The organism is Paraburkholderia xenovorans LB400, assembly GCF_000013645.1.
GTDB lineage: Bacteria > Pseudomonadota > Gammaproteobacteria > Burkholderiales > Burkholderiaceae > Paraburkholderia > Paraburkholderia xenovorans.
Window position 1 is genome coordinate 2984511 of record NC_007951.1, and the last position, 57671, is coordinate 3042181.

Here is a 57671-nt window from a genome sequence, read left to right on the forward strand (position 1 = left end):
AGAGGCCAAGCCGTAGCTTTGCGCACCGAAAGTGATGCGTGCAACATCGCTTAACCTGACCACGGTGCCGTTGCTGTTGGTCAACAGGATGATGTCGCGAAACTGCTTCAGTGAAGAGAAGAGCGTGTCACCTGATACCGAAGCAGTAAGCACTTGCCCCTTCACGGCCGGATCGGAACCGAGCGAGCCCGTTGCGAACTGCGCGTTCTGGGCACTTACAGCGTGGAGCACCTGGGTGGTCGACAGGCCATACCCTTGTAGCTTGTCCGGATTCAGCCAGATGCGCACGGCGTATTCAGAGCCCAGCGAGAGCGTGTTACCAACGCCATTGACCCGTGCGATCACCGGCTGGATCTGCGACGCGATGATATCGTTCAGGCGCGCGGCGTCAATGGCCGGATTGCTCGACTGCAGGGAAAGGAACATCAAGATGTCCGGACTCGCCTTGGCGACGACCACACCCTGCTGTGTCACCTGGGCCGGCAGCAGCGGTTGGGCCAGATTGACCTTGTTCTGAACCTGCACTTCCGCAATGTCCGGATTTGTGCCGGTCTCGAAACTCAAGGTGATTGTGACGGTGCCGTTGGAGTTCGAGGTAGAACTGAAATATAGCAGGTTGTCGATGCCGGTGAGCTGCTGCTCGATCACCTGGGTCACAGTCGATTCCATGGTCGCGGCATTCGCGCCAGGATACGTGGCCGTTACGGTGACCTGAGGTGGTGCGACGTCCGGATAAGAGTCGATGCCAAGATGCATCATCGAAATGACACCGATGATGCAGATCAGAATCGGGATCACCCATGCAAAGACGGGGCGATCGATAAAAAATCGAGGCATGGGGCAGCTTCCTTAGTGTGCGTTGACGGCAGTCCGGCTGCCTGCAGCCAATGCTGATCCGTCTTGCGGCGCGGCCGCCGACGGCGCATGCCATGGATGAGACTTGACAGGATCGCCCTCATGCAGGCCTTGCAGACCGGAGACAATCACCTGATCGCCGGCCGTAAGGCCTGTGGTAACGATCCAGTTGGTGCCCAAGCTGTCGTTGGCGGCCACATCCTCGCGCGCCACCTTGCCGCTCGCATCGGCAACGAATACATAAGCGCCTACGGTGTCACGCTGAAGCGACTCCTGTGGCACCAGGAACACGTTGCGCTGTTGGCCCAAGGTCACGTTCAACGTCACATACATGCCCGGGAGTATCGTGCGCTGAGGGTTCGGTACCAGTGCACGCAGATTGACCGCACCCGTAGTGGCATTCACGGAGACGTCGGAGAAGTCGAGGGTGGCCAGTTGGGCGTACGCGCTGCCGTCTGGCAGCGTGATCTGCACGGTCGTCCTGTCTGGCTCGGCGAGCGCGACGTCGCCGCGGGCACCTGCTTCTCGCAGCATCAGCAGATCCGCGGCGCTCAAGGTGAAGTTCACGTAGAGCTGGTCAATGTCGTTCACGGTGGTAAGCAAGGTGCCGCCGGAGCCAGCATCGGAGGTACCGCTACCCACGAGGGCGCCGACGGTCACTAGCTGCTGACCGGCAATGCCGCGGATCGGCGAGGTCACCTTGGTATAGCCGAGGTTGACCTTCGCGCTTTCCACCATCGCCTCATCGGCCTTGACTTTAGCCGCGTCACTGCGCACTGTCGCATCGGCGTTGTCAACTGTCTGTTGCGACACGGAGCCGACCGGCAGCAGCTGGTGATAACGCGCCGCGTTGACCTTGTCGTTCATCCAGGTAGCCCGATCTTCGCCGAGGATGCCGAGGTCGTTGTTGAGCTGCGCCTGATAGTACGCAGGATCGATCTCGAAGAGCACCTGTCCGGCCTGGACGTCGGTACCTTCCTTATAGACCCGTTTGGTCAGGACACCGGACACGCGCGCCGTGACGTTGGCGCTGAGATATGGCGCAAGACGTCCGACCAGATGGCGCGTCAGGGCAACACTCTGCGGCTGGACGGTGATCACGCCGACCTGCGGCCGCGGAGCTGCCGAGCTGTGACTGGATTTTGCGCAGCCGGAAAGCGCTGACAGTATGAAAAGGACAACGCACAGCAACGGTAGTGACTTCATGAAGACTCCAGTTTTTCCCAATTCCCGACGCAACCGGCTATCGCTGGACTCGATGCTTCGCCCCCCAAAGCGGCTAAGTTCAAGGCGATCTTTCATTGCGACCTCTCCCCCGATTTTTGATCCGAGGATTGCTGCGCAGCGTTCGCACTGATGCTGACTGCCGCACCCCTGGCGTCATCCCACTGCCATCCGCCGCCAAGGTTCTTGACTAGCGTGACGCTGCTCTCAGTCAATGCCGCCTGCGTATCTCTCAGGCTCTGCCCGGCCCGCAGCAACGTGATCTGTTGGGTCAACAGGGCTTGTTCGCTTGTCGTGCCGGCCCGCATCTGGGCCTGCTGGCTAGAGAAGAGCCGCTGGTTGCGCTCGTAGATGTTCGCGTACGCCTGCTCCTGCTTACACAGGTGGTTGTAAGACGATAAGCTATCCTCAACGCTCTGGAACGCCGAGAGCACGGTTCCGCGATATGTGGCGATCTGTTCGTCGTAGGTGGCCTCGGCTTCGTGGACGGCCGCCGAGCGCGCGCCGCCGTCGAAGATCGTGGCGGCGAGATCCGGTCCGAGTGTCCAGAAGCGGTTCGGCACCGAAAACAGGTTCGCCAGCGCGTTATGCTCGAACCCGCCTTGCGCCGACAGCGTCAGGGTCGGGAAGAACGCGGCCTTTGCTACACCGATCCTGGCGTTGGCCGCGGCGGCCGTGCGCTCCGCACTCACGACGTCATAGCGCCGTTCCAGAAGTTGCGACGGGAATCCCGGTGGCACGACGGGTGTCGTGAAGACATAGCCGGGCTGCGGCGGCAGGGCGAAGCTGGCCGGTGGCGTACCGGTCAGCACTGCGATGGCATGCTCGTCCTGCTCGCGTGAAGTCTCCGTGGCTTGCAGCTCAGCGATCACGAGTTCGAGCGTGTCCTGCGCCTCGAGGACTTCGTCGTTTGACACTGTTCCCTGTACGAAGCCAGCGCGGTCCATCTCCAGAATCCGCGCGTCGATGCCCTGCTGCTGCTTCAGTGAAGCGATGTCGACATCGGCCTGACGCAGCGAGAAATAGTCCACCGCGACGCTGGCGGCGATCGAGAGGCGTTCGCCGGCGAGCTGGGCGTCGCTTGCCTGAGCGCTGGCTTTGGCCGACTCGATCTCGCGCCGAACACTGCCCCACAGGTCGACCTCCCAGCTAGCGGAAGCGCTGACACTCGCGAGATTGCTCATGTACGGCTGGCTCGTGACGCTCTCGACCGCGGCCGTGCGCGAGCGCGATCCGGAGGCGTCCACCCCGACTGTCGGGAAGAGGCTCGCCACATTGGCATCGATCGTGGCCCTGGCGAGCCGGTATGCGGCTTCCGCAGAGGCGATCGACTGGTTGGCCCTGAGCGCCTGATTCACGAGGCTCGACAGCGTGTCGTCGTGGTAGTCGAGCCACCAGGTGCTCGAAATAGCGCCCTGCGGGTTCACCTGAGCCCGCTGCCAGTCCGTGCCTTCCTTAAAGGTAGCAGGGATGTCCTGGGGTGGCTTGTGATAGTCGGGGCCGACGGCGCAGGCTGCCACGAATAGTGTGGAAGCGAACAAGCTGCCAAGCCGCAGGGTCCGTGTTGTCCACGGTACCTCCCGGCGGCTCGCCTCGGAATCGATAAACGGCATCCTCATGTCACGCTTCCTTCTCTCTTTGCAATGCAGCTTCAAGGTATCGCGCTCAGTCGATACAGTCGTAACCCATCAGTTCGAGATGCAGCTGAACGAACCACCTATGCTCGCAGTCGAGCTCGATCGATGTCCCGTCTTCGCCCGTGCCACGCAGCCTGACATGACCAACCGCATAAGCAGCCCGGAATGCCCGTAGCGCGAACAACCGTAGCGCGAGTGCGACCGCCAGCGCGAGCAGCACTAACGCGGCCCGAACGTTCGTCGGAGGCTCGCCTGCATCGAGCAGATCGAACATTACGTAGAGAGCACATCCCGGAACGGCCGCGATCAGCAGGGAAACAGCGAGCAGCACGAAATGCGCGCGCAGGCTCGTCGCAAGACTCCGCTTCATCGGGAACGCTGCAGAGGCTGACGGATGGCACGGGGGATGACTCTCCGGCGCATTGTCGTCAACGCAGTCGCCAGCGCCATGCCGTGTGGCAGGGAAGGAGTTGCCTTCAAGGGGGTCCTAAGATCGGGCGAAAAGTGGCACGAGTTTAGGAGCACTCGACTTACCGCTCACTTACCAGGATGCCAGTCCGTCTGACTGAGATCAGGCCGGTAAGTATCGGGTAAGACTGTCGAACTGATAATTGAATGGCCGTCGTGGAGTTGTCCAGTTACCCGAACCGAACTGATTGGTCTGTTGAAGCCGTGCTAACGGAGCTGCACGTCCCATGCCCCCTCGTATACTTGTCGTCGACGCTGACGCCGGACTGCGCGATCCGGCAAACCGCTATCTCGCCAACCAGGGCGTCGAGATCTCCATATTGCGCGACGCGGGTTCTTTACAGCATCAACTCAGGCGCAATCGTCCCGACCTCATTGTGCTAGATGTGATGATGCCCGGCGCAGGCACCCTGACGGCACTGCGTAACCTGCTCGCAGCGGGCGATGAGATTCCTGTCGTTATGCTGACCGCCCGCGTGGACGTAGAGGACAGCATCGTGGGAGTCGAACCCGGTGCGGACGATTACCTCGGCAAATCCAGCAATCCCCGCGAGCTGCTGGCGCGCACGCTAAGTCACGAAGACAGGTTACTCAGACTGTCTGAGCGCGAGTTCGCGTTGGTCAAAATCTTCGCTGCCGCGTCAATGCACGTATTCACATCCGAAGCGCGCCACCGGCAACCGTCAGCAATCCGGAATGTTACAGATTCCGGGCATTCATTCGCGGAAAGACAGCGACGAGACATCTGAGACAATTTTTAAACAGACAGGAACGCGACGCATTTTTACACTGGCTTTGTCGTGGCCAAACTACTTTGGCGCGGCTTCAACCTAGAGGACGATACCCATGAAAATCCGGCTTTTTGCCTTGTCTGCCGCAGCAACCGTACTGGTTTGTGCCGACTGCCCCGCATTTGCGGGCGTAGCCGTCGGCGTTTCCGTCGGTGCACCAGCTGCCGTGGTCCCGGCACCAGTTGCCGTGGTCCCAGCTTATGTACCACCGCCTCCCGCGGTGGTGGTGGCGGCGCCGGTGATCGCGCCAGCACGGATCGCAGTGGTGGCCGCGCCCACACGGGTAGCAGTAGTGGCCGCGCGCCCAAGAGTAGGAGTAGTAGCCGTTCACGGTGGGTACCATCACGGCGGGAACTAGCGGTAGCGGCACGCTTGGCATCCCCCCAATAAACGCTGAATCTGCGCTCTTCAATGTACCGGCCAGCAGTGCCCACATCATGCCAAATGTCGTTTCCAGGGTCACCGATACCCGGCAGGGCCGCATTATCGTTCTCGACGACGAAGCGGTCATCCGTAACATGCTCCAGCGATACCTCATCTCACATGGCTTTGAAGTGCGTGCGGTACGCAACGGCATGCAGCTCGCGACGACTCTCGAACGCCACTCGTACGATCTACTGATTCTCGACGTGATGATGCCGGACGAGGACGGGCAGAGGTGGCGCCGCTTGTTCGGACAGGGTCCCGAGATTTTTAAGTGGAACGTCCGGGGCGATCATGCTGCCGATTTGATCGCTGGCAGCGTCGCGAAGTATGCCTCATCGGGCGTCTGATCCGCCAGGCTCGAATGAGGACGTTTGCGGTTGTACAGCTCAATGTATTGGCCTATGGAGCGCCGGGCGTGGCTGACCGACTCGTAGGCTCTTAAATAAATCTCTTCGTACTTGATGCTGCGCCACACGCGCTCGACAAACACGTTGTCGCGCCAGGCGCCTTTGCCGTCCATCGACAGCCGGATGCCTCGGCCCAGCACCGCCTCGGTGAAGGCTCCCGCCGTGAACTGGCTACCCTGATCGGTGTTCACGATGTCGGGGTGCCCATAGCGGGCGAGCGCCTCTTCCAGCGCTTCAACGGCATGCACGGCTTCCAGCGTGATCGCCACGCGGTGCGTGAGGATCTTGCGACTGGCCCAGTCCACCACCGCAGTCAGATACACGAAGCCGCGCGCCATGGGGACGTAAGTCGTGTCGAGTGCCCAGGCCTGGTTGGCCCGCTCGATCTTCGTGCTGCGCAGCAGATACGGCCAGACCTTGTGCTGCGCGTTGCGTCGACTCGTGTTCGGCTTGCAGTACAGCGCCTCCACGCCCATGCGCTTCATGAGCGTGCGTACGCGGCGGCGGCCAACCTCGTGGCTTTCCCGGCGCAGCAGGCGAGCCAGCATGCGTGCACCGGCAAACGGAAACTCCATATGCAGTTCGTCGATCCGGCGCATCAAACGTTGATCGACTTCGCTGACAGGCCGCGCCCGGTAATACGCGCTCGATCTCGCGATACCAACAAGCCGGACTTGCTGCGAAACCGGCAACGCATGGCCACGGTCAATCATCGCTTTGCGCTCAGCAATCCGGCCTTGGTGAGCGCACCGCTTAAAAAATCATTTTCCAGGCTGAGTTGGCCGATCTTGGCGTGCAGGGTCTTCACGTCTACCGGTGGCTCGCTCGACACCGGGCTGGCCGCACCGAACACGTCGGCCGCGCGCTCCTGCAACTGTCGTTTCCATTCCGTGATCTGGTTCGGATGCACATCGAACTGCTGCGCCAGTTCGGCGAGCGTGCGCTCGCCCTTGACTGCCGCCAGGGCCACTTTCGCTTTGAACGTCGCTGAGTGCGTGCGTCGAGTTCGTTTCGTCATTTTCTCGGTTCCTTTGCCTGCATTATCGCTGGCTCAGGCCCCGATCGTTCCACTTATCCCGCTGTCCGATTTTGCGCGGCCACCTCTGGCTTTCGATATGCAGGCGACTGCGAGCAGAGGGCGAAACACTGCCGATCCTGATGCTGACTGCGCGCGGTGACCCTGTCGACCGCGTGATAGGCCTTGAGCTCGGCGCGGACGATTATCTGGCGAAGCCGTTTCTGCCGAACGAGTTGCTGGCTCGCGTACGTGCCCTACTGCGTCGCCGGGACATGCTGAGGAAGCAGCTGGACGCCACCGACGGAGCGATGCCGGGAAAAGATGTTGCCTTGTTGCGCTTTGGCCCGTTCAGGCTTGATATCGGACGGCGGATTCTGTCCCGTGATGACAACCTCCAGGTCGATATCGGCAACAGTGATATGCAACTGCTGTGCGCGCTCGCGCGCACGCCAAATCGCCCGGTGAGCCGGGCGAAGCTGATTGAACGGGCCAGGGGCGCCGGGTCCGACGCGTCTGGACGGATCGTCGATATGCAGATCTGGCGAATCCGTCAGATTGTCGAAACAGATGTTTCTTCGCCACGCAATATCCGCACGGTATGGGGCGTCGGATATATGCTTGTCGCGAGGTTCGATGTATGACCGGATTGTTGCCACGTTCGCTGCTAGGACGCAACCTCCTGCTTCTCCTGCTTCTCGTCGTCGCCAGCGACATTTCAACGTTCACGATATTTTTTGTTTTCATCGAGACTCCTCGCATCGATGAGGCCGCATCGCTGTTTGCATCTCAGACGAGACAGGTCGAGCGGTTGCTGAGGGCGCTGCCACCTCAGGTCCGATACAACGAGCTCGTAGCCATCAACGGCGGTGAACAGGCACCACCGGCAAATGCGGATACGGATACGGATACCCACAGCTTTTCAGCTCACCGGTTCTTGCAGACCCTCACGCAGCACTTGCCATCCGGTACGCTGGTTAGCCTGGAAGGCGGCAAGGACAGCCGCCGGATATGGATTCAGCTTCGGATCGGCGAGGGGCTCGAGTGGGTAATGTTGCCGGTCCCGGCCGAAATCAGTCACCAGTTGCCGTGGAGTCTGATTGCGCAACTGCTGACCATCGCCGCATTCCCCGCACTCGGCGCATGGCTCATCCAGCGGTACACAGTGGTGCGACTGCAACGCCTCGCACGTGCGGCGACAACGGTCACACATGGTGCGTGGCCCGAACCGGTGCCCGTCGACGGACCCGTCGAGTTTATTACAGTAGCGAGCATGTTCAATCAGATGGTCGCGTCGCTCGCGGAAATGGATGCAACCCGAACAGAGATGCTTGCGGGCATTTCACATGACATCCGTACTCCGCTCACGAAACTGAAGATGGCGATTTCAGCGCCCGAGGCATTCGAGGCTCCGTCTGCGAGTGCAGAGCACTTCGTCGCAGAGATTGACGTCATTGTCGAGCAATTTATTGATTTCGGACGCAGTTGGGACAGCGAGCCAGTTGCGCAAGGGGATCTTAACGCGCTGGTCGATCAACTCGCGGCTGACTATGTCGGTCTCGGATACATCTTCCAGGTATCACTGGCGCCGTTGCCATCGATCCCTTTCCGGCCCGTCGGCATGCAGCGGGTGCTGATGAATTTGATGCACAACGCGGTAATCCATGGCCGGATCGGACTCGCTGTCCGCACATGGACAGAGCCCGGTTACGTCGTGCTCAGCGTGGAAGACGAGGGGCCAGGAGTGCCGGAAGCACAACTGCCATTGCTCAAACAGCCGTTCCGGCGTATTGCCTCACCGGGCAAGGCGGGCGGTACCGGACTTGGCCTCGCGATAGCCGAGCGCATAATCCGTTGGCACGGAGGTAGGCTGGATCTGAGCCTGCGAACCGAAGGTGGCCTCGCGGCGACGCTGCGTCTTCCCCTTAAATGACCTGTGTCCGGGGCGGACTCCATTGGGCTTTGTACCCGCTGGAACGCCACCTCTTCACGGCGCACGCCAATTACCGTCATTACGCTGTCGGGACACAACGACTTAATTCGCAGGCATGCCAATCACTTAACATATCGGAGAAAAGAGTTAGATCAAAGGTAGCATCTCTTGTCTACGGAGTCTTGCCGGCCTGAGTCGTCGCAAAAAATTCTACCAGGATGCTCCCCACCAGCTTTGGTTTTCCGTTCAGATCTTCGTTCCAGGGCGACGAGTGGTCGGCTCCGGCGAGCTCGATACGTTCGCAATAAGGTAATGTCGCCTTCAATGCAACGAGTGCCTTCTTAAGATAGTCCGGACTCCTGCTTCCACCGATCAGTAGCACAGGGGTACTCACTGCGCGAAGATCGTGTAGATGCTGATTCATGCTTGACACGACATTGAAGTCGTAACGCATCGCGGAAATCAACTCCCTTAGCGATGCATACGAAGTCGACCGACGATCATCGACGCGCAACGCGCGTGCCGCACCGAGCCGAAGAATCCAATGAGGCACAAACTGCAAAATCCGGGCTCCCAGACCGACGATGCGCATCGCCGTGGCGAGCGCGTCGTCCAGTCGTTCGCGTTCAACCTGCGTATTAAAGCGCGCGACGAGGTGCGTTGCCATCCTGCCCAGATAGAACGGTGGCTCGTACACTGCCGCGCGTTCGATCGGCAGGCCTCTTCGGAGGCTTTCAAGAACTATCATCGCTCCGGAACTTAGCCCGAAGAGGAATTGAGCCCCCGTATGCTCGAGAAGGACCCGAATGTCGTCGACATCTTTTTGAATCGAATGTTGAGCATCGTAGGGGCGCGGGCTCAATCCACGTCCGCGCCGATCCGGCACATGGACGGTAAATTTGTGGGACATCGCGAGAGCGAGCTGATGGTAATTCCGTGTGGTCCCCATCGCACCCTGAACGAGGACAACACCAGGCCCATCACCAAATGACTCGTATCCGATTGACGTACCGTCGGACGACGTCACCCGCCCGTTTGCAATCGATGTTTCCAATGTCATGGCAGTGCTGTCGCTTACTAAGTTCGCTATCTTCAGACACTGGACGATCGCGGACGACCGAGCTTCACCATCTGCCGAAACATGAATTGCGGCGCAACGCGGCTGGCGATTTTCAGCACATTGCTCAGGCCCGGACGAACTTCCTGTTTCCCGGCTTCGATACCGTCGATGGTGTGTTTAACGAGCACACTGACGTCCATGCCTTTCTCCCCTTTCATTTCCTCGGCGAACTCGCCCCTGAACAGCGGTGTCTCGGTGCCGGGAGGGGCCAATTCGACGATTGACACGAAGGAGCCTTCCAGTTGCGCCCTCAGACACCGTGTATATGCGTGGATCGCAGCTTTGGACGCGCTGTAGATCGGAGCCGCCGGAAAAGGAACAAACGCGAGGCCAGACGACACATTCACAATCAAGCTGCCCTTCTGACGCAAGAGTAGGGGGAGAAACGTTTGGACCATCCAAATGGTGCCGTTCAGATTCCCGTTGATCTCGGCTGTCAGATCGTTCAATTGATACTGCTGATCAAGCTTGATATTGCGCATCGCGCCCGCGTTGTTCACAAGGGTGTCTAACAGAGGAAAACTGGCTGACACCTTTTGATAAAGCAACTCGATGCTCGCCGGATCGCTAACGTCGCTTTGAAAAGCGTGGAGGCCTAGTACGGCTTGCCGTGCGGCTTCCAGCCTGGCGCGATTGCGCCCGGTGACTATCACGCTGTTACCCCGCGCGATCAGTTGCTTCGCCAGCTCGAGGCCTATTCCACTGCTTCCTCCCGTAATCAAAACGGTCCTTCCAATCAGTTTCACCCGTCATCTCCAGTTGAATTGAGCATTGACGTAGTTTGACGTGCATACTGTCAAAGAGGAAGAAGGCACCTGAAAGTCAGATACTTACCAAATGGAGAGTGTGACCATGAGACGAGGTCCGGCATTTACCAAGGAACAAGTTGCAGCCGCGCAATACTACGCCAGCCTTACACCGCCGATTGACCTCGATCCGCGGATTGGCTCCCTGGTCAAAGATCTAATAGGTCGCGTTGCAGACAAATGGACGATGTTGATTCTCGACGTCCTGGCGGAAGAATCGCCGCTGCGTTTCAGCCGCCTCGGCGAACGGGTCGAAGGTATCAGTCAGAAGATGCTCACCCAGACCTTGCGCGCGATGGAGCGCGATGGGCTAATCGAGCGTACTGTGTATCCGGTCGTGCCACCGAAGGTGGAGTACAAGCTTACAGACCTGGGAATCACTTTGGGAGCGGCGTTTTGCGGCGTATGGATTTGGGCCGCCAACAATCTGGACGCGGTCGAAAGGGCACGCAACGCCTTTGACGATGGACAGACACAATGAACGGTACGCGTCGATGATCGATCACCGCTTCATTGCGTATGGTCCAGCCCCGGAGAAAACGCGACCGGTGCGGCAGGTAGCGGCACTCCGGCGTCCCGGGCTAACGGCGCACGGTAAGAGCGCTGATTCGACTAGCCATGAGTATATTTTCGCCTGCAGGGACTGATCACGACCAGCGAGAGCGGACCAGCGTTATCGGCTGCGAAGGCAACCGCTTCATTGGCATCGTCCAAAGCAAATTCGGTGACGTTGAACTTCGTCAGGCTGACCAGCCCGGCACGAATCATTGAAACCATTTGCGGGATCGCCACACGCGGGTACATCCATTGACCTCGAAGCGTGACTTCATTGTGCATAAGCCAGGCATATGGCAGTGCAGGCTCGTCGTCTCCGGTCTTCCTGACTCCCCCCATGAGCACCAAGCGGCCACCACGCCTGAGCGCCTTCGCACCCGCCAGCACCTGCGACGCAGACGCCCCACGGGGCAATATGTCCAACGCGAGGTCTATCTCCCCTTCCGCGAGTTCGCAGATTCGTCGTGTATCGTCTACGTCTCCTGTCATGCGTACGCAACTCACCCGCGGACCGAGCAGACGAGCCAGTTCATCGAGCTTGTGCTGATTACGACCAGCGGCCACAACTTTTGCCGCGCCCATAGCGAGCGCCGCGACGACTCCGGCGCTGCCGAATCCTCCCGTTGCCCCGTTGACAAGCACGGTATCGCCAGGCTGCAGCTCTCCAGCGAGCAGACCGCCGAACGGCACCAGCAATTGGCTCAACGCGCACCACTTCCCCGCATCGCGCTCTTCCAGATCACCAATAGCCGTGACATTCTCGGTCGGCACCAGCATCTGCGTCGCAAAGGAACCGTGGTGATAGAAGCGATGCAGAGAAAGGGCCGCCGGATTACGTGCGGTCCATCCTTGCAGAATCGTGTCCGGGTTAATGGCATTGTCACGCGCGCGAATGGTCGGGTCACAGTAGACCCAGTCGCCAACTGCGAGCCGTGTGGAATCCGGACCCACCGCACGCACCCGGCCTATAGCGCCAGCACCCGGCACGAGCGGCGGCTCCAGCAGGTAATTCCGGGCGCCGGAGAAGACGCCGTGTGCATAGCTCGCCACTCCTGTCGCGACGACGTCAACGATGACTTCGCCTGTTCCAATAACCGGATCGGGTAATGTTTCGATGGAGAGCGGAGTACCGAATGCATTGAGAAGAGCAGCTTTCATTGGAGCCTCGCTGTATGTCAGGTGAAATTCACTAGGGTTGTTTGAGGCTGAACGTGAATTTCGGAAATACGTCTGCTCGCGCTTGCCTTCTGCACCACAGCGCGAATCAGTCGGGCCTCAAGACGCAAACTCGTGCTGGAAATGAATCCACTGCACCGATTGGTGCCCGGCGCAAACGACTCCATTTGTCATCACGATCGACTTCGACAGCACCTCAGGCAATGTGCCCGGGTATCATCTGAAACAGCGTTCTCGGGAGTTTCGTAAGCGCGAAATTCTCCGCACCTAGGCAGCGCTGCCGAATCGATCCACGACTGCGTCCGCAGACTTGACTTGCGGACGCAGATGATGACCGACACTGACTTTGACTTTCTCCCTCTGCGCGTAACCCGGACGTGCGCGGATGGCAAGCATCGATACGATCCGGAGGGCAAGCGTAAGTTGATCGCAGCCTGTCGCCGGCCGGGCGCGTCATTGGCTGGTCTGGCGCTGAAGGCTGGGGTCAATGCGAACCAGTTGCGCAAATGGGTGCAACTGGAAGAGCGACGTGAAGTTGCCGACGTTTCACATGATGCTATCGCGCAAGCACCGTCAACCTTCGTGCCGGTCGTCTTGATCGGCGAGTCACTGGCATCGACTCCTGCGGACACAGCATTACCAGCCCCGCGGCCGTTGCTGCAACGAGATCCGCCACGTCCGTCGCCGCGAGCTGCACCACTTGCGCGCTTGTCGGCAACACTGCCTAACGGTGTCGTGCTCGAGCTCGAATGCTCTGGGAGAGACACCTCGCTGGTCACGGCGATGATTGCCGCGCTGGGAGCGGGCTGATGTTCCGCTTCGACAACGACCTGCGGATCTACCTGCATCGCGAGCCGATCGACTTCCGGGCTGGACTGAATACGCTGGTGACGATGGTCGAACAGTCGATGCAGCTCGATCCGCTCGCACGAGCCGTCTTCGGATTCCACAACCGGAAACGGGATCGGGTAAAGCTGTTGCTCTATGACCGTGCCGGCTTCTGGCTGATGTTGAAACGGCTCGAGGTGGATCGTTTCGCGTGGCCCCGTCGTCAGCAGGCCGTGATCGAACTCACGGTCGACCAGCTCCATCTGCTGCTCGACGGCGTCGATCTCGACGCGCTGCGTCCACATCCCGCACGACAGTACTGCTTCACGAGTTGAGGAGCGGAATCGCGAACGTCGTTGGCGAACAACGGCCGTCCCGGCTGTTACACATCTCCGTAAACCTGTGCGACGCCGCGCTTCGCTATCGTGAAGCGCATGAAAGCCGATCTCGCCCGATTGCCGCAGGCCGCCAAGGTCTATATCCACGAACTCGAAGCAGGTCTCGCCGAGCGCGATGCCAGGATCGACGAACTGACCAAGCGCCTCGACGCGTTGGAAGAGCAATATCGTCTCGCACTGGCCCGACAGTACGCGCCAAAGAGCGAAAAGCGCGAGGGCCGCGTGTTCAACGAGGCCGAAGATGCCGCCGACGCCGATCCAGACGGCGCAGGCGACAGTGACATGCCTTCGCTGCCGGACACCGGATTGCCGGAGCTCGACAAGCCCGAGCCGCGTAAGCGCGGCCGCAAGCCGCTGCCTGCGGATCTGCCGCGCGAGCGCATTGAGTACGACCTGCCCGAAGAGCAGAAGATCTGCCCGTGCTGCGGCAAAACCCTGCACCGCATGGGCGAGGACGTCAGCGAACAGCTGCACATGGAGGTCAAGGTATCGGTGCTGCAGCACGCGCGCGCCAAATATGCGTGCCGGCACTGTGAACGTCACGGCGTGCGTACGCCAATCGTGATCGCGCCAATGCCAGCGCAGCCCCTGCCGGGCAGCCATGCCAGTCCGTCGATGATCGCCGCCGTCACGGCCGGCAAGTACGTCGACGGCACACCGCTGTATCGAATGGAGGATGTGCTCGCGCGCTCGAACATTGCAGTCAGCCGCGGCACGCTGGCGAACTGGATCATCCGCCCGGCCGAGCTGCACTACGCGCGGATTTACGATGCGCTCAAGCAGATTCTGCGAAGCCAGTGGTTGATCCACGGCGATGAGACCACGGTCCAGGTGCTCAAGGAAAAGGATCGAAAGGCACAGGACACGTCGTACATGTGGGTCTACAGGAGCGCAGCGGACAGCGAGCAGCCGGTCGTGTTGTTCGAGTATCAACCTGGGCGCGGTGGGGAACATCCGCGTGCCTTCCTCGGCGACTACGCCGGCACGCTGATGACGGACGGTTGGCCTGCCTGGCGCACGATCAAGACGGCGATGCACCTCGGATGCCTGGCGCACGCGAGGAGGCTGTTTACGGACGCGCTCAAGGGCCAGAAGAACAAGCCGAGTCCCCGCATCACGAAGGCACTCGAGTTCTTCCAGGCGCTGTATCAGGTCGAGGCGCTCGCGAAGCAAACGCTGCCTGAAGGCGAAACGCTGACCGATTACCGGTATCGCCTGCGGCAGCAGCACAGCGTGCCGCTGTTGACCGCCTTCAAGACCTGGCTTGACGAGCTGGCACCGAAGGTTCTGCCGCAGAGCCTGCTGGGCGAAGCGATCGGTTACTGCCGTCGGCAATGGCAGTATCTGATCCGCTACGTCGATAACGGCCGTCTGCCGCTTGATAACAACGTCATCGAGCGCGACATCAGGCCGTTTGCCACTGCGAGAAAATCGTGGTTGTTCAGCGACACGGTTGCGGGTGCGAAGGCGAGTGCGATGGTATACAGCATGATGCTCACATGCCGCGCCTGCGGCGTCGAACCGCGCGCCTGGCTGCTGCATGTGCTGACCGAATTGCCGCAGCGCGCCGCAGACGCGGACATCAGCGACCTGCTGCCGTTCAATTACGTGAAGCAACAAGCCGAGGCGAGCGTGAGCTGACACAGCGAGCGCGCCGCAGTCATCGCGCCGGCACACTTTACCGAAACCCAGATGCGGCCATCGCCGGTCAGCCTCGGCCGTAGCGATGCGGCTATGCTTGCCCATCAGCTGCAAATGATTCTCCATTCGGTGTGCTGAATTTACCGCTTACGGAGTTTCCTGAGTTGGCGGGACATCAATGCCTCCATCACCACTTCGTATGACTTACCCAATATCTTCGACCGTGCCACGGGGTTGCTCATATCCCCGGCTTTCACAACTATCGGAATCCCGACTGCTTCGCTCAGATCAACTGCCAACAGTCTCGCGGTTTCCTCAACGACGAGATGCGCATCGACGTTCCGCCCGTGCATATGACGAGAATCGCGCGACGAGTCAGCGGTTCGACAAAGAGGAAGGTCATAGCCAGACAGTGAAGCGCGTTCCAATCGAAAGTGAGCTCACTGTCAGGCGCCAATCATGCACCGCTGCAATTTCCTTGCATATTGCCAATCCCAGGCCCGCGCCATCGTGCCTTGCATCGGGCGCGCGCCAGAATCGCTTGAACAGAAACGGAAGATGATCCTTCCGGATACCAGGCCCTTCGTCAGAAATCTCGATCGATATCCCATCAATCGTCAACAACACGATGCCGTAAGCAGGGGACGCGTTGATCGCGTTTTCGACGATATTCTTGAGGAGGATGAACAACGCGCTTTTGTCCGCCCAGATCGACGGTGCCGCGTCGCGCTCATCCACACGTAACTTCACCTGCTTTGCATCGGCCTTGCGAGCCAGATAGGCAACGACATCCTGCGCCACGTCGACAATGTTGGCTTCGCCGAAGTCGAAATTCTGTGCTTCGCTGACTTCGGCCAGATGTAGCAGCTGTCGCACCTGCCTCGACATCAGGTCGATTTCGCGGAACAAAAGATCTCTTTCCTTGATCTCCGGCTGCAACTCGATCTGCCCGCGGATCAACGTCAGCGGCGTTTGAAACTCATGCGCAGCAGCCGCAAGAAATTGCTGCTGAACCAGGAAGCCGTTCTCGAGCCGTCCGAGCGCCTCGTTGAAGGCATTGATCAACGGCTTGAGCTCACTTGGAACACCATGGGTCGAAAGGCGCGTTTTCAGATGACGCGGAGTTATCTGCGCCGCCGCGTCGGACGCGTCCCGCAACGGCTTGAGCATGCGGCGGATCGTAAACAACAGCACAACGCCGAATATAGCGATTGTAATAAAGAAAATGACCCTGACCGTCGACGGAATGGGCTTGACCTTTGAACTGACCAGTATGTCTATGAACCTGGCGCTCGTCGCGGTCTGCACATAGAACTCGGATTGTCCCCGCAATACCCTGCGCGTCGCGATCGAAAACCGCCGGCCGTCGACATCCGCGTGGGCTATCTTGCCAACGTCGGCAGAAAGGTCGCCCATCAGCCACGGACCGTCTTTTTCTGCTCCCGCGGATGCGAGCAGGACGTGACCCTGCGCGTCCAGCACACGATATTTGAGCTCGGTGGGCGCAACCTGAAACAGCCAAGCCTGCCGATCGGGAAGCTCCACATCGCGGGGAAAGCCGGAGTCGTCGAACCTGATTGAATCAATTACCCTGGCGAGACTCTCCATCTCTTCACGTCGACCCAGAGTCTGCTCCGGGTAGTGATCGAGAACATGGATAACCATCCCGGCAAGCACGGTCAGGCTGGCTGCGAGCGCGACGACGGTCGTCACCCATAACCGGGCCGACAGACTTCGAATCCAGTGATTGAACATGGCGGCTCTCAGGTTAAAACGGGAGCGGAATTGCTGGGCGTCGGAATACTCATATCGGGTGGATCCGCGGGCGACACGAATCGGTCGCTCTTGCGGTCCGATGGCCGCAGAACGGGTCCCTCATGTGCCTTCGGGTCGCGAAGGCTGCTGCCGTTGCGCCGTAGCGTCCTCCAGGGCAAATCCTGCGCCGCGAAGATTCGTCAGTCGCGCCCTTGCGTTGATCGCGAGAAGTTTCTTCCGCAACCGGTGCACGGTCACATCCAGCGCATTCGGTGTTACTGCTTCGCCAAGCCCCCACGCGGCATGCTCGAGTGCCAAATGCCGAACAGTTCGGCCACCCGCCTCGACAAGGCAAAGCATGATCTGTAGTTCGGCCGGGGCAAGCAGAACCGATAGCACGCCGCAGCGCATCTCGCGTTGGCGGGGATCCACGACCACATCCGCGTATGACGCAACCAACGTTGTCAGCGTCACCGGGCGGCGCATCAGGGTGCGCACCCGCGCGACCAGCTCGCTCATTGCAAACGGCTTGGTCACGTAGTCGTCCGCGCCGCTTTCCAAGCCGTCGACTCGATCGTGCAAGGCATCGCGGGCCGTGAGCATCAAGCATGGCGTCATCCGGCCCGCCGCACGCAACTCACGCAGGAAAGTCAGCCCATCGCCATCAGGAAGACCACGATCGACAATCAACACCGCGTAGTCGGCCCGGCTCACGCCATAGGTCGCCTCCGAGATATTGCGGAAAACGTCCGCCTCGACTCCCACCCCGGCGAGGGCCTGGCCCACCATGTCGGCAAGGCGTTCGTGATCTTCGACAATTGCAACCCGTGACATGACACTATGCTCACTTGAACTGATAGGTGTAACCGATCCTTATATCCGGGACGTATCTCTTCCCGACAAGCGGACTGTCCGTGATGCCGCCGCCAAAATGCGACACACCAACGTCCAGCAGGAGGCGTTGGTGCCGTGTGAGGTTGTAGTCGACACGGGTTCCCAGCGACGTATTCCAGCTTGCCCGTCCCGTGTACGCCGCGCGCCCGGGGCGCGCCTCCGAGGGGCGTACGCCATAATAGTAATCAACGTATTTGCCGCTCAACCATTCGACACCAACGTGCGGTGTGATCGAAAAGGTCCCCATTTCGAAGGTCTTGCTGTAATCGACGCCGGCCCGCTCACCCTTGTTCCCGCCTAGCAGGTAGTCCCCGGAGAACGTCCCAAATGCGCTACGCCACGCGAGCGCCGGGCCGTACCAGAATGCACCGTTTCTGTCCTCCATGCCATTCAGGATCGGAGCGTCGGACTGCTTGTAACCGTCACCAAAATTAAATCTCCCACGCAACGCGACACTTACGCCGTCCCAGTTCCCGATCTTCAGGTCGATCGTTGTACCCAGCAAATGCACCCATTTGTCGTCGAAATACACCAGCGGAAACGGCTCGACCTTTGAGCCGTAACCCTTGTACGGCGACTCTCCGATGCTGACACCCCCGCCAAGCCCCCAATGGGTCACATCGGTCGCATTGTTCAGGATCGTAAAACCAGAATTCGCGGTCCCGGTTTGGTCCGTGTCCGCTCCCTGTGCCCACGCAATCTCCGAAGAGAGCCCAAGCAAGATCGTGGACAAAAATATACGGCGAACAGGCAAAGATTTTTTTCTCACAGTCGCTTCCGGAAAGTCAGTGAACAGGATGGAACTGACTTTATGGGAGTTCGACTTACCAGTTACTTACCGACCTGAGAATCGACTATAAACAACGCGGCTCTACGCAACCGTGCTGTAGCTCTTCGGTCGAGCAGATCCATACTCCACCGCTGCAACGCGCAATGGATCCGCGGGGGGCACATGCAGTTTTGTAGTCCGGTAGCAATCCGAGGCGAATGATTCCCTGCGCTGCGCCTCACCGTCGACAAGGCATTCCAGTCTGACTGCAACAGGGACCGGGTCGTTATCAAAGGCGAGCGCACCTCTGCCGTTTGCCATTCGCAATGAGGGGAATCTTCGACGAACACCACATCGTCAGGCATCGCGACACTTCGCAATTTTCCGTCCGAATAACTAAGGATCTCTTGTGCAGCCGTTGATTTTCACCTTCCGCCGAAGTACTACAAGTACATGGCGATCGTCCCGTTTGGAACGTGCGCAGGCAATGCTTGAGGCACTACCAATGTCCGGATGCCGTCGAACGCCAGTCTGTCGGACCGGGCGAAGCATGATCGGATTGGTCACTGAGGCAGATCGTTCTGTCACTACGACTTCGTTGCCGGGAGCTCATTGACTGAGCACTTACGTCCGGGTGCACTCAGTGTGCCGTATTCGGCTGGGCTCTAGCTCCTTTGGCCGGTCGCGCTGCCGAGTCCTCATTGGTTGAATCCGTAGGTTGGACCAGACATTCAAGCTGGTTTTCTCCGACCCAGCAGATGGCCTCGCCCCTCTCCCGCGGCTCGAGATCATCTGATCCAGCCTCGCGTCAAGCGTCGGACGAAAGAAGGCGCGGCAAACCGGAATTCACCCACACCCTCACGCGCTACTGCAGAGAACGACTACAGGAGCACTCATAGGCTTCTACACTGTTGCGACCGGCGTGACCGGTGAGCCAGCTGCCCCTGGCAAGCGCAGCGGCGGAGCGGTAAGCAGGAACCTGTTGCGACCGTGCTCGCGCAGCCACCGATTCAGGGGCGAGAGTAACCATTGCTCTCCGAGCGGCACTCCCAACTTGAAAAGGCAATGCTCGTGGATGGTGCTCGCGGCGCCCGCTGGCGGTGGGAGAATCTCAACAGCACGGTTGTCCGAAATGAGGGCGGCGACACCGGAGTCTGTGATCCATTGCAGCAGTCGGCGGTCGGATCCATCGAGCCCCGCGCAGCTGTTGTGCAGTCGCCAGGGGTCCGGTGCTCGATTCATTTCGAGCAGTAACTCGTCAAAACCCGTGCACAAACACAGCATGTCGCCTGGTTCGACTTCCACTCCGTCCTCCTCAAAAATCCGCATGAGTTCTTCATAGCGGACGCGGTGGTGTTCGCGGCCAAAACGCTCGAACAGGTCGACCATTACGCCGCGCCCTTGCACGCAAGTCGCAGCCATCGTGTCGATGCCTAGTGGTCCGGCGCTGACGCCTTCATGACTCGCCCATTCCTCGACATCCTCTCGCGGCGGTGGCGTCACAATATGTTCGCCACCGCGCCATCCGTTGTAGTAGACGACCTCGGCGATGCCGTCACCGTCCGCATCAAACTCGGCGCCGACGTGTGCAAGGCTGTCCCATTGCGTCGAGTATTGAGTAGAGAGGAGCACGGCGTCGTCGCAGACAACCGACCGCCGCCCAGTGCCCGGCACAGGTCGCGCGTGATTGTGAAAGCACTGGCCGCCAAGCATCGCACCGAACAGCCGGGGCGGGTGTCGCCGGGGATTGGCGACATCGCCCCCGGGATAGTCAAGCGGCAGGCTCAAGCAAAACGTGATGCCTTCCCGTGCCTCTGCGAGACCTTGCCTGACCTTTTCTGGTGTCAGGAGATTCAGCCTGCCGATCTGATCCTCGTTACCGAAATCACCCCAGTTCGACCCCTCCGGCCGACGTACCCACCGCTTGTTCACGCTGTCTCCTTGAACCCCAGGTTTTCGCTGAACATACAGTTCGGGAAAGGAATGTGTCAATATCGATTGTTTGTATCGATATAAGAATCAACCGGGTAGAACACCGTTGTAATTGACCTTCCAGCGTACCAGGGGCATCTCGTTTTGCTGCTCCCACGCATGTGCCACCCAACCGGCAATGCGCCCCAGCCGCACCAGATTCGCGTCCGGCTCGGCGCCGATGCGGCGGTTCACATAGGCAGCCAGCAGCGCAAAATCCGGTTGCTGGCCCGTAAGATCAATGGCGAGGTCGATAGCGCGCTCGAAGCGTGCAAAGTTCCGGTCGGTCGCCAGCAGAACGCGCAACGAGGCCCACAATGCTGCCGAACGTGGATCTGGCGCATTGAATGGCGAATAGCCAAACCCAGGAATGTCTTCGCTCTCCCGCATGCGAATCCTGATCGGCTCGGTCGAATCCTGGGCGTTGTCGATTTCGGCCAGAAAGCGGGAAAACGCACCGACGCGAACAGCCGGCAAGCGTTTGCCCGTGGCAGCCGACAGGCCAGCAATCACGCACCGATAGGGCGTTGCGCCGGTACTGGCCGCCGCGCGAGCGACGTAGGTTGCGGGATGCAATGCCTGATCGGCCGAAAGAACGAGCACCCTGCGTACGGCATCCTCAAGTTTCGGTCCGCATTTTGTCGTCGCACCAATGTAGCGATGCAGCGGCAGCCTGGCCGGAGATGACTGTCCGAGCATCCAGGCCGCGAACCAGCGCAACACGTCTGCCCCGGAGCGAAGAAAGCCATGCTTGCCGAGATCGTGCGCACGAGGATTCGCCGCCTCGATGGCGGGAAGCAGCATGATGGCTCGGTCCAGCGCACTAAAGTTGCCACAGGCCTTGAGCAGCGCATCACTTTGCGGGGGAAGCGCGGTCGCAGGGCATTCAAAGGGATCGAAGTCACCGGCATCCCACAGCAGCCGGGCAACGTCCTCCAGAGTGGCCTTCTCTGCCAGATCGATGGCACTCACACCGCGATAGAAGGAGCCCGCCTCCGTCATCAAGGTGATAGCCGACGAGCCCGTCAGACCGGGCGCGGTGTCGCGCGCCGAGGCAGGCGCGATCCCCGACTTGATCTGTTCAATATCCGAGCGCAGGTACCGGCTGACCCGGCTGCCGCGAGTCTTGTGCGCACGGATGTTCTTGCGGCTGACATAGGTATAGAGCGTGGGCACGCTGACATTCAATGCGCTCGCGGCTTCCTCCGCCGTCATGTAAAGGCTATCGCTGGAGCCCAGCGGCACGGGAGTTGTGTTTGTCATGTGGGGCGGAGATCAAGTCAATATATCGACAATTATCATCGAGATTGACTGATGATGCCACATACATCGACACTTGTTCCCAGCCGGGCCATTGATCATCCGGATGGAGACAACATGAAGGAATGCAGGTTTATTGCCGCGAGCGGGATGCTCGGCATCGGCGTCCCCGAAGACAGCTTGCGCAAGGCGATGGCGTGCGAGCCACATTTCGTTGCTGCCGACGCCGGCACCACGGACGCGGGTCCGTTTGCATTGGGAATGGGCGTGTGCGCGTTTCCACGTGAAGCGATCTTGCGGGACCTCACCACCCTGCTGCGAAACACCGTGCCCGCCAAGGTTCCACTGCTGATTGGCTCGGTGGGCACGGGCGGCGCAGACGTGCACGTTGACTGGTTCATGGAGATCGTCCGCGAGGTCGCAGCTTCTGAGGGGCTGGAGCTCAAGGTCGCCGAGATTCGCTCGGAGCAGTCAAAGGACTTCCTGCTGGAACAACTTGGACAGGGGCGAATCCGCGCACTCAACCCGGCTCCCCAGCTCGACGAAACGACGATCCGGCGCAGCGAGCGCATAGTCGGCATGATGGGCGTCGAGCCGTTGCAGGCGGCGCTCGCCGCCGGCGTTGATCTCGTCGTGGCTGGGCGGTGCAGCGATCCCGCACTGTATGCGGCCATGCCGATCCAGATGGGCCTGCCGCATGGGCTCGCCTGGCACGCGGGCAAGGTTGTCGAATGCGGTCCCTCGGTTTGCGAAAGGCCCGCACATGGCATGATCGTCGGCTATGTGCGGCCCGACGAAGTGGTGATCCAGCCGATCGGCCCAGGTTTGCGTTGCACGACACAATCCGTCGCCGCGCATAGTCTCTACGAGAACGCCGATCCGTTTTGCTTCACTGAGGCCTCCGGCGTACTGGACATCAGCGAGACCGTTTACGAACAGATCGACGAGACAAGCGTGCGGATACGGGGAAGCAAGTTCGGACCAGCCGAGCGGCCCACCATCAAGCTCGAAGGCGCCGAACTCGTGGGATATCAAAGCATCATGGTGGGCGGCGTCCGCGATCCCTTCATCCTGAGGGAATTTGACGACTGGCTCGCCAAAGTGATTCAGCGTGTCGAGCTGTCGGTGGAAAAGGTATTCGGGAAATCATTGGAAGCGATGGGCGCCAGGATCGACTATCACGCATACGGCCGCGACGGCGTAATGGGCGCGCTCGAGCCAGATCGCGCACGAATCCCGCACGAGATCGGGCTCGTTGTCGAAGCAACCGCTGCGGACCAGCAGACCGCCAGCGCCCTGGTGCAATTGACACGGCAACCGTTGCTGCACCAGCCCACGACCAAGTGGAAAGGATCGATCACGGGCTTCGCTTGCCTGCACAACCCGGCGCACATTGAACGCGGGCCGGTGTATGCCTTCAACATGAATCACGTCGTGCTGCCGGATACGCCAGTATCCATGTTTCGGATCGCCGTCACGCATATCGAGGAAGCCAGGCATGCAACTCTCTGACATCGCGGCGATGATCCGCAGCAAGAACGCAGGCCCTTTTGTCTTGACCTTTGACATCCTGTTCAGTGAGGACGAGAGCTATGAACTGGTCAAGCGCTCGGGGGCGCTCAACGTCGAGATGTTTTCGCGTCTGTATCACACCACACCCGACAAGGTCCGGTTTTTCGAATGCGACAGTGCCCGCGCATTCAAGTTCAGTATCCCGCATCCGTCGACGCAAGGTGCACTGGGGGCATCGGATCTGCACGGCGGGCAGCAGTTCATTCCGCTATTGAGCGTCCGGATCGACTGACCGGTCGACCCAGGAGGAGACAACATTGAACAAGATATTGATGGCTGCAAGAGCCAGGGAAAGTCGCGCGCCCGCTCGCAACGATCCCGAGAATGCCGCTGCGGTGGCTCAGATCGGTGCGCGCATTGACGCGCTGAACGGGTCGATGCGCCTTTGGGGATGGGTCGCCCTGATCGCGGTGGGCGGCTTCTTCGAAATTTACGACCTGGCTTTGACTGCTCCCCTTTCCCCAGGGCTCGTGGCAGCGGGGATTTTCAAAACAGGGAATGCTGGCCTGTTCGGATTTTCCGACCAGGCAACCTTCATAGCAGCTACCTTCCTCGGCCTGTATGTCGGTGTGATCGGATTCGCAGGATTAGGAGACCGGTTCGGTCGCAAGGCTGTGTTCGGCTACGCGCTAGCCTCCTACGCTCTTGCGACGTTTGTCATGGGGTTGCAGAACGACTCGATCTGGGTCTGCTTCTGGCGATTCCTGGCAGGTGTCGGACTGGGCGCCGAGTCTGTCGCAATCGACTGCTTCATCGTGGAAATCATGCCCAGGCACCTCCGGGGCAAGGCGTTCGGCATGGGTAAATCCATCGAATATTCTGCAATCCCCATCGCAGCCCTGCTGGCGGCCGTCCTGGTCCCGCGCTCGATATTGGGCATTACGGGGTGGAGGTGGTTGACCTTCCTTCCAGCAGCGGGGGCTGCGGCATTCTGGATATTTCGCCGAAATTTGCCGGAGTCCCCGCGTTGGCTTGCGTCGCAAGGACGTCGGGAGGAGGCGCACGCCGTGCTAGACGCCTTTGACGCTGGTGAGCCGCCTGGAGTGCAGCCCGCACCGGTTGTGTCAGCGCCGACAGGGCCCAGCACGGCACACCGCACTTCCCCTCGCTACGTGCGCAATGCGATGTTGATGATGATCGTCTACTTCGTCTTTCAGAACATTGCCTACTACGGATTCAGCAACTGGATCCCCACGCTGCTGGAAGCGCAGGGTGTGCCGCTACAGCACAGCCTCTTTTATACCTTCGGCGTCAGTCTTGCAGCGCCGTTGGGGCCAATATTGGTCGCGTTGCTGGCAGATCGATTCGAGCGCAAGCACCAGATCATCGTAATTGGCCTGGTCGCCATTGTATTAGGTGTCGTCTTCGCACACTCCGTCTCTCCCATTGGCTGGATCAGCACGGGCATCGGATTGACATTCGCGAATGCGGCCTTGAGCTTTCACGGTCATGCTTACCAAAGCGAAATCTTCCCTACGTCCATAAGAGCCCGCGCCGTTGGCTTCGTGTACTCGTTTACGAGACTTTCGGCAGCCATCAGCGGGTACATCGTTGCCTTTGCTTTGACGCGTGGCGGCGTCGCGACAGTGTTCCTTACGATCAGCGGCTGCATGCTCGTCGCGGTGGTCACCATCGGACTGGCCGGGCCGAGAACACGCAACAGGACCTTTGAGGAAATAACGGGGCAACCGTGATCAAGATAGCCACTCCTACTGGAAGGTCATCTCTTGACCCGGACGGTATGACGGACGCACCCCGCCGCACGAAGCCATGATTTTCGGCTCCCGACCGCACCGAAAGGCCGCGGTCAGAGTGCCAGTCTTATCTGCCGTTTGCCGCAAAGCTGAACTTCCTTGAAGCGGCAGTCCGGCAGAGATGTTTTGGCGTCGAGGAGACAGACGCCTCTGGAGACCGTTTCCGTCAACTCGCACTGCTGGCCCCGGGCCGGGCAGACGCGATCGTCGGTGACGTTTAGGCCATCACAATTCGATTATTTATATAGGTCTACGAATGAATAAAGGTCCGCTTGCGGCAATCCTGCTTTCCTCGGTATTCAATCTTGCGCACGCACAGTCAAGTGTGAGCCTCTACGGTATTGTTGGCGGAGGCGTCAGATGGGTTAATGGAACGAAGGGAGGCTCGACAGTCGAATACTCCAACATCATCGCGCCGAACCGGTTCGGCCTGACCGGCTCCGAAGACATCGGTGCGGGAGTGAAGGTCATTTTCCGTCTGGAAAACGGCTTCAACTCCTCAAATGGCACCTTGGCCACAAATAACGTCCTTTGGTCCCGTCAAGCATATGTCGGATTGGATGGGATATATGGACGTCTGACGATGGGACGCCAGTTCAGTTCCTTTGAGGATTTGGGTATTTCTCTGGATCCGTCACTGATTGGCGGCGCAGATCCGGCGATCACTCCGGGCGGTCTTCTCGGTGTGAACTTTTTCACTTTGGATAGCCGCTTCAACAACTCCGTGAAGTATACAAACGGCTTCGCCGGAGCAAAGCTTAGTGCAAGCTATTCATTCGGCGGTGTCGCCGGGAACCAGCGCGCAGGATCCAACTATTCGGCGGCCGCCAGCTACGATACGGGACCGCTAAGAGGCGGTATTGCATATCAACGCACCTACAATGCGGATGCAAGCCAGATCGCACAGAACTATTATGCCGGCGGCGTGTGGCAAATTGGACCCGTTCGCGCCTATCTCAGCTATCTGGTATTAACCGTGAGCGGATCGACGAAAGCTCCTTCCCAGCGACGTGATGATGTGCCGCAGGGCGGCGTGGTCTGGCAAATTACGCCGGCATTTGCGGTGACTGCCGCCTACTACGATGACATCGCCAGTAACCTGGGCAATGTTAAAGGCGCCAGTGGTCACAAGCAGACTGCGTATGTGATAGGTGAATATTTTCTTTCCAAGCGAACCGAGATCTACGTGGAAGCCGACCGAAATCATTTTTCCGGCGCCTACAGGAAGGATCCGACGAATATCGCGGTTCTCAACCGCAGCCCCGGGAGTTCCGGTATTACCGGCATATCGGTCGGGCTACAAACAAAATTCTAGGGATGGCGTATCGGCAGTCGCGTCAAGTTACCGCCAATTTTTCCGGAAATCTAACATACACTCGTCGGAGCAGATATGAATCAGATTACAGTGAGAGGCATGACATTGGTGTGCTTGCTCTTTACTTTGAATGCGGTCGCGCAACCGGGACAGCCCGCGAGCGGCAATGCGAATGGTGAAATGGCGTCAGCACCGACATCGCCAAATGCCGTGCGCTCCGCCAACCGGGCCTTGTCAAAGCGCGTCTTGAAGGCGCTCTCGCACGTCAAGGGGCTAGACGCTACCGGAATATTTGTTAAGGCGTCCGACGGCAACATCATCCTGTCTGGAGTGGTCCAGGAAGCCAGTCAGATTCCTCTCGCGGTGCAGGCGGCGAGGAACGTCGACGGTGTGAGGTCCGTTCGCGAAAGCCTTCGGTTAGCTACTCAACCCACCCAGTGAGATGCCACACCATGTGATTTACGCTGGTTCGCATGTCTCGCGAACCACCGATTCAAACACCGGCGCGCGATCACTCCTCTAAGGGATCTCACACAATTCTCTTCGACAGAAAACTGTGCTGCCCGGAGATCCCGGGTGCTCGGATGCGAACTCTGCGCGCGAGCACGTCGATGACGATCATCGGTGCGGCCAATGCGGGCTGGTAAACACAGGCCGGGTCTTGATGATGGCATCGTCCGCTGACAGGCTAATCTCGAGGCGGATGTGCAGCAAGTCGGGCATCGCGAGACTTGCGCGGCGTTGATGTGCTCAACTGCCGAACCTGCGCGCCATCAGATCGATCTCGCGAAACAGCAGTTCCTGCCCTCGCTCCCCGGTTGCAACTCGATCTGACCTCGGATCAAGGTGATCGGTGTTTGCAGTTCGTACGCAGCTGAGGCAAGATACTTTTCATGCACCGTGAAGCCGTTTTCAAGTCTGCCGAGCGTCTCTTTGAATACGATGAGATACGCAGCGCGTCGCGACACGCGGCATCGCGCTCGACTACCCGAATCAGTTGTTTCATACGCCCCTCTTTCGCGTTAGAGGGTTGGTCGGGCACACCATCCAGTCCGTTTTCGTTAGCGGCGTGCAGCGCAAAACCCGCGCCACGGATGTTCGCGAGCCTCGTTGCGGCACCAAGCGCCGTCAGGTTCTTGCGCAGCGGGTGCAGGTCACTTCCAGCGCGTTCGTGTTGATTTTCACGCAGTCTTAACCCACCGGGGGTGCGGACAAAATCTTGGACTACCTGGAGGTAGTCCGTGTACTCGTACGAAGACCGCATTCGAGCAGTTAAGCTTTATCTGAAGTTGGGCAAGCGTATCAAGGCGACCATCAGACGGCTGGGGCACCCGACAAAAAACTCTCTGAAGGCGTGGCATCGCGAATACGAACAGTGCCATGATTTGCGACCCGGCTATGTTCGTGCCGCGCCGAGGTATTCGGCCGAAGAGAAACAGGCTGCCGTCGCTTACTATCTGAGCCATGACCGATGTGCTGCTGCGACCTTGAAGGTTTTCGGCTACCCGAGTCGTGGGACGTTCGCCAAATGGATCGAAGAATTGTGTCCCGAGATCGGAAAGCGTACTGTCGGCAGAGTGGCGGGCAGCGTTCCGAAATCGCGCGAGGCCCGACAGGCGGCGGTGATTGAACTGTGCACCAGAGATGAAAGCGCAAGTATGATTGCTCAGAGAGCGGGCGTGAGCAGGCCTCTACTGTACAACTGGAAGAACCAGCTACTTGGTCGGGAGGTTCCAGCATCCATGAAGCGCCCGAAGAAGCCAGCACCGAACTTTGAGCGGGCGGAGCTGGAGCAGCAGGTCGAATCGCTTCGACGCGACATCCGCAAGCTGGAGCTCGAGCGCGATATCCTCAAGAAAGCGAACGAACTGGTAAAAAAAGGGATGGGCATCGACCCGCATCTCCTGAGCAACCGGGAGAAAACGATGCCGGTTGATGCCCTGAAACAAACCTATGGGTTGCCAGAGCTGTTATCCGCCCTGAGGCTTGCCCGCAGCTCCTACTTCTACCACCGTGCACGTCTGCTTGTCGCTGACAGGCATGCTGACGCGCGTCGCGTGATTGCAGACATCTTCGAATGTAATTACCGTTGCTATGGCTATCGTCGAATTCGAGCGGCGTTGAGCAGGCAGCAGGTATTCATCTCAGAGAAGGTCGTGCGACGTTTGATGCGACAGGAAGGCCTGGCCGCTGCCACAACGAGACGACGTCGCTATGGCTCCTATCGTGGAGAAATCACTCCCGCTCCGGATAACCTCATCAATCGTGATTTCCGTGCAGCCGCCCCGAATCAAAAATGGCTCACGGACGTCACCGAGTTCCAGATCCCTGCCGGCAAGGTGTATCTGTCGCCGGTAATAGACTGCTTCGACGGACTCGTTGTGAACTGGTCAATCGGCACGCGTCCCGATGCTGAACTCGTCAATGCCATGCTGGATTCTGCCATCGAGTCGGTAGCCGACAGCAATGATCGGCCAGTGGTCCACTCCGATCGTGGTGCTCACTATCGATGGCCGGGATGGCTATCCCGAATGCGCGATGCCAGGCTTGTTCGCTCGATGTCACGCAAAGGATGTTCGCCTGATAACGCAGCCTGTGAAGGTTTCTTCGGGAGACTTAAGACGGAAATGTTTTATCTTCGTGATTGGCGAGCTACGACCGTTGATCAGTTTATCGAGGTTCTCGACTCCTATATCCGGTGGTACAACGCAACGCGGATCAAGGTCTCGCTCGGCTCTCTTAGTCCGGTCGAATACCGGCAAAGTCTTGGAATCGCGGCATAACCAGTCCAAGAATTTAGCCGCACCCCCGTGGGTCAGTTCTGCGTGGACATCAACAGCCTCGAGGCCTTCGATGTCGCGGTCGGCATCCAGTACCACTGCAGAGCAGAGCGGCGCGGCAATGAAAGACAAACTTGCAAGTTTATCTTTCATCTACTATAGTGCGGCTATGACAGTCGATTCCTCCCTGGAGATTGTTGCGAAGGATCTCACGGCAGCGATCAGTCGATTGCTGCGGCGACTACGCGCTGAATCCAACCCGACCGAATTGGCCCTTTCCCAGATGGGCGTCCTGGCTCGTCTGGAACAAGGCGGCCCCATGACCACTGCGGATCTCGCTCGTGCAGAACTGATGAAGCCGCAGTCGATGGGCGTCATTCTGGCGAGTCTTGAGCAGGAAGGACTGATCGAGCGTCGATCTCACCCGACGAATCGTCGCCAGATCCTTTTTGCGTTGACCGAGACTGGCATGGCGGTGAGAACCAGCCACCGCGCCATGAAGCGTAACTGGTTGGTCAGTGCCCTCGGCCAACTCGATCCCGCGGACCTGAAGGCGCTTGTCGCGGCAACCGCGATCATCCGGCAGATTGGCGATTCCTGACCTTCGCTCGTACTACCGCCGTTGGCGGTGCAGAGCCAGATCGACTTCAATTTATTAGGATACCTATATGGCTGCAACTCAACTGGACCTCAAAACTGCGCTGATCGTCATCGACCTGCAGAAGATCGTTGCATCGATTCCCACTGCCCATCCCTTCACGAACGTACTGGAAAACGCCAGTAATCTGGCGGCAACTTTCCGCCAGCACGGTCTTCCCGTCGTGCTGGTAAACGTCGTCGGAATGGCGCCGGGCCGGACTGAGCAGCATCACGCGGGCGGCGCGCTCCCGCCGGACTGGTCCGAGCTGCTGCCGGAGCTGGATAGGCAACCGCAGGATCATCTCGTATCCAAGAGAACCTGGGGGGCGTTCACCAGCACCGGCCTTGAGACGCACCTCAAATCCGCCGGGGTCACCCAGGTAGTGGTCTGCGGCGTTGCGACAAGCGTGGGTGTGGAGTCAACCGCGCGGCAAGCACATGAACTCGGCTTCAACGTCACTCTCGCAGTGGACGCCGTGACGGATATTAGTGCGGAAGCGCACGCCAATAGCCTTGAGTGGATTTTTCCGCAACTCGGCGAGACGGGCACATGCAGGGAGATTGCCAATCTCCTTTCGAAAAGGAGTACCTGAAATGTCCTCGCTTTTCCTGCTTGCTTATTTCTTCGGCGGTTTCTTCCTGGCAAACGCTGTGCCGCACGTCGTGAGCGGCATGATGGGACGGTCATTTCAGAGCCCGTTCGCCAAGCCGCCCGGAGAAGGCTTGTCGTCATCGAGCATCAACGTGCTCTGGGGTTTCTTCAATATTGTTATCGGTTATCTGCTGGTCTGTCGCGTCGGCGATTTCCAGTTGAGGGATACGGCAGACATTCTCGCTTTGGGTGCCGGCGCATTCCTGATCTCATTGCTCTCGCCACGGCATTTCGGCCGTTTCAATGGCGGCCATGTCACAAACCTCTCCTAGAAAAGCCGTTGATACCGCGGACGCGCCTGCAACGGACCGGCTTGATCCCGCAGTCTGGAAAATTGCCGGCGTCGCTCTGTTCGGGGCGTTGCTCGCCCAGCTCGACGCGACGATCGTCAACGTCTCACTGTCGAACCTCGCGGTGAAACTCAACAGCAGCCTTTCGACGATCCAGTGGGTCACGAGCGGTTATTTGCTGGCACTCACTCTGGTTCTGCCGCTGAACGGATGGCTGGTCGACCGCATCGGCGCCAAGGCGCTCTACCTGTGGTGCTTCTCCGCGTTTGCGCTGTGCTCGGCGCTGTGTGGCGTTGCCTGGTCGGCGCCCTCGCTGATCGGGTTCCGCGTCCTGCAGGGCGTCAGCGGCGGGCTCCTCGCGCCTATGACGCAGATGATGATCGCTCGGGCTGCGGGCAAGCACATGGCCCGCGTAGCAGGCTATATGGCGCTTCCTGTGCTGCTGGCCCCGGTCCTGGGTCCCATCATCGCTGGCGCCATCCTGCAATATGCGTCCTGGCGCTGGCTGTTTCTGGTCAATCTGCCGGTTGGCGGCATTGCACTTCTGCTTGTGCTCCTGTTCCTCCCGAACGACCAAAGTGAGACGACGCGGCGAACGTTGGACTGGTCCGGTCTCGCGTTGCTCTCACCCGGGTTGGCAATGTTTCTATATGGCTCCGGGCGCCTCGACCACACGGCGGGGCGCGTTATTCTGGCAATCGGCATCGCGATGATGGCAGCCTTCCTTCATGCGGCGCGGCGAAAAGGCGACGCTGCGCTGATCGATTTGCGGCTGTTCGAGGGTCACGTCTTCTCCACCGCAGCCATCACGCAATTTCTATCGAACGGCGGCATGTTCGCTGGCCAGATGCTCATCCCTGCCTTTTTGATCCAGGCGTGCGGCCGCGCGCCCGGTGAAATGGGCTGGATGCTCGCGCCGCTTGGCATCGGCATGATGCTCACCAACCCCTTCATGGGCGCGCTGACGGACAGATTCGGCATTCGGCGCGTGTCTGCGGCAGGTGCCCTCCTGACACTGGTCGCTACACTTCCCATGCTGTATCTCGCGGCCCACGGGCTGAATCTGCTGGTTCTCGTACCCGCTCTGTTTTTACGGGGACTGGGCATGAGCGGCGTAGGCCTGCCATCGCTGAGCGCCGCCTATGCTTCAGTTCGCCGGGAGCAATTGCCGATGGCGACAACTTCGCTCAACATCGTCCAGCGCCTCGGTGGACCGACGATGACGACGCTGTGCGCCACGTTTCTAGCGTGGAAGCTAAGATCCGCCGTCAATGGCCATGCAGTTTCAAGCGCGTATGCGTGGGCGTTTCTGGTTCTCTGCGGTATTCACGCCTTTGCATTTATCGCGGCGGTTCAACTGCCGCGTCGCCTAGACGACGTGTCAATCCGCGACTGAATTGTGGATTTCGTGCAGTGAGAGACGAAAAGATGACTGTGTTTTCGTATCCCCTTGGCCTTGAACGTGCATCTCAGACCCGGGCGCTGGCGTCGCCGTCCCTGACCGCCCAATGACGACCGGACCAAATATAGAGGGCGATGGTCCCGCGTATACCTCAGCCATCCTCCGGAAGCCGCCTGTCATTTGATGGTTGATTTGTAGGTCGTAAAAAAAATAAAACCCCGCAGAGCCTTGACTCTGCGGGGTTCCACGGCAATTGCTGGCGGAGACGGTGGGGTTCGAACTCGCCAGCGAATCACGCCGAGCCATTCAGACTATCTTTCAGCATATCGGTATAGCGGGTCCTAGACAGCGCAACGACATTTTTGCCTCCACGCGAATCGAATGTTGCGCGAGGCTTTTCTTTGATCCACCGATCTACCATATCCGCCCACGCCTGAAGCATCGTTCTTCGCTGATCCGCATATTCCGCTTTGTTGTAGATCGCGCGTACACCACGCTGTTCGTGCGCAAGGCATTTCTCTATCCAGTCTGTGTTAAATCCCGCTTCATGCAACAGCGTGCTCGCCGTGCGACGTAGGTCGTGCACGGTAAATGATTCAAACTCGTCGCCCCTGTCATTGATCAGCTTCACCGTGCTATCGATCACCCGATTCAGGGTCGCTGCGCTAATCGGAGAGGCGGTCTCATATCTTCCTGGGTGCAGGTACATGCTAGCCCCAAAACAAGTCTTGAAGGCCACGAGGATCTCCAACGCCTGTTCGCTCAAGTAGACTCGATGAGGCCGCCCAGCCTTCATTCGCTCCTTGGGAATGGTCCAGGTTGCAGCCTCAAAATCAACCTCGTCCCAAGTAGCGTCGATAAATTCCGATTTACGAACAAGCGTCAGCAGCATGAACTTGACTGCGAGACGTAACGTCGACATGGTGGCTACCTGCTCGAGGACATTGAAGAAGACATGAATCTCTTCCGGGTTCAGCGCCCTGTCCCGCGCTTTGAATGTGGCGATCGCACTGGGTCTGATGGACGCAGCCGGGTTGTCGACCTTGATTCCCCTCGCCTGCACGAAGCGAAATACCTGCAGCACGATTTCCCTTGCGTGGATCGCCTGAGCAGCGGCACCACGCGCCTTGATCTTCTCGCATCGCGCCATTAGTCGAGCCGGCGTGATTTCCTCCAGCTTCAGCTTGTCAAATTCCGACGCGAGGTTGCGCTCGTACACGGACTTGCGCATCGAGCGCGTTGAATCGGCCAGAGTGGCTTCTGCGAAATACTTCTCTGCCCAGTTTCCAAACGTGAAGGCGTCGTTGGCTTGCACCCGCTTTTCGACTTTCGAGCGCGAGGGACTGTTTCCTTGCTGGATCTCCCTCCGAGCTTGGGCATGCAAAAGGCGAGCTTCCGCGAGGCTGACCGACATACCAAAACTTAACTGATCCGATTCGCGCAGTTTCCGGGCCGGTGCTTGCGGATCATACCGGCCAATGACCAAGGTTTCTCGGCGGCCATTTACTCGATAGTCGTACCGGAAACTCATCCCACCAGAAGGCATTACCGCGACGTACAGCCCTTGCTGGTCAGCCACCTTGTAGATTTTTTCGCCGGGTTTCAGCGCTCGTAATTGCATATCGGTGAGCATACAGCCTCCTCGAACGTATACCGTCAACCGATACCGTCACAGCAGCTTGACGGTATCGGGCAAGGCCGTCCGAGGAGGGAATATCGATACCGTCAACAGTACCGACATCCTCGCTTGGCATTGCCCGGATCACCACGGATCAGAGCGGACAATAACCTCATGTTTTTAAAAGGGAAAACACGAAAAACCGGAGCTCCCGGAACGACTTGGGAACAGTCTAGGTCATTCCCACTCGATTGTCGCCGGCGGCTTCCCCGAAATGTCATACACCACCCGGTTAATCCCGCGCACTTCATTAATAATCCGGTTCGACACATGCCCCAGCAACTCATGCGGCAGATGCGCCCAATGCGCGGTCATGAAGTCCAGCGTCTGCACGGCGCGCAGCGCGACAACATACTCATAAGTCCGCCCGTCACCCATCACGCCCACGCTCTTCACCGGCAGAAACACCGCGAACGCCTGGCTCGTCAGATCGTACCAGGACTTGCCGGTTTCCTTGTCGATGAAAGTCCGCAACGTCTCGATGAAAATCGCGTCCGCGCGGCGCAGCAGGTCCGCGAAATCGCGCTTCACTTCGCCGAGAATCCGCACGCCCAGACCCGGGCCCGGGAACGGATGGCGGTACACCATGGCCGGCGGCAAACCGAGCTTGACGCCGAGTTCGCGCACTTCGTCCTTGAACAGTTCGCGCAGCGGCTCGAGCAGCTTCAGGTTCAGCGTCTCTGGCAGGCCGCCCACGTTGTGATGGCTCTTGATCGTCTGCGTGGCTTTCTTGCCCTTGCCGGCCGATTCGATCACGTCCGGATAGATCGTGCCTTGCGCCAGCCACTTCGCATCGGTCAGCTTGCCGGCTTCGGTCTGGAACACCTCGACGAATTCCGCGCCGATGATCTTGCGCTTCGCTTCCGGATCGGTCACACCGGCCAGCTTGCGCAGGAACACCTCGCTCGCGTCGACGTGAATCACCTTCACGCCCAGGTGATCCGCGAAGGTCGCCATTACCTGCTCGGCTTCGTTCAGGCGCAACAGGCCATGATCGACGAACACGCAGGTCAGCTGATCGCCAATCGCGCGATGCAGCAGCGCCGCCGCCACCGACGAATCCACGCCGCCCGAGAGTCCCAGGATCACATGTTCCTGACCGACCTGCTCGCGGATCTTCGCGACGGCTTCGTCGATATAGTGGCCCATTTCCCAATCCGGCTGCGCGCCGCAGATCTTCAGCACGAAGCGTTCGAGCATGGCGCGGCCCTGCACGGTGTGCGTGACTTCCGGGTGCCATTGCAGGCCGTAGAAATGGCGCGTTTCGTCGGCCATCGCGGCGATCGGGCACGATTCCGTCGACGCCATCAGCGCGAAGCCCGGCGGCATTTCCAGCACCTTGTCGCCGTGGCTCATCCACACCTTCAACATGCCGTGGCCTTCCGGCGTGGTGAAGTCGCTGATGCCTTCGAGCAGGCTCGTGTGGTTGCGCGCGCGCACCTCGGCATAACCGAACTCGCGCAGGTGGCCGATATCGACCTTGCCGCCCAGCTGCTCGGCCATCGCCTGCATGCCGTAGCAGATGCCGAGCACCGGCACGCCGAGTTCGAACACGGCCTGCGGCACGCGCGGCGTGTCCGTTTCAGTGACCGAGCTCGGGCCGCCGGAAAGGATCACGCCCTTCGGCGCGAAGTCGCGAATGAACGACGCATCGACGTCGTACGGATGAATTTCCGAATACACGTTGGCTTCGCGAACGCGACGTGCAATCAGTTGGGTGACTTGCGAACCGAAGTCGAGGATCAGAATCTTGTCGTGCATGGCAGCGGACGGAGTCAAAGAGTAAGCGGATACGGAATGCCGCGCACAGCGCGCGGCGTTGAATTCAAAGCGGTCCACGTGGGGACATTGGAGCGTGAAGCGTAACGATGCAGCGCCGTTGCGTGCGCGCCGCCGCAGCCAGTTGCTAGCGGCGAGCGCAAACGGAATCCGGTAGCTTCGGCAAACGGCGTGGCGCGCGGCGCGTCAGCCATGAAACGGCGGCCGGGGCGGGTTGGCGGCGCCATCGCGGGCTTCGTCCCGCGCGGCCGCGGCTTCTGCCCGCGCTGCGCGTTCGGAATCCGTCAGACCGGCTTCGTCGGCCACCGGATGAAGCGGCGCCGCTGCAACAGGACTGGCGGCACTGACCGGACGCGTAACAGGCACGACGGGCTCAACTACCGGCTCGGCGTGATAGACCGGAAAGCCCGCTGTCACGCGGCCCGGCTCGCGCCGGTTAGCCGCGTCTTTCGCGGCGTCTTTCGCCGCCTGTTTTTCGGCGCGCTCCGCAGCAGCGGCTTCGACCAGCCGCACTTTCTCGCGCCGCCGCACCGCGCCCGACAAACGCACGCCGCCCAGACCGATCACCAGCAACACGACACCCGTCAGCACCGCGACGATCTGACCGAAACCGGTCAGCGCCGGCGTATGCAGACCGAGCAGCCACACCAGCATCAGCACGCCGGTCAGCCAGTTCACATGGCCGACCACCCGGGCGACCGCGGTCGTCAACGCGCCGTCGATCGACGCGTGCAGAGCCAGCCACGCGAGCCCGATCAGCGCCACGCCAAACCCCTGGCCGACCAGAGCCGGCTGGGTCTGCACCAGAAGCAGCGCGTTGTACAACGAAGTCCACGGCGTCAGCAGAAAAAGCAGGCCGAACGCAAGCAACAGCAAGGCATCGAGGATGAGTACACCGCGCAGCAATGGCTTCATTAGCGTTTAGTCCACGTGGTAGTTGGGTGCTTCCTTGGTGATCTGCACATCATGCACGTGCGACTCGCGCAAACCGGCGCCCGTGATCTGCACGAACTCCGCCTTGTCGTTCATCTCGGCGATGGTGCGGCAGCCACAGTAGCCCATGCTGGCGCGCACGCCGCCGATCAGCTGGAACAGGATCGCGTTGACCGAGCCCTTGTAGGCGACGCGGCCTTCGATACCTTCGGGCACCAGCTTGTCGATATTCGCGGAGTTGTCCTGGAAGTAGCGGTCCGCGGCGCCGTCCTTCATCGCGCCGACCGAGCCCATGCCACGGTACGACTTGTACTGGCGGCCCTGGAACAGGAACACGTCGCCCGGCGCTTCTTCGGTGCCGGCAAACATGCTGCCCATCATCACGGCGTTCGCGCCGGCGGCCAGCGCCTTGCTGACGTCGCCGGAGAACCGCACGCCGCCGTCGGCGATGACCGGTACGCCCGAGCCCTTCAGCGCTTCGGAAACGTTCGAGATCGCGGTGACCTGCGGCACGCCCACGCCGGCGACGATCCGCGTCGTGCAGATCGAGCCCGGGCCGATACCGACCTTCACGCCGTCCGCGCCATATTCGACGAGCGCCTTGGCGGCCGCCGCGGTGGCGATGTTGCCGCCGATCACTTCGACCCGCGGGAAGTTCTGCTTGACCCACTTGACGCGCTCGAGCACGCCTTTGCTATGGCCATGCGCGGTGTCGACCACGATCACGTCCACGCCCGCCTGCACCAGCAGTTCCACGCGCTCTTCGTTGTCTTCGCCCACGCCGACCGCCGCGCCTGCGCGCAGCTTGCCGTGCTCGTCTTTACACGCGTCCGGGTGTTCGGTCTGCTTGGTGATGTCCTTGACCGTCATCAGGCCGCGCAGTTCGAATGCGTCGTTGATCACCAGCACGCGTTCGAGGCGGTGGCTGTGCATCAGCGCCTTGGCTTCGGCGAGCGGCGTGCCTTCCTTGACTGTGACGAGGCGCTCGCGCGGCGTCATGATGTTGCGCACCGGCTCGTCCAGACGCTCTTCGAAGCGCAGGTCGCGGTTCGTGACGATACCCACCAGTTGCGCGCCTTCGACAACCGGGAAGCCCGAAATGCCATGCTGGCGCGACAGTGCGATCACGTCGCGCACCTTCATTTGCGGCGGCACGGTGATCGGATCACGTACGACGCCCGATTCGAAGCGCTTCACCTTGGCGACTTCACGCGCCTGTTCGGCCGGCGTGAGGTTCTTGTGGATGATGCCCACGCCACCCATTTGCGCCATTGCGATGGCGAGACGGGCTTCCGTGACCGTGTCCATTGCGGCGGACACGAGCGGCATATTCAGGGAGATGTTGCGGGTCAGCCGGGTCTTGAGGCTGGTGTCGCGCGGCAGAACATCGGAGAAAGCCGGGACGAGGAGCACGTCATCGAACGTGAGTGCTGTTTGGATCAGACGCATGGCAAATCCTATAGGCGCAAAAGCGAATTATACGCGATACCTCCCTGGTTTTCACTGCACTAACAGCAGCTTAGCGAATTTCGGGTAGTTTTTTCGCATCGTCGGGCCGACCGGATTTCGCTTGGCTGTTCACCTCGGGTTCGATCCGGTTTCGTTTGCGCGTTCGGGTGCAGCGAGGCGCCGCCGGCCGGAATGCCGGGACCGGAATGCAGAATCAAACAAGACGTCGGGGCCGCCAACCGGCTATTCTGCCGACCATTCCAGTTTTCTTGCAGGAGCAGTCGATGCAGCGCGGCGTGGCATATGGAGTTCTGGCCGGAGCCCTATGGGGCATGGTTTTTCTCGTGCCGCGCGTGCTGCCCGATTTTTCGCCGCTGCTGCTGTGCGCCGGCCGCTACACGATGTACGGCGCCGTCTCGCTGGCCGCCGCGCTGCCCGTGGCGCGCTCGCTCGTCAAACGCCTGACCCGCGAGGATCTCGGCGCGCTGGTCAAGCTGGCGCTGGCCGGCAACCTCCTCTATTACCTCCTGCTGACGGCGGCCGTCCACCTGATCGGCATCGCGCCGGCGTCGCTGATCGTCGGCGTGCTGCCCGTCACGGTGACGCTGCTCGGCCGGCGCGACCACGGCGCGGTGCCACTCGCCCGCCTCGTCTGGCCGCTGACGATGGTGATGGCGGGCATCGCCTGCATCAACGTCGACGTGTTTACGGTCGCCGACAGCACGCCGGCAAGCGTCGCCACCAAGCTGCTCGGCCTCGCCTGCGCGGTCGGCGCGCTAGGCTGCTGGACATGGTTCGCGGTCGAAAACGCCCGCTACCTGCAGCGCCAGACGCATTTCAGCGGCAACGAATGGTCGGTTCTGTGGGGCGTGGTGACCGGCGCGCTCGGTGCGGCGCTGTGGCTCGTGGTTGCCGTGCTGCCGGCGGGCGGCCCGCAAGGCGCGCTGGCCGACGGCCGCTGGCACAGCTTCTGGATGCTGAATCTGGGCCTCGCGATCGGCGCATCGTGGCTTGGCAACGGGCTGTGGAATGCCGCATCGAAACGGCTGCCGCTGACGCTCTCCGGCCAGATGATCGTGTTCGAGACGCTGTTCGCGCTGCTTTATGCGTTCATTTATGACGAGCGCCTGCCGCGGCCGCTGGAACTGGCGGCGATTCTGCTGCTGGTGGCTGGCGTGTGCTGGTCGGTGCGCCAGCATGCGGACGACGATACGGACGGGGCGACACGAATCAAGGACAAGCCGCAAGTGTCGGCGCCGTGAGACCGGGCGCGGCCGGGCTTGCCTGACGGCGGCTTCCCTACCGCTTCACCGCGCCTCGCGGCAGCACCTCGCGGCGGCTTCCCGCCCAAGCTGGCCGTAACCCGCTTACCGCGAGTCCTTGTTCTGCCAGCGACGCCCTTCGATCGAGCCCGCCTTGCGGGTTTTCTCGACGCGGCGCTGGCGCGATACCTTGGGATCGACCAGCAGCGGCCGGTAAATCTCCACCCGATCGTGGTCGTTCAGCACCGCGTCGAGCGGCTTGAGCTTGCCGAACACACCCACCTTCTGCGTGTCCAGATCGATCTGCGGGAAACGCCGCAAGATGCCGCTCGCGTCCAGCGCCTGCCGCAGCGTGGCGCCTTCCGGCAATTCCACGGCGATCAGCGCCTGCTCGCCGGCCGACGCGTAGCAGACTTCAATCGACAAGCGCGCGCTCATGCCTTACCGTAGCGCTGGTCGGCGCGCTTCACGAACGACTCGACGAAGGTGTTGGCAATGTGATTGAACACCGGCCCAATGATCTTCTCGAGAATGATGTTGGTGAATTCGTAGTGCAGCGCAAATTCGATCTTGCAGGCGTCGGCGCGCAGGGGCGTGAAGCGCCAGAAGCCGGTGAATTTGCGAAACGGGCCGTCCGCGAACTCCATATCGATGCGCGTGGGCCGTTCCATGCTGTTACGCGTGGCGAAGTGCTGCTTGATGCCCTTGAAATTGATATCGATCCTTGCCTCCATGCCGGCTTCGTCCTGGCGGCGGATTTCGACGCCGCCGCACCAGGGCAGGAAGTTGGGGTAATCGGCGACATCGGTGACGAGGTCGAACATCTGTTCCGCCGAATGGCGGATCAACACGGTTTTCTGGACATCTGCCATAAATTGAACAGCGCGTGGCAAGGGTGGACAAGCGCAGCGGGCTTTCCTTGCCCCGCTTTGCTAAAATCGTGATTTTAAACGAGTTGGGCACTTTCCATTCATGAGCATCATCGACAACAGAAAGGCCTTCTACGACTACTCGGTCGAAGAACGCTATGAAGCAGGGCTCGTGCTCGAAGGATGGGAGGTCAAGGCGCTGCGCGCCGGGCGCGGCCAGATCAAGGAAGGTTACGTCGTTATCAAGAATAACGAACTGTTCCTGATCGGCACGCACATCAGCCCGTTGCCCGAAGCCTCGACCCATATCAACCCCGACCCGGTGCGCACGCGCAAGCTGCTCCTGCACAGCGAGGAAATCAGCAAACTGATCGGCAAGGTCGAACAGCGCGGCTACACGCTCGTGCCGCTGAACTTCCATTACAAGGGCGGCCGCGTCAAATGCGAGATCGGTCTGGCCAAGGGCAAGAAGCAGCACGACAAGCGTGAGACCGAGAAGAAGCGCGATTGGGAACGTGAGAAGGCGCGCCTGATGCGCTCGCCGGGCTGACCGGCGGTTGAACCCGATGCTGCGGCTCGGCCGGACGCTGCGGTTCAGGCCGCAAGCCGGATACTGCTGCGCGGATATGTCGCGCCTGATTCACCGCCAGCGCGCGGCAACCAACCTGCAAACACACAAATGAAATTGGCCCGCACAGTCCGCGGGCCATTTCTTTTTCCAGCAGCCGGAACAGCCTCAGCGCATCTCGGTCGTGCCCTTCCCTTTGCTCACGATCGTCAGCGCCGAGGCGATCATCGAACTCATGTCCGCAAGATTGCCGGGCACGATCAGCGTGGTGCCCTGCTTCGCCAGATTGCCGAACGCGTTCACATATTGTTCGGCCACCTTGAGATTGACCGCTTCCATCCCGCCGTTCGACTGGATCGCGGCCGCGATTTTCTGAATCGCCTGCGAATTGGCCTCGGCCACGGCCAGAATCGCCGACGCCTGCCCCTGCGCCTGATTGATCGCCGCCTGCCGCTCACCCTCCGACTTCTGGATCGCCGCCTCACGCCCACCGGACGCGATATTGATCTGTTCCTGCTTGCGCCCTTCCGACGCCGCGATCAGCGCGCGCTTTTCCCGCTCTGCGGTGATCTGCGCCTGCATGGCGTGGAGAATCTCCTTGGGCGGCGTCAGGTCCTTGATCTCGTAGCGCAGCACCTTCACGCCCCAGTTCGACGCCGCTTCATCGAGCGACGACACGATGCTGTGATTGATGAAGTCGCGCTCCTCGAAGGTCTTGTCGAGTTCGAGCTTGCCGATCACCGAGCGCAGCGTGGTTTGCGACAGCTGCGTGATCGCGAACACGAAGTTGCTCGACCCGTACGACGCCTTCATGGGATCGGTAACCTGAAAGTACAGCACGCCGTCCACCTGCAACTGCGTGTTGTCGCGCGTGATACAGACCTGGCTCGGCACTTCGAGCGGAATTTCCTTGAGAATGTGCTTATAAGCGATCCGGTCGACAAACGGAAACGCGAAGCTCAGCCCCGGCGTCAGCGTACGGTGATAGCGGCCGAGCCGCTCCAGAACCCACGCATGCTGTTGCGGCACGATCTTGATGATCTGCGCCGCCAGTACGATCACGATGATCAGAAGCACCGCCCCGACGATGGTCGAATCCATTACTGTCCTCCGGTCCCTGGTTGGAATAGTTGTGTGTGCAGCGAGAGAGTTCAGGCCGTGGTGGCCCGTCTGCTTGAATGGCGGGCCGCCACGACGACGAGGCAACTGCCGCGCAACTCCGTGATTTCGTAAAGCTGCGCATCTTCGGGTTCGCCCGCGGCCAGTTCGACATCCCATGCCGCGCCGCGATAATCGGCGCGCGCCCGGCGCTCATGCCAGGCCGGCACGGTGAGCGTCTGACCGATGTCGAGATTGACGTCCGGGTTGCGTGACGCCTCCTTGCGCGTTCTGCGGCCAAATCGCGAACGCCTGAGCAGCAGCACCGCCGCCAGCGCGACCACGGCCGCGGTGGCGAACTGAACGTCGGCCGCGGCGCCCGCGAGGTGCGCGATGGCGGCCGCCACGCAGCCGAGCGCGATCATCAACAGATAGAACGTGCCGCTCAGCAACTCCAGCACGACCAGCACACCCGCCCCGATCCACCAGAACAATCCACCTGGCGCCACGTCGACCTCCACAAAGCAAAACACCCCGGATCTACCGGGGTGTTTATAGCACGAAGCGAGTGCATTTTAACGGGCGGCGCAGTACGGTTTGACGTGCATGAGGCTCACAGTTGAAATACCGCATCGCCCGTTATGCATGCCGCCTGGGAAACGGCATGCTGCGTCGCCTTACTTCATCGCCTTACTTCGTCGACTTCGCCAGTTGCTGCCACGTCTCGATGATCGTGTCCGGGTTCAGCGAGATCGACTTGATGCCTTCATCGGTCAGCCATTGCGCAAAGTCCGGATGATCCGACGGGCCCTGGCCGCAGATACCGACGTACTTGTCCAGTCGCAGGCAGGTGTCGATCGCGCGCTTCAACAGGAACTTGACCGCTGGATCGCGTTCGTCGAAATCCACCGCCAGCAGTTCCATGCCGGAGTCGCGGTCGAGGCCGAGCGTGAGCTGCGTCAGGTCGTTCGAGCCGATCGAGAAACCGTCGAAGAATTGCAGGAATTCTTCAGCGAGGATCGCGTTCGACGGCACTTCGCACATCATGATCAGGCGCAGGCCGTTTTCGCCGCGCTTCAGGCCGTACTTGGCCAGCAGCCCGACCACGCGTTCCGCCTGCTTCAGCGTACGCACGAACGGCACCATGATCTCGACGTTGTCGAGGCCCATCTCTTCGCGCACCTTCTTCAGCGCGATGCATTCCATCTGGAACGCTTCGGCGAAGTCGTCGGCAATGTAGCGCGACGCGCCACGGAAACCGAGCATCGGGTTTTCTTCGTCCGGCTCGTAGCGCGAACCGCCAATCAGCTTCTTGTACTCGTTCGACTTGAAGTCCGACAGACGCACGATCACGGGCTTCGGATAGAACGCCGCCGCGATCGTGGCGATACCTTCGGTCAGCTTGTCGACGTAGAACGCGCGCGGCGATGCGTGACCGCGAGCGACGCTTTCCACCGCCTTCTTCAGGTCCTGATCGATGTTCGGGTACTCGAGAATCGCCTTCGGGTGAACGCCGATGTTGTTGTTGATGATGAACTCGAGCCGCGCCAGACCCACGCCTGCGTTCGGCAGTTGCGAGAAGTCGAAAGCCAGCTGCGGGTTGCCGACGTTCATCATGATCTTCACCGGAATCGGTGGCAGTTCGCCGCGCTGCACTTCGGTGATTTCGGTTTCGAGCAGGCCGTCGTAGATCTTGCCTTCGTCGCCTTCCGCGCACGATACCGTGACCAGCGCGCCTTCCTTCAGCACGTCGGTCGCGTCACCGCAGCCGACCACCGCCGGCACGCCCAGCTCACGCGCGATGATCGCCGCGTGGCAGGTCCGCCCGCCACGGTTCGTGACGATTGCCGACGCGCGCTTCATGACCGGTTCCCAGTTCGGGTCGGTCATGTCGGCGACCAGTACGTCGCCCGGCTGCACACGGTCCATTTCCGACGGATCGTGAATCACGCGCACTGGACCCGCGCCGATCTTCTGACCGATTGCGCGGCCGGTAGCCAGCACGTTCGATTGACCCTTCAGCTTGAAGCGCTGCTCGGCCTTGCCGGCCGCCTGGCTCTTCACCGTTTCCGGACGCGCCTGCAGAATGAAGATCTTGCCGTCGCGACCGTCTTTGCCCCACTCGATGTCCATCGGACGCTCGTAGTGCTTTTCGATGATGACCGCGTATTTCGCCAGTTCGATCACGTCTTCGTCCGTGATCGAGAAGCGGTTGCGCTGCTCGTGCGACACGTCGACGGTCTTCACGCGGCCTTCTTCGCCCGCCTTGGTGAATTCCATCTTGATCAGCTTCGAGCCGATCGAGCGGCGGATGATCGGGTACTTGCCTTGCGCGAGCGTGGTCTTGTAGACGTAGAACTCGTCCGGATTCACCGCGCCTTGCACCACGGTTTCACCGAGACCGTAGCTCGACGTGATGAAGACGGCGTCCTTGAAGCCCGATTCGGTGTCCAGCGTGAACATCACGCCGGCTGCGCCGACGTCCGAGCGCACCATGCGCTGCACGCCCGCCGACAACGCGACTTCAGCGTGGGTGAAGCCCTTGTGGACGCGATACGAGATGGCGCGGTCGTTGTACAGCGACGCGAACACGTGCTTCATGCGATCGAGCACGTCGTCGATGCCGACCACGTTGAGGTAGCTTTCCTGCTGCCCCGCAAACGAAGCGTCCGGCAGGTCTTCGGCCGTTGCTGACGAACGCACGGCGAACGACAGCTCTTCAGGCGAGCTGTTTTGCAGGGTGTCGAAGCCCGCGCGGATATCAGCCTCGAGCTGCGGCTGCAGCGGCGCCTCGACGATCCATTGACGGATCTCCTTGCCCGCTTCGGCAAGCGACTTCACGTCGTCGACGTCGAGCGTTTCGAGACGTTTGGCGATGCGTTCGGTCAGATTGTTGTGCTGCAGGAAGTCACGGAAAGCCAGCGCCGTGGTGGCGAAACCGGTCGGCACGCGCACGCCGGCTTCAGCGAGCTGACTGATCATCTCGCCAAGCGACGCATTCTTGCCGCCGACAATTTCCACGTCGGTCATCCGCAACTGCTCGAACGGAACTACATACGCCTTATCCTTTGCGACGGTAACTGCGTTAGTCATACAAGCCCCTAAGTGTGAAAGAAATTCACGGCTGTGCAAGTGGGCTCGAACGCGAGACGCCCATTGGGAGCGTAACCTCGCGTCTTGCACAACCTGTTGGAGAAGCAATCGCTGAAAATTGCCGGAAGCGCCAGAAGCGCGACGAAGAAAGCGAATGGACGAATTTACCGATCGATCCACCACGTTCGCCGCAACTCCGCGACTAAAATACCGGCTGAAAGCGAGGCGTTGAACGACCGTTCACGGTGAATTAGACGCCAATCGCCTGCAATTGCTTATCCAACAGGTTGCCGCTATTCTACCGTGCCGACTCTCGAAATGTGACTGTCGGACGAGAATTGCGCCTCGAATCGCGCCCCGGACCGGCCGGAGGGCTCTTGCGAGGCCCCGCCGCCATCCGGGCGCAGTTGCGGTGCCCACGGCGCGCTGCTTGCACGCCGCTGCAGTCTCCGGTCAGCCACCGGGCAGCGGCGCGAATCCAGCGATGTTTCTTTCGAGCGGTTTTTCCCGCTCACGTTCCCCAGCCCCACTGATGCCGCCCACCGTATTCATCGTCTCCGACGGTACCGGGATCACTGCCGAAACCTTCGCGCATTCGATCCTCTCCCAGTTCGACCAGAAATTCCGCCTGGTTCGCGTGCCTTTCGTCGACTCGACGGAAAAAGCGTATGCCACGCTCGAAAAGATCAACGAAGCCATTCTGCAGGACGGCCGCCGTCCGATCGTCTTCACGACGCTGGTGGACAGCGCGTCGAATCAGATCGTCAAAGGCTCGAATGCACTCGTGCTGGATATGTTCCAGACCTTTGTCGAGCCGCTCGAACAGGAACTGGAACTGAAGTCGAGCCATGCAATGGGCCGCGGCCACCAGAATGCGGACACCGAGGAATACAAGAACCGGATCGAGGCGATCAATTTCTCGCTCGCTCACGACGACGGTCAATCGAACCGCAATCTGGCCGACGCCGACGTGATTCTGGTCGGCGTATCGCGCAGCGGCAAGACGCCGACGAGCCTCTATCTGGCCATGCAGTATGGCGTGAAAGCGGCCAACTATCCGCTGATTCCGGAAGATTTCGAGCGCGGCAAATTGCCTACGCCGCTACTCGCGCATCGGCAGAAAATGTTCGGTTTATCGATCGATCCGCAGCGGCTTTCCGAGATTCGCAACGAGCGCCGGCCTGGCAGCAAGTACGCCGCACCGGAGAATTGCCGCTACGAAATCAACGAAGCGGAAGCGATGATGCGGCGTGAAGGGATCAAGTGGCTGTCGTCGACACACAAGTCGATCGAAGAGATTGCGACGACGATCCTGCAGGAAATCAAACTGGAGCGCGCGGCTTATTGAGCCTGAGGAGCCTGAGCCGCGGCATAAGGCAGGCGGCCTGAAGAAGACACGCGCGCGGCAGCGCCCGCGCGTGTCAGGCAAACGGCGTCAACCGCGCCCGCGCTGCTGGCGGCACTGCTCGAATACGCACACGGCCGCCGCAGCCGCCACATTCAGCGACTCCATGCCGCCCGGCTGGGGAATCGTCACCCGCAACGAGACCGCATCGCGCCAGATCTGCGAGACCCCCGCCCCTTCGTTGCCGAACACCCACGCAAGCGGTCCACTCAGATCGCAATCGTAGATCGCCTCGGCGCCGTGCGAATCCGTAATGACGATCGGCACCGCGAGCCGTTCGATCAGCGCCTGCGCTTCCACGTCCTCGTGAATCTGCAGCAGGAAATGCGCGCCCATACCCGAGCGCAAGACTTTCGACGACCACGCGTACGCCGTGCCCGGCGCGCAGAACACTTGCTGAATGCCCGCCGCCGCCGCGCTGCGCAGAATCGAGCCGACGTTGCCCGCGTCCTGCACGCCGTCGAGCACGAGGCAGGTTTGCGCGACCTCGTCGGGCAGTGGCGTAGCGAGCTTTTCGACCAGCAGCAGAATGCCCACTCCGTGCACGACATTCGACAACTGCCCGAACAATGCATCCGGCAGTGTCACGAGCCGATGATCTTCGATGCGCGAAACGATCGCCTGCGCTTCGTCGTGACGCAGCGCGCCGTCCGTGACGATACACATTTCCGGTTGCCCGGCCACGTCGAGATACGCACTCGCGAGATGAAACCCTTCGAGCAGCGCATGCCCGCTCTTGCGCTGTTGATGCGTCGAGCCGGCCAGTGCCTTCAGACGTTTATAGAGCGGATTGTCCCGCGAGGTGATGGCTTTCACAGGCAGCGAAGACAGTGAGAATGAGGAAGAGGTTGATGACACGCGGCGCTCATGAAGCGCTCGCGTGATGCTCAGGCGGCGCCGCTGCGCTCGCCGAAGGCGTCGTCGTCGAGCATCACTTCGGAGACGACGATCACATTGCCGGCCGGCAGCGGCACGCCCGTGCCCAACCGCAGATGCGCTTCACGCACCGGCGCAAACGAGCGCCGATGGTGCTCGCAAGGCCCGTGTTCGCGCAGCGCCGCAAGATGCTGCGGCGTGCCGTAACCGGCATGCGCATTGAAGCCGTAGACGGGATGCGCCTGGTGCAATTCGAGCAGCATCCGGTCGCGCGTGACCTTGGCAAGAATCGAGGCGGCCGAAATGCTTTTGACGAGCGCGTCGCCGCCGATCACCGCCTCGCTGCGAACGCTCAGCGTCGGACAGCGATTGCCGTCGATCTTCACGAGCGTCGGCACGACGGACAGACCTTCCACGGCGCGCTTCATGGCCAGCATGGTGGCATGCAGGATATTGAGCGAATCGATTTCTTCGACCGATGCCGAAGCGATGCAGTAAGCCAGCGCCCGGTCGACGATCTTGTCGTACAGTTCGTCGCGCTTTTTCGCGGTCAATACTTTGGAATCGTCGAGGCCGCGAATCATCGGCTTGGCCGGATCGAAAATCACCGCCGCGGCCACGACCGGGCCGGCGAGCGGCCCGCGCCCCGCTTCGTCGACGCCGCAGACAATGTCGTCCGGCGTCTCGAAGTTCAGGCCGACCTGCTGCGCCGACGCTCCTGCAACGGTCTTGCGGCGAGGCGTGCGTGCGCTGGTCACGGCCGCGCCTTCCGCTTTTCGATGACGCTCGCCACGACTTCCGCCGCGCGCTGCGCGGTGTTCTGCTTCAGCACGTGATGCATCTCCGTGAAGATTTCCGTCAGCGTGCGCCGGTTGTTCTCGTCGCGCAACTGTTTCAGCGTGGCTTCGGCCAGCGCCTGGGGCGTGGCGAAGTGCTGCAGGATCTCGGGCACCACGAAGCGCCCCGCCAGGATATTCGGCAACCCGACATAGGGCAGATAGCCCTGGCGGCGCATGATCTGGCCGGTCAGCCACGGCACCTTGTACGAGATCACCATCGGCTTTTTCAGCAGTGCGGCTTCCAGCGTCACGGTGCCGCTCTTTACGAGGATCGCGTCGGCCGCGGTCATGGCGAGTTGCGACTGACCGTCGGTAATCGTCAGCGCGAGACCGGGGTGCGAATCCACCAGCGGCCGCAGCATCTCGCGCAGTGCCGGCGTGGCCGCCGGCATTACGAAGCGCAGAGCGGGCTCCTGGTGCTGCATCATCTCGATCGCGGCGAAGAACGTCGGGCCGATCAGATCGATTTCCGAGCGCCGGCTGCCCGGCAGCACCGCGATGATCGGGCCCTCTTCCGCGAGACCCAGCGCCCGGCGCGCGCCGAGCGTGTCCGGTACGAGCGGAATCTCATCGGCAAGCGGATGGCCGACGTACGATGCCGCGACGCCCGCCTTTTCCAGCAGCGCCGTTTCGAACGGGAACACGCACAGCATGTGGTCGACCGCCTTGGCGATCTTCTTGATGCGCCCGCCGCGCCACGCCCAGATGGACGGGCACACGAAGTGAACGGTCGGAATCCCCGCGTCGCGCAACGGATGCTCGAGCCCGAAGTTGAAATCGGGCGCATCCACGCCCACGAACACCGAGGGCGGCTCGGCCAGCAACTGGCGCTTCAGTTCGGTGCGGATGCCAAGGATTTCAGGAATGTGCTTCAGCGCTTCGACATAGCCGCGCACCGTGAGCTTTTCCATCGGAAAGTGGGCGTCGAAGCCCGTGGCGATCATGCGCGGACCGCCGATCCCATAGTATTGGGTGCCGGCCGGCAAACGGCTCGCGAGGCCGTCGAGCAGCGACGCCGCCAGCAGGTCGCCGGACGGCTCGCCGGCCACCATCGCCACTCGCAGTGGACTAGGTTGCAATGCCATCGGTTAGCGGATGATGCCGCGTTGCGACGCTTCGACGAACGCGAGCAGTGTCTGCACCGGTTCGTCACCGTCGCCGCCGGCGGACGCGAGTTCACGCAGCTGCACCTTCGCCTCTTCCAGCGACAGGCCGTTCTTGTACAGCACGCGATAAGCCGCGCGCAACGCCGAGATCGCGTCCGGCGAGAAGCCGCGGCGGCGCAGACCTTCCACGTTGATGCCGTGCGGTTCGGCCTTGTTGCCGGCGGCGATCACGAACGGCGGAATGTCCTGCACCAGCGCCGACGCGCCGCCCAGCATGGAATGCGCGCCGATACGCACGAACTGATGGACGCCCGACATGCCGCCGACGATCGCGTGGTCGCCGATGATGACGTGGCCGGCCATCTGCGCATTGCTCGACAGAATGACGTTGTTGCCGACGTGGCAATCGTGCCCGATGTGCACGTACGCCATGATCCAGTTGTCGTCGCCGAGTGTGGTGACGCCCGAGTCCTGCACCGTGCCGGTGTGGATCGTGGTGAACTCGCGGATCGTGTTGCGGCTGCCGATCACGAGCCGGGTCGGCTCGTCCTTGTACTTCATGTCCTGCGGACGGCCGCCGACCGATGCGTAGTGGCCGATCCGATTGTCTTCGCCGAGCGTGGTGTGACCTTCGATCACGCTGTGCGAACCGACCGTGGTGCGCGCGCCGATCGTTACATGCGCGCCGATCACGGCATACGGTCCGACTTCGACGGATTCGTCGAGTTGCGCGCCCGGTTCGACGATCGCAGTGGGATGAATCCTGCTCATGCGTCCTCGCTTCTGATTCTGTTGCGTTGTCTGGGTGGGCATCTGGCGGGGCGCTCAGCGCACGCGTCGCGCCGCTGAGCGCCGGGACGCTAGCTCAAGCGTCCTTGTCCGTGTGCCGCACCGCGCACATCAGGTCGGCTTCCGCCGCTACTACGCCATCCACTTCGGCGCGCGCCTTGAACTTCCAGATGCCGCGCATATGACGCTCGAACGTGCAGTTCAGGATCAGCTGATCGCCCGGTTCCACCACGCGCTTGAAGCGTGCATTGTCGATGCCGACGAACAGATACAGCGTGTTCGACGGGTCGCTCGGCTCTTCCGAAAACGTCAGCAAAGCCGCCGTTTGCGCGAGCGCTTCGAGAATCAGCACGCCCGGCATGACCGGACGGGTCGGAAAGTGGCCCTGGAAATACGGTTCGTTGATCGACACGTTCTTCAACGCTTTGATGTTCTTGTGCGGCTCGAGTTCGAGCACCCGGTCCACCAGCAGGATCGGGTAACGATGTGGCAGCAGCGTGAGAATCTTATGAATGTCGAGATTGATTTTTTCGGTGCTCATGGTGTTTCTACTCACGCATTGACTGCGCGATGATGACTGCGGATGCTGGTGCAGGTGGGTTGATAACGCATGCTGCCGGCGCTCGCCATAACCCGGCGGCCGTGCCACCCGGTCACGGCAACCGACTTTGCTTCCTGATGCTCGCCCGCTATTTTACGCGGTGCCGGCAGGTTGCCCTGCGAATTGCCTGGTGAATTGTTCCGCGACCCGGTCTTCGACCCGGGCTCGTGAATCGGCCTGAAGGTCGTCCTTCAAGTTGTCCTGAGGTTTCTCAGGCCTTGTCGCCTGCAGAACTGCTTGCTGCATTGGCCGCCGGGCCGTCTTGCCGTCCGGCCGCGGCGTTTTCGAGCGCCTTGATACGATCGCGCAGTTTGTCGATATTGCGCAGCAACGCTGCACTTTTGTTCCAGTCTGCATGGTTCACGGCCGGGAAGGCACTCGTGTACATACCAGGCTTCAACAGCGACTTCGACACGCCCGACTTTGCCGTGACGATCACGTAATCGGCCAGCGTGACGTGGCCGGCAATCCCGACGGCGCCGCCGATCATGCAATGCCGGCCGATCGTGGTGCTGCCCGCGATGCCCGCGCAGCCGGCAATCACCGTATAGGCTCCGACCTTGCAGTTGTGGCCGATCTGTACGAGATTGTCGATCTTCACGCACTCTTCGATGATGGTATCGGCCATTGCGCCACGGTCGATGGTGGTGTTCGCGCCGATTTCCACGTCTGCCGCGATCGACACGCCGCCCACCTGCGGAATCTTCACCCAGCTGCCGGTACGCGCGTCACCCTCGCCGACGAAATCCGGCGCGAAGCCGAAACCGTCCGAGCCGATCACCGCGCCCGCGTGCACGATCACGCGCTCGCCCAGCTTGCAACCGTAGTACACCGCGACATTGGGATAAAGGTGCGAGTCCGCGCCGATGCGCGTTCCACGGCCGATCACGACATTGGCGTCGAGCCGCACGTTTTCGCCGATCACCGCGCCCGCCTCCACCGTGACATGCGGGCCGATCACCGCGCTCGCGGCAATCTGCGCCGACGGGTCGATGGTTGCGCTCGGGTGCACGCCGGGCACCGCCTTGGGCGCAGCGAGGTCGATAAAGGTTTGCGCGACGCGCGCGAAGTAAGCGTACGGATTCGGCGTGACGATGAAGTTACGACTCTCGCGGGAAGCGAGCCTGGCGAGGTCTTCGGCGTTGATCAACACGGCGCCCGCACGGGTCGTTTCGACCTGCGACAGGTACTTCGGATTGGCGAGGAACGCCAGCTGGTCCGGGCCTGCCTGGTCGAGCGGCGCAAGACTGCCGACGCGCTGCGAACCGTTTCCGACTACTTCACCGCCGAACCGTTGGACGATGTCCTCGAGCGTAAATGCCATGCCTATCCTGTCTCCTACCGTTCAGTCCAACTTGTCAGATCTTCTGCTACCGGGCCGCGTGCGGCCCCGCTGCCGCGTTCAGTTACCCGACGCCGCCAGCGCCTTGAGCACCTGATCGGTGATATCGATGCGCGGACTCACGTACACCGCTTCCTGGACGATCAGGTCGTAGTGCTGCGCCTCGGCGATCTGCTTGATCACCTTGTTGGCGCGATCGAGCACCGCCGCCAGTTCTTCGTTGCGGCGCTGGTTCAGATCCTCGCGAAACTCACGTTGCTTGCGCTGGAAGTCCGTGTCCAGTTGCGACAGGTCGCGCTGCTTCTGCGCGCGGTCGGCGGCCGACATCGACGCGCCGTTCTTGTCGAGGGAATCGGACATCGACTTCAGCTTCTGCGCCATGTCGGCAAGGTCCTTGTCACGCTTGGCGAATTCGGCCTCGAGCTTGACCTGCGCGGCCTTCGCGGCAGCGGATTCGCGCAGGATACGGTCGGAATTCACCGCCGCGATCCGCGCCTCCTGCCCATGCGCCACCCCGACACCCAAGGTCATTGCCAGCGCCAGCGCGCACGCCACACGTTTCGAAAACATACCGGTTAGCAAAGTCATCCTCTCGATACTGTAGTTTGGCCGGCCATTTCTGGCCGAGCCGCCAGCCGCCGGATCAGAACGCCGTCCCGATCTGGAACTGGAATTTCTGATACTGGTCGCCCGTGTGCTTCGTGAGCGGGAAGCCCAGGCTGAGCTTGAGCGGGCCGATCGGCGAGATCCACGCCAGACCGACACCGTAGCCGTAACGCAGGCCGTTGGCGCCGATGCTGTTACCTTCCGTGCCCCACACGTTACCGGCGTCGAGGAACGTGAAGACCCGCAGCGTGCGGTCGTAGCCCGTGCCCGGCAGCGGGAACGTCAATTCGATGTTACCCACCAGCAGCTTCGAGCCGCCGATCGGGTCGTTCGTCTTGGCGTCGCGCGGACCCAGCGAACTCGGCTCGTAGCCCCGCACCGAACCGATACCGCCCGCATAGTAGTTCTTGAAAATCGGATAAGGCTTGCCGCCGAGGCCGTTACCGTAGCCGCCCTGGAAGTTGAAGCCCAGCACGAACCCGCGCGCAAACGAGTAATAGTACTGCGCGTTGATGTCGGCCTTGTAGTACTGGGTACCACCGATCGGCGTGCCGTACTCGGCGTTCGCCTGCGTGAAGTAACCGCGGCTCGGCACCAGTGCGCTGTCACGCGCGTCGCGCGACCAGCCCACCGTGATCGGCACGTTGTTCGACACGCGGCCGAATTCGTGCACGTAGTCGATATAGCTTTGCGGCGTGTTCGAGTCGATGTCCAGCTGGTTCTGCTCGAGGCCGGCGCCGAAGTACACGGTGTCGACTTCGGAGAACGGAATGCCGAACTTCAGGTCGCCGCCGATCGTGACGATCTTGAAGCTCGAATCCGTCGAGTAGTACAGCGGCTGATACGTACGGTAATAAACGTCGGTAATCCGCTTGATGCCGTCCACCGTGAAGTACGGGTCGACCTGCGTGACCGTCAGCGTACGGTACGTCTTCGCGGTATTCACGTTCACCGAGAGACTCGTACCCGAACCGAACACGTTGTCTTGCGACACGCCTGCCGAGAGCACCACCTTGTCGGTCGACGAGAAGCCCGCACCCAGCGTGATCGCGCCGGTCGGCTTTTCGGCCACCTTGACGTCCACATCGACCTGGTCGGGCGTGCCTTCCACCGGCACCGTGGTCACGTCCACGTCCGTGAAGTAGCCGAGACGGTTGATCCGGTCTTTCGACAGCGCGAGGCGGTTCGAATCGAACCACGAGCTTTCGAGCTGGCGCATTTCGCGGCGCACCACTTCGTCACGCGTACGGGTGTTGCCCACCACGTTGATGCGGCGCACGTAGACGCGGCGGCTCGGATCCACCTGCAGCGTCAGGTCGACCTTGTGGTTGGACTGGTCGATCTGCGGCTGCGCGTTGACGGTAGCAAACGCGTAGCCGTATTCGCCGAGCTTGTCGACGATAGCCTTGGTGGTGGCTTGCAGCTTTTCAGCCGAGAAGCGGTCACCCGGTTTGATCTTGATGAGCTTGGCCAGCTCCGGCTCGCGATCGAGCAGATTGCCCGCCAGCTTGATGCTCGAAATCGTGTACGGCTCGCCTTCGTGCAGCGTAACCGTGAGATACATGTCCTTCTTGTCCGGCGAGATCGACACCTGAGTGGAGTCGATGTTGAACTCCAGGTAGCCGCGATTCAGGTAATACGAGCGGACATTTTCGAGGTCGCCGGTGAGCTTGTCTTTCGCGTACAGGTCGTTCTTCGTGTACCACGAGAACCAGTTCGGCGTGGACAGCTGCATTTCGTCGCGCAGCGTACCCGTGCTGAACGCCTTGTTGCCGATAAAGTTGATCTGACGGATCTTCGCGCTCGGACCTTCGGCCACCGAGAACAGCACCGACACGCGGTTGCGGTCGATCGGCGTGATCGTGGTGGTGACTTCGGCGGCGTAGTAGCCGCGCGTCAGGTATTGGCGCTTCAGTTCCTGCTCGGCCTTGTCGACCAGCGCCTTATCGTAATAACGGCCCTGCGACAAACCGACGGCGCGCAGCGCCTTGGTCAGGTTGTCCTTGTCGAACTCATGAATGCCGGCGAAGTCGATCGTGCCGATAGCCGGACGTTCCAGCACCTGCACGATGACGACGTTACCTTCGGTCGCGATCTTGACGTCGTTGAAAAAGCCCGTGGCATAGAGAGCGCGAATGGCCTCCGATGCCTTGTCGTCGCTGAAGGTGTCGCCTTGCTTGATGGGCAGGTAGGCGAACACGGTACCAGGTTCGACGCGTTGCAATCCCTCGATCCGGATGTCTTGCACCACGAAGGGCGTCGTTGCGTGAGCAACCAGCCCATGCGCGGCGAACGCCGCGGCTATAACCGTCTTTGGAACAAAGCGATGAGGTTTAAACAACGTGCTTCCCCAGTGTGTATAGCTGCATCAGGTCAGACGGTCGCCATCGTGAACGCCGCCGACACTTTAAAAATGGATTAAACGAGCCAGATCGTTGAACAGCGCGATCGCCGACAATGCGACGATGCAGGCGAGACCCGCCCTCTGAAAAACGAGTTGCCAGCGATCGGAGACGACTTTGCCGGTAACAGCTTCAACCAAATAATATAACAGATGCCCCCCGTCCAATACCGGAATTGGTAACAGGTTCAGTACGCCAAGGCTAATACTGACAAGGGCCAGGAACGACAGGAATGCAGAAGGACCCAGACGTGCGCTCTTTCCTGCGTAATCGGCGATCGTCACCGGGCCGGAAAGATTTTTCAGCGATGCCTCGCCCACGATCATCCGGCCGAACATGCGCACCGAGTACACCGCCAGATCCCACGTACGGCGCGCACCCAGTTGCAGGCTTTCAACCGGCCCGTAACGCACGTTGATCGACGGCACCTGGGTGGCCAGTTCCGCACCGATGCGGCCGACCTGCTGGCCCGTCGTTTCGTCACGCTGCGACTGCGGCACGATGCTGATGTCTTCGAGCTTGCCCGCGGCCGGACCGCCACGCTCGACTTGCAGCGTCACCGGTTTGCCGGCGTGCGACTTTACATAGGCGATGAAGGCCGTGGCGTTGTCGGTCGGCACTCCGTCCACCGCACGCAGCCGATCGCCTGCGGCAAGCCCTGCCTTTTGCGCCGCGCTGCCCGGCTGCACGCCCGCGACCGTCAGCTTGCCACCACCCGGCTCGAAACCGAGATGCGACATGAAGTCGTCGTCGACGTCTTTCTCGGTCAGGCCACGCAGATCGAGTTGAAAGTCCGACGTGCCATGCGTGTCTTTCGCGCTCAGCACGACGCGCTTGTGATCGAATGCCGCACCCAGCAGCTTCCAGCGCAGGTCCGACCATGAGCGTACCGGCTCGGATTCGCCAGCGTTTTCGGCACGCACGGCAACGATCGTCTCGCCGCCGTCGAAACCGGCGAGCGCCGCGGGCGTATTCGGCGCGGGCGCGGCGACCACGGCCGCGGGCTCGGTCACGCCGGTGGCGAAGACAAGCGCGAACAGCACGATGGCCAGCAGAAAGTTCGCGACCGGACCGGCCGCGACGATCGCGAAACGGCGCCACACGGACTGCCGGTTGAACGCATGCGGCAAGGCTTCCGCGGGAATCGGCTCAGTACCGGTTTCGCGCTCGTCGAGCATCTTCACATAGCCGCCGAGCGGCAGCGCGGCAATGGTCCATTCAGTGCCCGTCTTCGGGCTCACCCATTGGAACAGCGGCTTGCCGAAGCCGATCGAAAAGCGCAGTACCTTGACACCGCACAGGCGCGCCACGCTGTAATGCCCATATTCGTGGACGACCACGAGTACGCCAATCGCGACCGCGAAGGCGAGCAGTTCGATCAGCAGGTTCATGAGCGCCTCACTGGACGGCGCGTTCCGTGCGACGGGCGCCGTCGGGCAGACGCGCGATGAATTCGGCAGCGGCGCGACGCGCGGCGGCATCGGCTTCGAGCACGTCTTCGAGTGCGTGCGCGCTGCGGTTCGGCAACGTGTTCAGCACGGCGTCGACCACCTGGGCAATCGCCATGAAACCGATCTGCCGCGACAGGAACGCTTCCACCGCAATTTCGTTCGCGGCGTTCAGAGCCGCGCTCGCCACACCGCCCTCGGCCAGCGCCTTCATGGCGAGTGCGAGGCACGGAAAGCGCGCGTAATCCGGCTTTTCGAACGAGAGCGACGCGATCTGCGCGAGATCGAGTTGCGCAACGCCCGAATCCACGCGATCCGGGAAGGCCAGCGCGTGTGCGATCGGCGTGCGCATGTCGGGGTTGCCGAGTTGCGCGAGCACCGAACCGTCGGCGTAAGAGACCAGCGAGTGAATCACGCTTTGTGGGTGAATCAGCACGTCGATGCGCTCGCCCGGCAGATCGAACAGCCAGTGTGCCTCGATCACCTCGAGGCCCTTGTTCATCATGGTGGCCGAGTCGACCGAGATCTTGCGGCCCATGACCCAGTTCGGATGCTTACAGGCTTCTTCCGGCGTGACGTCGACGAGCGTGGCCGGTTCGCGAGTGCGGAACGGGCCGCCCGAAGCGGTCAGGATGATCTTGGAGACGCCGCCGTGCAGCGCGGCTTCGCGCGGCAGGCATTGGAAAATCGCGTTGTGCTCGCTGTCCACCGGCAGCAGGACGGCGCCGTTGTCGCGCACCGCGTCCATGAAGATCGCGCCGGACATGACCAGCGCTTCCTTGTTGGCGAGCAGGATGCGTTTGCCGGCGCGCGCGGCGGCAAGACTCGGCGCGAGGCCCGCCGCGCCGACGATCGCCGCCACCACCGTATCGCAGCCGTCGCTCTCCGACACGTCGACGAGCGCCTGCGGCCCGTACGTGACCTCGGTCTTGCAACCCGCCTCGCGCAATTTCGCCGCGACGCGCGCGGCCGTGTCGGCGTCGCCGACCACCGCGACTTCCGGCTCAAAGCGCAGGCATTGCTCGACGAGTTTGTCGCCATTGCGATGCGCGCTCAACGCATAGACCGAAAAGCGCTCAGGATGACGCGCGACGACGTCGAGCGTGCTGTCTCCAATCGAGCCCGTGGAACCGAGCAGTGTCAGACGTTTTTGCATATCTCTTTCTCTAGCCGAGCAGCAGCATGGCAAGCGGCA

General features: G+C 60.9%; 53 protein-coding genes and 1 pseudogene (2 of these 54 cut by a window edge). 21 read left to right on the forward strand and 33 right to left on the reverse strand.

Features of this window, described 5'->3' with window-relative positions; genetic code table 11:
• The 4 genes from BXE_RS13265 to BXE_RS13280 all read right to left on the reverse strand — a co-directional run.
• Nucleotides 1-837 carry the beginning of an efflux RND transporter permease subunit gene (locus tag BXE_RS13265; RefSeq protein WP_011488811.1) on the reverse strand. It extends 2418 nt beyond the left edge of the window, so only the first 837 of its 3255 coding nucleotides appear in the window; the start codon lies at nucleotides 835-837; the stop codon falls past the left edge of the window.
• 12 nt (nucleotides 838-849) lie between these two features.
• On the reverse strand, nucleotides 850-2061 hold the full coding sequence (locus tag BXE_RS13270; protein ID WP_011488812.1) for an efflux RND transporter periplasmic adaptor subunit: 1212 nt from the start codon (nucleotides 2059-2061) through the stop codon (nucleotides 850-852).
• Nucleotides 2062-2153: 92 nt separating this feature from the next.
• A complete protein-coding gene (locus tag BXE_RS13275; RefSeq protein ID WP_011488813.1) occupies nucleotides 2154-3698 on the reverse strand; it encodes an efflux transporter outer membrane subunit in 1545 nt (514 codons plus the stop codon).
• Between the two features lie 46 nt (nucleotides 3699-3744).
• Nucleotides 3745-4086 carry a hypothetical protein gene (locus BXE_RS13280; RefSeq protein WP_011488814.1) on the reverse strand — a complete coding sequence of 114 codons (342 nt, stop codon included), beginning with the start codon at nucleotides 4084-4086 and terminating at the stop codon, nucleotides 3745-3747.
• A 325-nt stretch (nucleotides 4087-4411) separates the two neighbouring features.
• Here BXE_RS13280 and BXE_RS13285 point away from each other — a divergent pair, with 325 nt between their 5' ends.
• Both BXE_RS13285 and BXE_RS48190 read left to right on the forward strand, forming a co-directional pair.
• Nucleotides 4412-4933 carry a response regulator gene (locus BXE_RS13285; protein ID WP_011488815.1) on the forward strand — a complete coding sequence of 174 codons (522 nt, stop codon included), beginning with the start codon at nucleotides 4412-4414 and terminating at the stop codon, nucleotides 4931-4933.
• Between the two features lie 374 nt (nucleotides 4934-5307).
• On the forward strand, nucleotides 5308-5748 hold the full coding sequence (locus BXE_RS48190) for a response regulator (protein ID WP_049782178.1): 441 nt from the start codon (nucleotides 5308-5310) through the stop codon (nucleotides 5746-5748).
• Here BXE_RS48190 and BXE_RS13295 read toward each other — a convergent pair.
• A protein-coding gene (locus BXE_RS13295) for an IS3 family transposase (RefSeq protein WP_407668608.1) occupies nucleotides 5691-6826 on the reverse strand; the annotation gives its coding sequence in 2 pieces (ribosomal slippage) (nucleotides 5691-6562 and nucleotides 6562-6826; 1137 coding nt in all). The genes BXE_RS48190 and BXE_RS13295 overlap by 58 nt on opposite strands.
• Before the next feature lie 89 nt (nucleotides 6827-6915).
• On the opposite strand from BXE_RS13295, the pseudogene BXE_RS13305 reads away from it, so the two are divergent.
• Both BXE_RS13305 and BXE_RS13310 read left to right on the forward strand, forming a co-directional pair.
• Nucleotides 6916-7467 (forward strand): annotated as a pseudogene (locus BXE_RS13305) (winged helix-turn-helix domain-containing protein); the annotation flags it as partial.
• Nucleotides 7464-8756: an ATP-binding protein gene (locus BXE_RS13310; RefSeq protein ID WP_011488819.1), complete on the forward strand. Its 1293-nt coding sequence runs from the start codon at nucleotides 7464-7466 to the stop codon at nucleotides 8754-8756. The pseudogene BXE_RS13305 and the gene BXE_RS13310, both read left to right, overlap by 4 nt.
• A gap of 172 nt (nucleotides 8757-8928) precedes the next feature.
• Here the strand turns inward: BXE_RS13310 and BXE_RS43670 are convergent, their stop codons facing one another.
• Both BXE_RS43670 and BXE_RS13320 read right to left on the reverse strand, forming a co-directional pair.
• Nucleotides 8929-9816: an alpha/beta fold hydrolase gene (locus tag BXE_RS43670; RefSeq protein WP_011488820.1), complete on the reverse strand. Its 888-nt coding sequence runs from the start codon at nucleotides 9814-9816 to the stop codon at nucleotides 8929-8931.
• A 32-nt stretch (nucleotides 9817-9848) separates the two neighbouring features.
• Entirely contained in the window at nucleotides 9849-10622 is a 774-nt protein-coding gene (locus tag BXE_RS13320; protein ID WP_011488821.1) for an SDR family oxidoreductase, read from the reverse strand.
• A 106-nt stretch (nucleotides 10623-10728) separates the two neighbouring features.
• On the opposite strand from BXE_RS13320, the gene BXE_RS13325 reads away from it, so the two are divergent.
• Entirely contained in the window at nucleotides 10729-11163 is a 435-nt protein-coding gene (locus BXE_RS13325) for a winged helix-turn-helix transcriptional regulator (RefSeq protein WP_011488822.1), read from the forward strand.
• Nucleotides 11164-11294: 131 nt separating this feature from the next.
• Here the strand turns inward: BXE_RS13325 and BXE_RS13330 are convergent, their stop codons facing one another.
• Nucleotides 11295-12395 (reverse strand): zinc-binding dehydrogenase, encoded by a 1101-nt coding sequence (locus BXE_RS13330; RefSeq protein ID WP_011488823.1) that lies wholly within the window; start codon nucleotides 12393-12395, stop codon nucleotides 11295-11297.
• Between the two features lie 345 nt (nucleotides 12396-12740).
• Between BXE_RS13330 and tnpA the strand changes: the two genes are divergently transcribed.
• The 3 genes from tnpA to tnpC all read left to right on the forward strand — a co-directional run bounded on the left by tnpA (nucleotide 12741) and on the right by tnpC (nucleotide 15280).
• Complete coding sequence (gene tnpA / locus BXE_RS44270; RefSeq protein ID WP_233518776.1) at nucleotides 12741-13223, forward strand: IS66-like element accessory protein TnpA; 483 nt, start codon at nucleotides 12741-12743, stop codon at nucleotides 13221-13223.
• On the forward strand, nucleotides 13223-13576 hold the full coding sequence (gene tnpB, locus BXE_RS13335; protein ID WP_006762801.1) for an IS66 family insertion sequence element accessory protein TnpB: 354 nt from the start codon (nucleotides 13223-13225) through the stop codon (nucleotides 13574-13576). Before tnpA ends, tnpB begins: the two co-directional genes overlap by 1 nt.
• Nucleotides 13577-13675: 99 nt before the next feature.
• The gene (gene tnpC, locus BXE_RS13340; protein ID WP_011488825.1) at nucleotides 13676-15280 is read left to right on the forward strand and encodes an IS66 family transposase; all 1605 of its coding nucleotides are present in this window, start codon (nucleotides 13676-13678) and stop codon (nucleotides 15278-15280) included.
• 399 nt (nucleotides 15281-15679) lie between these two features.
• Here tnpC and BXE_RS13350 read toward each other — a convergent pair whose 3' ends face one another.
• From BXE_RS13350 to BXE_RS13370, 5 genes are all read right to left on the reverse strand, one after another.
• The gene (locus BXE_RS13350) at nucleotides 15680-17035 is read right to left on the reverse strand and encodes a sensor histidine kinase (protein ID WP_011488826.1); all 1356 of its coding nucleotides are present in this window, start codon (nucleotides 17033-17035) and stop codon (nucleotides 15680-15682) included.
• Between the two features lie 120 nt (nucleotides 17036-17155).
• Nucleotides 17156-17869, reverse strand: coding sequence for a response regulator transcription factor (locus tag BXE_RS13355; protein ID WP_011488827.1), 714 nt, complete (start codon nucleotides 17867-17869; stop codon nucleotides 17156-17158).
• A 10-nt stretch (nucleotides 17870-17879) separates the two neighbouring features.
• The gene (locus BXE_RS13360) at nucleotides 17880-18698 is read right to left on the reverse strand and encodes a MipA/OmpV family protein (protein ID WP_049782187.1); all 819 of its coding nucleotides are present in this window, start codon (nucleotides 18696-18698) and stop codon (nucleotides 17880-17882) included.
• Between the two features lie 903 nt (nucleotides 18699-19601).
• Nucleotides 19602-20630, reverse strand: coding sequence for a cyclase family protein (locus BXE_RS13365; protein ID WP_011488830.1), 1029 nt, complete (start codon nucleotides 20628-20630; stop codon nucleotides 19602-19604).
• An 87-nt stretch (nucleotides 20631-20717) separates the two neighbouring features.
• Nucleotides 20718-21932 (reverse strand): citrate synthase family protein, encoded by a 1215-nt coding sequence (locus BXE_RS13370; RefSeq protein WP_011488831.1) that lies wholly within the window; start codon nucleotides 21930-21932, stop codon nucleotides 20718-20720.
• A 147-nt stretch (nucleotides 21933-22079) separates the two neighbouring features.
• Here BXE_RS13370 and BXE_RS13375 point away from each other — a divergent pair, with 147 nt between their 5' ends.
• From BXE_RS13375 to BXE_RS13425, 10 genes are all read left to right on the forward strand, one after another.
• On the forward strand, nucleotides 22080-23441 hold the full coding sequence (locus BXE_RS13375; protein ID WP_199577079.1) for an acyclic terpene utilization AtuA family protein: 1362 nt from the start codon (nucleotides 22080-22082) through the stop codon (nucleotides 23439-23441).
• Complete coding sequence (locus BXE_RS13380; protein WP_011488833.1) at nucleotides 23428-23733, forward strand: DUF4387 domain-containing protein; 306 nt, start codon at nucleotides 23428-23430, stop codon at nucleotides 23731-23733. The genes BXE_RS13375 and BXE_RS13380 overlap by 14 nt, the downstream gene beginning before the upstream one ends.
• A gap of 25 nt (nucleotides 23734-23758) precedes the next feature.
• On the forward strand, nucleotides 23759-25195 hold the full coding sequence (locus tag BXE_RS13385; protein WP_148222950.1) for an MFS transporter: 1437 nt from the start codon (nucleotides 23759-23761) through the stop codon (nucleotides 25193-25195).
• 316 nt (nucleotides 25196-25511) lie between these two features.
• Entirely contained in the window at nucleotides 25512-26570 is a 1059-nt protein-coding gene (locus tag BXE_RS13390) for a porin (protein WP_011488835.1), read from the forward strand.
• 75 nt (nucleotides 26571-26645) lie between these two features.
• Nucleotides 26646-27011, forward strand: coding sequence for a BON domain-containing protein (locus BXE_RS13395; RefSeq protein ID WP_011488836.1), 366 nt, complete (start codon nucleotides 26646-26648; stop codon nucleotides 27009-27011).
• 800 nt (nucleotides 27012-27811) lie between these two features.
• Entirely contained in the window at nucleotides 27812-29353 is a 1542-nt protein-coding gene (locus BXE_RS13405) for an IS3 family transposase (protein WP_011488837.1), read from the forward strand.
• A 118-nt stretch (nucleotides 29354-29471) separates the two neighbouring features.
• Nucleotides 29472-29951, forward strand: a complete 480-nt coding sequence (locus tag BXE_RS13410; RefSeq protein WP_011488838.1) for a MarR family winged helix-turn-helix transcriptional regulator — start codon at nucleotides 29472-29474, stop codon at nucleotides 29949-29951.
• Nucleotides 29952-30018: 67 nt separating this feature from the next.
• Nucleotides 30019-30582: an isochorismatase family protein gene (locus BXE_RS13415; RefSeq protein WP_011488839.1), complete on the forward strand. Its 564-nt coding sequence runs from the start codon at nucleotides 30019-30021 to the stop codon at nucleotides 30580-30582.
• 1 nt (nucleotide 30583) lies between these two features.
• Nucleotides 30584-30913, forward strand: coding sequence for a hypothetical protein (locus BXE_RS13420; RefSeq protein WP_011488840.1), 330 nt, complete (start codon nucleotides 30584-30586; stop codon nucleotides 30911-30913).
• Nucleotides 30885-32327, forward strand: coding sequence for a DHA2 family efflux MFS transporter permease subunit (locus BXE_RS13425; protein WP_011488841.1), 1443 nt, complete (start codon nucleotides 30885-30887; stop codon nucleotides 32325-32327). Before BXE_RS13420 ends, BXE_RS13425 begins: the two co-directional genes overlap by 29 nt.
• A 298-nt stretch (nucleotides 32328-32625) precedes the next feature.
• Here BXE_RS13425 and BXE_RS13430 read toward each other — a convergent pair whose 3' ends face one another.
• From BXE_RS13430 to guaB, 4 genes are all read right to left on the reverse strand, one after another.
• The gene (locus BXE_RS13430; RefSeq protein WP_011488842.1) at nucleotides 32626-33966 is read right to left on the reverse strand and encodes a tyrosine-type recombinase/integrase; all 1341 of its coding nucleotides are present in this window, start codon (nucleotides 33964-33966) and stop codon (nucleotides 32626-32628) included.
• 222 nt (nucleotides 33967-34188) lie between these two features.
• Entirely contained in the window at nucleotides 34189-35772 is a 1584-nt protein-coding gene (gene guaA / locus BXE_RS13435; protein WP_011488843.1) for a glutamine-hydrolyzing GMP synthase, read from the reverse strand.
• 204 nt (nucleotides 35773-35976) lie between these two features.
• On the reverse strand, nucleotides 35977-36705 hold the full coding sequence (locus tag BXE_RS13445) for a hypothetical protein (protein ID WP_011488844.1): 729 nt from the start codon (nucleotides 36703-36705) through the stop codon (nucleotides 35977-35979).
• A 6-nt stretch (nucleotides 36706-36711) separates the two neighbouring features.
• Nucleotides 36712-38172 (reverse strand): IMP dehydrogenase, encoded by a 1461-nt coding sequence (gene guaB, locus BXE_RS13450; RefSeq protein WP_011488845.1) that lies wholly within the window; start codon nucleotides 38170-38172, stop codon nucleotides 36712-36714.
• Nucleotides 38173-38456: 284 nt separating this feature from the next.
• On the opposite strand from guaB, the gene BXE_RS13455 reads away from it, so the two are divergent.
• A complete protein-coding gene (locus BXE_RS13455; protein ID WP_011488846.1) occupies nucleotides 38457-39434 on the forward strand; it encodes a DMT family transporter in 978 nt (325 codons plus the stop codon).
• A 105-nt stretch (nucleotides 39435-39539) separates the two neighbouring features.
• Here BXE_RS13455 and BXE_RS13460 read toward each other — a convergent pair whose 3' ends face one another.
• Nucleotides 39540-39872, reverse strand: a complete 333-nt coding sequence (locus BXE_RS13460; RefSeq protein ID WP_011488847.1) for an RnfH family protein — start codon at nucleotides 39870-39872, stop codon at nucleotides 39540-39542.
• The gene (locus BXE_RS13465; RefSeq protein WP_011488848.1) at nucleotides 39869-40306 is read right to left on the reverse strand and encodes a type II toxin-antitoxin system RatA family toxin; all 438 of its coding nucleotides are present in this window, start codon (nucleotides 40304-40306) and stop codon (nucleotides 39869-39871) included. Before BXE_RS13465 ends, BXE_RS13460 begins: the two co-directional genes overlap by 4 nt.
• Before the next feature lie 100 nt (nucleotides 40307-40406).
• Here BXE_RS13465 and smpB point away from each other — a divergent pair, with 100 nt between their 5' ends.
• Nucleotides 40407-40853, forward strand: a complete 447-nt coding sequence (gene smpB, locus BXE_RS13470; RefSeq protein WP_011488849.1) for an SsrA-binding protein SmpB — start codon at nucleotides 40407-40409, stop codon at nucleotides 40851-40853.
• A 186-nt stretch (nucleotides 40854-41039) separates the two neighbouring features.
• Here the strand turns inward: smpB and BXE_RS13475 are convergent, their stop codons facing one another.
• The 3 genes from BXE_RS13475 to ppsA form a co-directional block, all read right to left on the reverse strand.
• Nucleotides 41040-41972, reverse strand: a complete 933-nt coding sequence (locus BXE_RS13475; protein ID WP_011488850.1) for an SPFH domain-containing protein — start codon at nucleotides 41970-41972, stop codon at nucleotides 41040-41042.
• Between the two features lie 50 nt (nucleotides 41973-42022).
• Nucleotides 42023-42478 carry an NfeD family protein gene (locus BXE_RS13480; protein ID WP_038457745.1) on the reverse strand — a complete coding sequence of 152 codons (456 nt, stop codon included), beginning with the start codon at nucleotides 42476-42478 and terminating at the stop codon, nucleotides 42023-42025.
• 181 nt (nucleotides 42479-42659) lie between these two features.
• Nucleotides 42660-45062 carry a phosphoenolpyruvate synthase gene (ppsA, locus tag BXE_RS13485; protein WP_011488852.1) on the reverse strand — a complete coding sequence of 801 codons (2403 nt, stop codon included), beginning with the start codon at nucleotides 45060-45062 and terminating at the stop codon, nucleotides 42660-42662.
• 532 nt (nucleotides 45063-45594) lie between these two features.
• Between ppsA and BXE_RS13490 the strand changes: the two genes are divergently transcribed.
• Nucleotides 45595-46410 carry a posphoenolpyruvate synthetase regulatory kinase/phosphorylase PpsR gene (locus BXE_RS13490; RefSeq protein ID WP_038457743.1) on the forward strand — a complete coding sequence of 272 codons (816 nt, stop codon included), beginning with the start codon at nucleotides 45595-45597 and terminating at the stop codon, nucleotides 46408-46410.
• Between the two features lie 87 nt (nucleotides 46411-46497).
• Here the strand turns inward: BXE_RS13490 and BXE_RS13495 are convergent, their stop codons facing one another.
• From BXE_RS13495 to BXE_RS13545, 11 genes are all read right to left on the reverse strand, one after another.
• Complete coding sequence (locus BXE_RS13495) at nucleotides 46498-47283, reverse strand: TrmH family RNA methyltransferase (RefSeq protein WP_038457740.1); 786 nt, start codon at nucleotides 47281-47283, stop codon at nucleotides 46498-46500.
• 71 nt (nucleotides 47284-47354) lie between these two features.
• Complete coding sequence (rnhB, locus tag BXE_RS13500; protein WP_011488855.1) at nucleotides 47355-48101, reverse strand: ribonuclease HII; 747 nt, start codon at nucleotides 48099-48101, stop codon at nucleotides 47355-47357.
• Nucleotides 48098-49267 (reverse strand): lipid-A-disaccharide synthase, encoded by a 1170-nt coding sequence (gene lpxB / locus BXE_RS13505; RefSeq protein ID WP_011488856.1) that lies wholly within the window; start codon nucleotides 49265-49267, stop codon nucleotides 48098-48100. Before lpxB ends, rnhB begins: the two co-directional genes overlap by 4 nt.
• A 3-nt stretch (nucleotides 49268-49270) precedes the next feature.
• A complete protein-coding gene (gene lpxA / locus BXE_RS13510) occupies nucleotides 49271-50059 on the reverse strand; it encodes an acyl-ACP--UDP-N-acetylglucosamine O-acyltransferase (RefSeq protein ID WP_011488857.1) in 789 nt (262 codons plus the stop codon).
• 94 nt (nucleotides 50060-50153) lie between these two features.
• Complete coding sequence (fabZ, locus tag BXE_RS13515) at nucleotides 50154-50618, reverse strand: 3-hydroxyacyl-ACP dehydratase FabZ (RefSeq protein ID WP_011488858.1); 465 nt, start codon at nucleotides 50616-50618, stop codon at nucleotides 50154-50156.
• A gap of 271 nt (nucleotides 50619-50889) precedes the next feature.
• On the reverse strand, nucleotides 50890-52002 hold the full coding sequence (lpxD, locus tag BXE_RS13520; protein ID WP_011488859.1) for a UDP-3-O-(3-hydroxymyristoyl)glucosamine N-acyltransferase: 1113 nt from the start codon (nucleotides 52000-52002) through the stop codon (nucleotides 50890-50892).
• Nucleotides 52003-52080: 78 nt separating this feature from the next.
• On the reverse strand, nucleotides 52081-52602 hold the full coding sequence (locus BXE_RS13525; protein ID WP_171915836.1) for an OmpH family outer membrane protein: 522 nt from the start codon (nucleotides 52600-52602) through the stop codon (nucleotides 52081-52083).
• A gap of 61 nt (nucleotides 52603-52663) precedes the next feature.
• Nucleotides 52664-54967, reverse strand: coding sequence for an outer membrane protein assembly factor BamA (gene bamA, locus BXE_RS13530; RefSeq protein ID WP_011488860.1), 2304 nt, complete (start codon nucleotides 54965-54967; stop codon nucleotides 52664-52666).
• A 66-nt stretch (nucleotides 54968-55033) separates the two neighbouring features.
• On the reverse strand, nucleotides 55034-56419 hold the full coding sequence (gene rseP / locus BXE_RS13535) for an RIP metalloprotease RseP (protein ID WP_011488861.1): 1386 nt from the start codon (nucleotides 56417-56419) through the stop codon (nucleotides 55034-55036).
• 7 nt (nucleotides 56420-56426) lie between these two features.
• On the reverse strand, nucleotides 56427-57632 hold the full coding sequence (locus BXE_RS13540; RefSeq protein ID WP_011488862.1) for a 1-deoxy-D-xylulose-5-phosphate reductoisomerase: 1206 nt from the start codon (nucleotides 57630-57632) through the stop codon (nucleotides 56427-56429).
• A 10-nt stretch (nucleotides 57633-57642) separates the two neighbouring features.
• Nucleotides 57643-57671, reverse strand: partial view of a phosphatidate cytidylyltransferase gene (locus BXE_RS13545; protein ID WP_011488863.1) — the final stretch only. 793 nt of this gene lie beyond the right edge of the window; 29 of the gene's 822 nt are visible here — the last part of the coding sequence; the start codon falls outside the window, past its right edge; the stop codon is at nucleotides 57643-57645.

Coding starts and splice junctions, on each gene's coding strand:
- BXE_RS13270 (WP_011488812.1), bottom strand. CDS start 2,061: ATGAAGTCACTACCGTTGCTGTGCGTTGTCCTTTTCATACTGTCAGCG.
- BXE_RS13275 (WP_011488813.1), bottom strand. CDS start 3,698: ATGAGGATGCCGTTTATCGATTCCGAGGCGAGCCGCCGGGAGGTACCG.
- BXE_RS13280 (WP_011488814.1), bottom strand. CDS start 4,086: ATGAAGCGGAGTCTTGCGACGAGCCTGCGCGCGCATTTCGTGCTGCTC.
- BXE_RS13285 (WP_011488815.1), top strand. CDS start 4,412: ATGCCCCCTCGTATACTTGTCGTCGACGCTGACGCCGGACTGCGCGAT.
- BXE_RS13310 (WP_011488819.1), top strand. CDS start 7,464: ATGACCGGATTGTTGCCACGTTCGCTGCTAGGACGCAACCTCCTGCTT.
- BXE_RS43670 (WP_011488820.1), bottom strand. CDS start 9,816: ATGACATTGGAAACATCGATTGCAAACGGGCGGGTGACGTCGTCCGAC.
- BXE_RS13325 (WP_011488822.1), top strand. CDS start 10,729: ATGAGACGAGGTCCGGCATTTACCAAGGAACAAGTTGCAGCCGCGCAA.
- BXE_RS13330 (WP_011488823.1), bottom strand. CDS start 12,395: ATGAAAGCTGCTCTTCTCAATGCATTCGGTACTCCGCTCTCCATCGAA.
- tnpA (WP_233518776.1), top strand. CDS start 12,741: ATGATGACCGACACTGACTTTGACTTTCTCCCTCTGCGCGTAACCCGG.
- tnpB (WP_006762801.1), top strand. CDS start 13,223: ATGTTCCGCTTCGACAACGACCTGCGGATCTACCTGCATCGCGAGCCG.
- tnpC (WP_011488825.1), top strand. CDS start 13,676: ATGAAAGCCGATCTCGCCCGATTGCCGCAGGCCGCCAAGGTCTATATC.
- BXE_RS13350 (WP_011488826.1), bottom strand. CDS start 17,035: ATGTTCAATCACTGGATTCGAAGTCTGTCGGCCCGGTTATGGGTGACG.
- BXE_RS13355 (WP_011488827.1), bottom strand. CDS start 17,869: ATGTCACGGGTTGCAATTGTCGAAGATCACGAACGCCTTGCCGACATG.
- BXE_RS13370 (WP_011488831.1), bottom strand. CDS start 21,932: ATGACAAACACAACTCCCGTGCCGCTGGGCTCCAGCGATAGCCTTTAC.
- BXE_RS13375 (WP_199577079.1), top strand. CDS start 22,080: ATGCTCGGCATCGGCGTCCCCGAAGACAGCTTGCGCAAGGCGATGGCG.
- BXE_RS13380 (WP_011488833.1), top strand. CDS start 23,428: ATGCAACTCTCTGACATCGCGGCGATGATCCGCAGCAAGAACGCAGGC.
- BXE_RS13390 (WP_011488835.1), top strand. CDS start 25,512: ATGAATAAAGGTCCGCTTGCGGCAATCCTGCTTTCCTCGGTATTCAAT.
- BXE_RS13395 (WP_011488836.1), top strand. CDS start 26,646: ATGAATCAGATTACAGTGAGAGGCATGACATTGGTGTGCTTGCTCTTT.
- BXE_RS13410 (WP_011488838.1), top strand. CDS start 29,472: ATGAAAGACAAACTTGCAAGTTTATCTTTCATCTACTATAGTGCGGCT.
- BXE_RS13415 (WP_011488839.1), top strand. CDS start 30,019: ATGGCTGCAACTCAACTGGACCTCAAAACTGCGCTGATCGTCATCGAC.
- BXE_RS13420 (WP_011488840.1), top strand. CDS start 30,584: ATGTCCTCGCTTTTCCTGCTTGCTTATTTCTTCGGCGGTTTCTTCCTG.
- BXE_RS13425 (WP_011488841.1), top strand. CDS start 30,885: ATGGCGGCCATGTCACAAACCTCTCCTAGAAAAGCCGTTGATACCGCG.
- BXE_RS13430 (WP_011488842.1), bottom strand. CDS start 33,966: ATGCTCACCGATATGCAATTACGAGCGCTGAAACCCGGCGAAAAAATC.
- guaA (WP_011488843.1), bottom strand. CDS start 35,772: ATGCACGACAAGATTCTGATCCTCGACTTCGGTTCGCAAGTCACCCAA.
- BXE_RS13445 (WP_011488844.1), bottom strand. CDS start 36,705: ATGAAGCCATTGCTGCGCGGTGTACTCATCCTCGATGCCTTGCTGTTG.
- guaB (WP_011488845.1), bottom strand. CDS start 38,172: ATGCGTCTGATCCAAACAGCACTCACGTTCGATGACGTGCTCCTCGTC.
- BXE_RS13455 (WP_011488846.1), top strand. CDS start 38,457: ATGCAGCGCGGCGTGGCATATGGAGTTCTGGCCGGAGCCCTATGGGGC.
- BXE_RS13460 (WP_011488847.1), bottom strand. CDS start 39,872: ATGAGCGCGCGCTTGTCGATTGAAGTCTGCTACGCGTCGGCCGGCGAG.
- BXE_RS13465 (WP_011488848.1), bottom strand. CDS start 40,306: ATGGCAGATGTCCAGAAAACCGTGTTGATCCGCCATTCGGCGGAACAG.
- smpB (WP_011488849.1), top strand. CDS start 40,407: ATGAGCATCATCGACAACAGAAAGGCCTTCTACGACTACTCGGTCGAA.
- BXE_RS13475 (WP_011488850.1), bottom strand. CDS start 41,972: ATGGATTCGACCATCGTCGGGGCGGTGCTTCTGATCATCGTGATCGTA.
- ppsA (WP_011488852.1), bottom strand. CDS start 45,062: ATGACTAACGCAGTTACCGTCGCAAAGGATAAGGCGTATGTAGTTCCG.
- BXE_RS13490 (WP_038457743.1), top strand. CDS start 45,595: ATGCCGCCCACCGTATTCATCGTCTCCGACGGTACCGGGATCACTGCC.
- lpxB (WP_011488856.1), bottom strand. CDS start 49,267: ATGGCATTGCAACCTAGTCCACTGCGAGTGGCGATGGTGGCCGGCGAG.
- lpxA (WP_011488857.1), bottom strand. CDS start 50,059: ATGAGCAGGATTCATCCCACTGCGATCGTCGAACCGGGCGCGCAACTC.
- fabZ (WP_011488858.1), bottom strand. CDS start 50,618: ATGAGCACCGAAAAAATCAATCTCGACATTCATAAGATTCTCACGCTG.
- lpxD (WP_011488859.1), bottom strand. CDS start 52,002: ATGGCATTTACGCTCGAGGACATCGTCCAACGGTTCGGCGGTGAAGTA.
- rseP (WP_011488861.1), bottom strand. CDS start 56,419: ATGAACCTGCTGATCGAACTGCTCGCCTTCGCGGTCGCGATTGGCGTA.
- BXE_RS13540 (WP_011488862.1), bottom strand. CDS start 57,632: ATGCAAAAACGTCTGACACTGCTCGGTTCCACGGGCTCGATTGGAGAC.